Origin of the sequence: Acinetobacter boissieri (assembly GCF_900096955.1) — a bacterium.
GTDB lineage: Bacteria > Pseudomonadota > Gammaproteobacteria > Pseudomonadales > Moraxellaceae > Acinetobacter > Acinetobacter boissieri.
The window spans coordinates 1-56,209 of record NZ_FMYL01000014.1; the positions used below are offsets into that span (position 1 = coordinate 1).

Here is a 56,209-nt window from a genome sequence, read left to right on the forward strand (position 1 = left end):
CTGATTCGTCATCAGTAAGCTAGGTCGGCCATTCTACTCCGTTTCCAAAGTTTGTCAAATGCTTTTTGAAAGTTTTTTTCACCACCCAACTAAACATCCCTAACCAATCAATTCAAGACCTAAATCCTAAACCAATCAACTAAGCCATTGTTTATCAAGAAGTTTCTCTCAACAGCACCGCCGATGGATACGCATTATAGATCAATAATCTCCTAACACAATACCTTTCTTTAATTATCTCATTCAGATGCTCGGTTTTTGTACTTAATCAATATAAATGTCTAATTAATCGCCTATCTAATCCTTTTTATTGCTTTTTATCACCCTAAATCGTTTATTTACTTTTACTACTATTGATTTTTTTATGTTTGTCCACATCTTGTAGTGAAGCCTATTTATATACTTTTATAGCTTTCATACCATTTTTACAGCTTTTATCTGTTGAAATGGCGTGTGAGGACTAAACGTGTTTGAGAAAATGTTTAAACGGAGATCATCAATGACCAACGAGCAAAAAGATCTAGCTCAAGAAAAGACTGACTTAGATGCAGAACAAACCCAAGCGAACGAGCAAAATGAGGCATCTACAGTAAGCGTTGATGAATTACAAGCGCAACTGTCTAAACTAGAAGATGCTTTGAAACTTGAAAAAGCGCGTGCTGCGAATGCGATGTATGAAGCTGAAAAAGTAAAAGAAAGATTAGAACGTGAAGCAGATACTGCAAAGAAATTTGCTTTAGAAAAGTTTGCAAAAAGTTTGCTTGAACCTGTAGATAATTTGGAACGTGCAATTTTAGCTACTGGCAATGAAGAAAGTCCTTTATTAGAGGGTGTTCAATTGACGTTAAAGTCATTGCTCAGTGCTTTGGAGAAACAAGGTATTGTGGCTGTAGATACAAACAACGGTTTTAATGCTGATTTTCACCAAGCTGTAGGTATTGCACCAGAAACTCAAGCCGGCGAAATTGGTAATGTATTGCAAAAAGGCTACACGCTAGCAGGCCGTTTGTTACGCCCTGCGATGGTTACAGTCGGTCAATAGGCTATTTTTTGAGTCAATCTGCAATTTTTTTGAAAAAAATACTTGAAAATTTTAGATTGACTCTCATATCGAATAATAACTGAAAAATATTGTAGAAAAATTGAGGAATTTATCAAATGGCTAAAATCATTGGTATTGATTTAGGTACAACGAACTCTTGTGTTGCTGTTCTTGAAGGCGACAAAGTTAAAGTAATTGATAACGCTGAAGGTGCACGTACAACGCCATCTATTATTGCATATAAAGATGCTGAAATTTTAGTAGGTCAAAGTGCAAAACGCCAAGCTGTAACGAACCCTAAAAACACGTTATTTGCAATTAAGCGATTGATTGGTCGTCGTTATGAAGATGCTGCTGTGCAAAAAGATATTGGTCTTGTGCCATATAAAATTGTAAAAGCAGATAATGGTGATGCTTGGGTTGATGTCAACGACAAAAAACTTGCGCCACAACAAGTTTCTGCTGAAATCTTGAAAAAGATGAAAAAAACTGCAGAAGATTATTTAGGCGAAACAGTAACTGAAGCTGTGATTACTGTTCCTGCTTACTTTAACGATGCACAGCGTCAAGCAACGAAAGATGCTGGTCGTATTGCTGGTCTTGATGTTAAACGTATTATTAACGAACCAACAGCTGCTGCGCTTGCTTTTGGTATGGACAAAAAAGAAGGCGATCGTAAAATTGCTGTTTACGATTTAGGTGGTGGTACATTTGACGTATCTATTATCGAAATTGCTGATCTTGATGGCGACCAACAAATTGAAGTGTTATCAACTAATGGTGATACATTCTTAGGTGGTGAAGATTTTGATAATGCATTGATTGATTATTTGGTTGAAGAATTTAAGAAAGACCAAAACGTTAACCTAAAAAGCGATCCTTTAGCATTACAACGTTTAAAAGAAGCCGCTGAGAAAGCAAAAATTGAGCTTTCTTCATCTAACGGTACTGAAATCAACTTGCCATATATTACTGCTGATGCAACTGGCCCGAAACATTTAGTAATTAATGTATCTCGTGCGAAGTTAGAAGCATTGGTTGGCGATCTTGTTCAACGTACCTTAGAGCCTTGTCGTGTTGCGTTGAAAGACGCTGGTTTATCAAACAGTGATATTTCTGATGTGATCTTGGTTGGTGGTCAAACACGTATGCCATTGGTACAGCAAAAAGTGCAAGAGTTCTTTGGTAAAGAGCCACGTAAAGATGTGAACCCAGATGAAGCTGTTGCAATGGGTGCAGCAATTCAAGGTGCTGTTCTTTCTGGTGACAAAACTGATGTATTGCTTTTAGACGTAACTCCACTTACCTTAGGTATTGAAACCATGGGTGGTGTGTTGACTGCAATTATTGAGAAAAACACAACGATTCCTGCGAAGAAATCTCAAGTGTTCTCTACAGCAGCAGACAACCAACCTGCAGTAGATATCTCGGTTTATCAAGGTGAGCGTAAAATGGCTCAGCAAAATAAACTGTTAGGCAACTTCCAGTTGGGTGATATTCCACCTGCACCACGTGGTGTACCACAAATTGAAGTGTCTTTTGATATTAATGCTGATGGTATTTTGAAAGTATCTGCTAAAGACAAGAGCACAGGTAAAGAGCAGTCAATTCAAATTAAAGCAAACTCTGGTTTGTCTGATGCTGAAATTGAAGCAATGATTCAAGATGCTGAAGCGAATGCTGAAGAAGATCGTAAGTTTGAAGAACTTGCTAAGTCACGTAACGAGGCTGATGCTTTAATCGCAAGTGCGAATAAAGCAGTGAAAGACTTAGGCGAACAAGTGACTGAAGACGAAAAAACTGCAGTCTCTACAGCGGTAAGCGAACTTGAAGCTGTGACTAAAGAAAATGATGTTGAAGATATTAAGGCGAAAACTGAAAGCCTACAAAATATCATTATGCCTATCACACAGCGTGCTTATGAGCAATCACAAGGTCAAGGTGGTGCACAAGGTTTTGATCCTAATGCATTTAACCAAGATGCTGGTCAGCAGAAGAAAGCTGATGATGGCGTTGTAGATGCAGAGTTTAAAGAAGTGAAAGACGATAAGAAGTAATTTCTGATTACTCTAAGTCTTTAAAGACACCTCATGAACCAGTTGATTTGGTTTCATGGGGTGTTTTTTTATGTACTAAAATTTTAAAGTTAAACTCATAATAATATATAAATATATACGTGAGCTAAGTATGCCTCCTTTATCTTTGCAGAGCTTTGCTAAAATTGTTTATGTGATTAAAATTTTATTATGTGCAATTTTGATTACTGTTCTTTCAATTTGTTTTAATCAAGATCAAGTATCACATTTGTTTTTATGGGGATCTTTGACTGCTTTTTTGAGTATTCAGGCAGATATTAACCGTAAAGTGAATTTTAGTCAGGTTATAGGTAATTTAATTGGTTCAAGTATTGGGGTATGTATTTGGTTATTAATTTCTCATTTTTCAAAACAACACAGTTATATCAATATTGAATATTGGTTACTTATATTAGGTATTGTGTTGACCACAACAACATGTATTTTATTAAAGCATGCTGAATATTGTGGCATTGCATTATCTGGGCTGTTAATTGTTACTGTGTACGATGTCACTCATAACACTTTTGAAGGAGCACTATGGCGAATTTTATTTTGTGTTGTGGGTTGTCTTGTTGCATATATCACTGATGCTGTAGTGCGTTATTTTATACCACATTTAAAAAATGGGCTGTATAAATAAACAAACCTCTTTATTGTTAAAATAAAGAGGTTTGTTGCCCACCCTCTGATTGTGTATTATTATTTTTTATTTATTCTTGTTGGGCGAGATCATCATATGCAATTATTTGTTTATAGTATGTAATCCATAGCTTACAACAGTACAACAATTAACCAAACATAAAACAAATAATTGATTTCTATAATATTTATTTTTAAATTTTTAAGAAATATTTAATGTGAGATTATGATGACAATTGATCTAGAACGTAAAATTATTTATGTTGCTGCTGCAATTATTGTTGATGCGAAACAACGTATTTTGCTTGTACGGAAGAAAAATACAGCATTTTTTATGCAGGTAGGTGGCAAAATTGAGCCTAATGAATCAGCCCAAGCTGCACTAAAACGAGAAATTGCCGAAGAAATTCAAGTTACATCGGAAATTATTAGTGATCTAGGCATAATACAGACCCAAGCAGCCAATGAAGCAGGCTTTTCACTACAGGCACACCTGTTTGAAGTGAATATTTTAGGAACACCTAAGCCAAGTGCCGAGATTGCTGAAATGTTATGGCTAGATTTAACCCAAAGTATTTCAGTGCCTCTCGCTCCACTCACCAGAGATTTTGTGATTCCACGAGTTCAACAAGTGCAGTCTCAATAATCTTGTATATTTATGTGATTTTAACTTTTACAAAAAGATGAAAGTTTGTTATTGATAGTAGATGCTGAGCTATTTTAAAGGAGCCCTATCGTGAGCTTTTATCATATTATTCTTGAGTTAAATGACCACATTAGTAGCCTTGAAGAAAGTCGTGATCTTGAAATTTTTAATATTGAAGATATTACGCCATACATTCACTCAATGTTTCTACCCTATATGAATCAGCAAATGATTGAACTAGAAGATGAAAATATTTTATATGCAGATATCTTACACTTTGAAGTGCAACATACCAGTATGCCAATTGAGTTTTTAGTTGAGGAAGAACAAAAAGAACTTCCCAGTGATACTGAAGTCACGATTTCTGCAAAAGAGATTTTTAATGATCATGATTTAAGCAAAAATGTGACTGCAGTAATTTTTGATTTATTACATGCAGTGAAAATAGAACACTAAAAAATCAGCGCTATCATACGGCACTTAGTTTGTATTCATCATTTGATGGGCTTGCTGTTTTCGAATTGCGCTTAGAAATACTTGCCCTGCTCTACCTGTGGGACTCAGACCCATTTTTATTTGCTCTTGTTGAATAGCTTGTTTCGTTTTATCACCAATTAACCCGTCTGCCTGACCAATATCATAGCCTTTAGCCAATAAATCATTTTGAATTTCTCTACGCTCTGCACGTGATGTCCCTGCATCATCTGTTGGCCACGGCGTTTGAATAGATGCTTTGCCACTTAAACGATCTGAAAGATAAGCAATTGCGAGTGCATAGCTTTCTGCAGCATTGTAGCCATAAATTGCATCAAAGTTTTTAAAGACAAGAAACTTTGGCCCTTTTTCACCTGCAGGCATAAATAGCCCTGCGGGCGTTGTCATTGTAAGCTGGCCTTGCAATAGTGAGCTACCATCTATACGTTGTAACCCTTGTGCAATCCAATCAGATAAAGGTTTCTTATTACGGCGACTTTGTCCTGTCAGATTAACATTGCTTGGGACTGAAACTTCAAAGCCCCAAGGCATACCCGTTTGCCAACCTGCAGATTTTAAGAAGTTTGCAGTAGATGCTAAAGCATCATCTGTATTCGATACTAAATCTCTACGTCCATCACCATCAAAATCAACAGCCAGTCTTTCATAGGTTGAAGGCATAAATTGAGTATGACCAAATGCACCTGCCCAAGAACCTTTTAACTGAGACTCTGTCACATCGCCTCGCTGTAAAATACGTAAAGCAGCAAAAAACTCTGTACGGAAATAACTTTGTCTACGGCCATTACAACTGAGCGTGCCAAGTGATTGTAATAATGGGTACTTTCCTGAAATATCTCCAAAATTACTTTCCACTCCCCAAACAGCAACCACTGTTTCAGCAGGTACACCATATACTTCTGAAACACGGCGTAATACATTTTGATATTGGTTTAATTTTTGCTGTCCTGCCTCAATACGTTCTGCATCTACAAGGCCAGATAAATAGTCCCAAATGGGTGTTGAAAACTCAGGTTGATAATTGAGTTTGTCTAACACACTGTAATCTGGTGTTAAATTTTTAGTGTATTGATCATATGTTTCAGTATAAATTCCTGAACGTATTGCTGCTGGTTTAAGATCAGCCAAACACGCATTAAATGTCGCATCAGGCAATACAGAAGTCACATTATTGTTATTCATCGTATCTGTGGCATGGGCAACTGCACTAGAAATTATAAAGATACTAAGACTTAATAGAGTGAGTTTCTTTTTCATTGTACAGAACCTCGTTTTAAATTCAAAAATATAGACTAGCATTATTTTTTTACTTGTCATGTAGATAATAGTAATTATAAATTTAAATAAAAAAAGACTAATCCACAGCTTTTATTTTTTTATCCACAGTTTTTCACACAGACTTTTGCACAAAAAAAGCGATGAATAAAATCATCGCTTTTTCTAAATTTAAACCAAATTACCAAGACATATCTGTGGTCAAAGATAAGGGCTCTGGTAAAATTTTTGCTAATGCATGACACAAAGCAGGTAGTTCACGATCATCTATTGGCATCAGTGTAATATGGCCTAATTTTCGGCCTTCTCGCTCCGACTTATTATATAAATGTAAGTGAGCACCCTTAAGCGAAAGAACATCTGCCGTGTTTGGATGTTTACCAATAATATTGACCATAACGGTCGGTCTTATGACTTCAGTAGAACCCAAAGGTAAACCAGCAACTGCACGAATATGATTTTCAAACTGCGAACAAACTGCACCTTCAATAGACCAGTGGCCTGAATTATGGACTCTTGGTGCCATTTCATTGGCATACAAACCATCGTCAGTCACAAACAATTCTAAAGTTAGCACACCAACATAATTTAAATGTTGTAGTAACGTTGAAATGTATTGTTCAGCAGTAGGTTGTAATGTCTTACTATTCGGTGCAGGTACAATAGAGTGGGACAAAATTCCTTGATGATGGTGATTCTCTGCCAAAGGCCACGTTTTTACATCACCATTTTGGCCACGCACAGCAATAATAGACACTTCTCTTGAAAAATGTACAAAGCTTTCTGCGATCAGGGGTTTGGCATGGCCAAGATCAGCCCAAGCCTTCGCAATATCTTCTACTGTACGTAAAACAAACTGTCCTTTACCATCATAACCACCAGTTGCTGTTTTCAGTACAATCGGTAAACCTAAGCTTTCTACTGCTTGATGAAGATCGTCACGTGAATTCACAGCAATAAATGGAGCAACAGGGATTTCTAACTGTTTAAACAAGTTTTTTTCAAGTAAGCGATTTTGTGCGATGGCTAAAGCTTGACGCGATGGATGTATATTTTTGCTTTGTATCAGTTCATCGACTTGTTCCAAAGGTGTATTTTCAAACTCTAAACTAAACACGTCTGCATTTTCAATAAAAGCATTAAGTTCTTGTTTATCTGGTGAAAAGACTGGACCAAGTGCAGCTGATGGGCACGCCGTGTTAGTTTCAAAAAAAATACACTGAATATTTAGTGGCAAAGCAGCTTGTGCCATCATACGACCTAATTGGCCACCACCAAAGATACCAATGGTTTTGTCCATAGCGAATGCCTCTTATACTTGTCCTGGAATATTTTTACTTGCCACTTTTTCTGTTTGTGCAGCACGAAAATCAGCTACATTTTTAGCAATATTAGCATCATGTAAACCCAAAATCTGTGCAGCCATAATGGCAGCGTTGGTTGCTCCCGCAGGACCGATGGCCAACGTACCTACGGCAATACCTGCAGGCATTTGTACAATTGAAAGTAGAGAGTCTACACCGTTCAAAATAGACGATTTCACAGGCACACCCAGTACAGGTAAATCAGTTTTTGCGGCACACATGCCTGGTAAATGAGCTGCCCCACCTGCACCTGCAATAATGACTTGAATACCACGAGATCGTGCAGTTTCAGCATATTCAAACAAACGATCTGGTGTTCTGTGTGCAGAAACTACCTCTGCTTCAAAGGGTACACCCAGTTGTTTTAGCATGTTAGCAGTGTGTTCTAGGGTTGCCCAATCTGACTGAGAACCCATAATAATTCCAACTAAAGGTGTAGCTTCTGCTGCAACAGTGTTCATGTGTTATTCCAAAGCGCAAGTAAAGAAATAGTATGCGAGTTATTATAGCCTGTTTTTAAGCCTTGCCCAAAACTTCTTATTATCTGTTTACTTGTTATATTTGAATAATCATTTACATTGATTACAGGGAAAATAATTACGATATACTTAATAGCCAGTCTTATAAATACTGATTGATTCGATAAAGACTTTAAGCTATGCCTTTTACAATGTATTTATATCTGCTTTATACATGAAATTAATTCTTTTGGAGCAATCTATTGAATTTTAGTCATTTAAGAATAGCTCGGCCAGTCAGTGATCTGAATAAAAGCTGTAAAATGTATTGTTTAGCTTTTGGCCTCTAGATCATTGCCCAATTCAAAGATCATCATGGATTTAATGGCATCATGCTTGGAAAAGAGGGTTTAAATTGGCATTTAGAGTTGACCCAATGTTCAAGTCACCCTATTTCCCCACAACATACTGTTGATGACCTATTGGTTTTTTATATTCCCTCTAAATCTGATTGGATAGATAGCTGTGAGCAAGTCAGAATCTCTGGATTTACACAAGTTTCATCGTTTAATCCCTATTAGGATTTAAAAGGATGTACTTTTATAGATCAAGATGGCTACCGAAGTGTGCTTCAACATTAAACATGGGGCACTAAATAAATAGCTAATTTATGCCTATGACTCGAACGTGATCATTAACAGTGATCTATTCATTCAACTGTGTATAACTACGTAGTTATACACAGTACGACTCAGACTTATCCACAACATGTGGTATGTTATTCACAATATAATCCACAGTTATCCACAATATATGGGATTATGCTAGAAATATAATATCAGTACGATTGAGTGATATATCTTTGGGTACTATACTCGGTTCGGGGCAGTCTCATCACTCCTTGGTTTGGCTGCGATTGTTTGAGATCGTTCAAATAGTTTAAAAATATATCTGCATAATCTAACCCAATGTCTTTACGGCGCTCATTGTGTATCTTGCTCAGCGTTGTGTAATAGTTAGAACCTCGTGCTAAAAAATCGATGGTTGCCACTTGGTAGGTTCGGTTTAAATCAAAGCTTTGGTACTGTCCCGAAGCATTTTTAAGTTGTAAATTTTGTACACGTTGCCCTTTAGGCTTAGTCATATCGACTTCCCAACGTAACCCTGCTGTATATGGATAAGCACCAATATCTGTATTTGCACCCTCAAGCGCATCTTCTAATGTATCCTTCACTTCATGGCCTGTCATGCTCAGTTGTACCAAGATATTTTTAAAGGGTAATAATTGATACACCGTAGCAACATTGATTGGTCCTTGTGGAATATCTATACGTACGCCGCCCCCATTTTGTATAGAAAGATCAGCCAAAAAATATTTTTTAGCTTGTTGCAACATAGCATAGGCAACCAATTGTTGAATATCACCACCATAAGTCAAACAGTTTTCTTTAGGCTGTTTTGTTGGACGAGTCTGGGAACAAAATGCTTCACTTGCTGTACCAACCACAGTTTCTACATAGGTTTTCTTTTTAACTTGGTGCGGTTGAAGCACCTGTTGCATCTGCACATCTGGTGCAATAAAGCTCAGTGGCAATTTCATTGTAGCAACCTGTTGTTGAATCTGCTGTTTTTGTTGTAGTGTGAGTGAGATATTGGATTGCACACGTTGCATGTCTGTACCCAATAAAATATGAGCTTTACCACCACAGTTTAATACTTTACCTTGAGGGTCAAAGCTAACCTGTAACTCGCCCACAGCGTAGTTATATTGCCAAGCTTGCGCTATACAGACTTTCTCACCTTGTTTATTTTTGACGACCGCTGGATAGTCAGCAACAGGATCAAGCCCTACTGTTTTAAGTTGTTCGGGGCCAAGTAAAGTATGTGAATCACCTCCAATAATGACATCAACATCGTTTAATTGTGCTGCTATTTTTAAATCTCGCTCATAACCAACATGGGTTTGTAAGATAATTTTATTGATACCCTGTGCTTTTAGCTGATTAATCTGTGCTTGTGCTGTGGCAATTTCCTCTGCAAATATTGTGTCTGCATTGGGCTGTGATGCATTTTTAGTTTTACCAGCGATAGTTATTCCAACTAAGCCAATTTTTTGCCCTTGACGTTCAATCACTACAGATTTTTTAACAAGATTGGTCTGATATAATGCAGATGATGGTCCAAAAGTGACATTGGCAGACAGAATTTGCATTGGGGTTTTACAGTGGCTTTGTTGTAATCCATCTAAAAAAAATTTCAGGCCTACATCTTTGGCATCAAATTCGTGATTACCCAATGTAAAACTATCAAAACAGATTTGATTCATCACAGCTGCATCTGCTAACCCTTGATTTAAATTAAAATACAGGTCACCTGTAATGGCATCGCCTGCATGTATTTTTATAACATTGGGATCTTTTTGTTCAATCTGTTTCATCATGCTCGCAACCCGAGCAATACCTCCACGATTGATGAGAATATTTTCAGGCCCTTCACCTAAATCAAATTTAAGTGTGGTTTGCTCTTCATCTAAATGAGAATGGTGGTCATTAATATGCGCTACAGTGAGGGTAAATGGTGCAGTATTTTTATTTTTAATGGGTTGTACTTGGCACGCAGTCAAGCCAAGCCCTAGTGGTAATAAACTGACGAAAAAAAAAGCGATATTTTTCATTTTTTGTGCAAATATAAGCAATTAGATGTGCCATATTGTGCTTAATTTTAATGTCGTCTACATGACAATAAAAAAGGAAGCCTATCTTAGGCTTCCTTTTTTATCATTATTTTAATCATCTATTAGTCGGTAAATGTTACTTTTGCAATTGCCTTTTTACCCGCTTGAATCACCACAGTTTGGTTACTGCTGACAGAGAAACTAGCATCGACCACTTGGCCTTCTACTTTAACTGCACCACGTGCCACAGCATCTTTGGCTTGCGCTGCATTTTTTGTCAGCCCTGCCAAACGTACAATCGATGCAATGAATAGTTCGCCGGCTTCACCTCGTGAGACTTCAACTTCTGGCGTATCTTCAGGAATTTCACCATCAACAATACGATTACCTGCACCTTTATGTGCATTGGCTGCAGCATCTGCATCATGAAAACGTTCAACCAACTCTAAAGCCAAAATACGTTTAATTTCTTGTGGATTACGTCCCGCTTTAATCTCTTGTAATAAAAGCTCGATTTCATCTAAACCTTTAAAACTGAGCAAATCAAAATAACGCTCAATTAAGCTATCTGGTATAGATAAAATCTTTTGATAAATCGCACCTGGCGTATCAAATACACCAATATAATTATTTAAAGACTTAGACATTTTATTCACGCCGTCTAAACCTTCTAAAATAGGCACAGTAATACACACTTGAGACACTTGACCATAACGGCTTTGTAAAGTGCGTCCCATCAATAAATTAAAGGTCTGGTCTGTACCACCAAGCTCCACATCGGCTTCAAGTGCGACAGAGTCATAACCTTGCACCAGTGGATATAAAAATTCGTGAATCGCAATCGGTTGTTGGCTTTGATAGCGCTTGGTAAAATCATCACGTTCTAGCATACGAGATACGGTTTGTTGGCTTGCCAACTGAATTAAATCTGCTGCCGACTTTTCAGCAAACCACTGTGAGTTAAACACCACTTTGGTTTTTTTCGGATCTAAAATTTTAAAGACTTGTTCTTGGTACGTTTTTGCATTTTGTATAACTTGTTCACGAGATAGCGGTGGACGCGTTGCACTTTTACCTGAAGGGTCACCAATCATGGCTGTATAATCACCTATTAAAAACAAAACCTCATGACCTAAATCTTGAAATGTTTTTAATTTGTTAATTAACACTGTATGCCCTAAGTGCAAATCTGGTGCAGTCGGATCGAAGCCCGCTTTTACACGTAAAGGACGATTTTCTCTTAACTTTTTCAGTAAATCTTCTTCTGAAATAATCTCATGTGTGCCTCTTTGAATCAGAGACAACTGTTCTTCAGCAGGTAAGAAATTTGACATCATGCCACCCAAACACATTCGTAATCTAATTTGTGCGATATACTAACATTTTTTTAGCACATTGCAGGATTTGTTAAGCATGACATCAATCTACATTGGCGTGATGACCGGAACAAGCATGGACGGCATAGATTTTGTAGCGGCTTCTTTTGAACCACTCAAACTACATGCCACACTTAGCATTGCTTTTGAGCCAGATTTAAAAGATGAGCTCATGGCACTCACTCGACCAGATGACAACGAAATTGACCGTATGGGCAAAGCTGATGTTGCATTGGCTAAAAAAATTGCACATGGTATTAATCAGCTTATTGCTGATAATGGATTAGATCGTCAGCAAATACGAGCCATTGGCTGTCACGGGCAAACCATTCGCCACCGCCCTGAAGATGGCTTTACTCTACAGCTCGGTGACCCCAACATCATTACAGAAATCACCCAAATTGCTGTTGTATCTGATTTTCGTCGTAGAGATATGGCAGCAGGTGGTCAGGGTGCTCCTCTTGTACCGGCATTTCATCAAGCCATTTTTCAGCATCCTCAGATTGATCGGGTGATTTTAAACTTAGGTGGCATTGCTAATGTGAGCCTACTTCCTGCCAATAAAAAACATAAAATTTTAGGCTTTGATACAGGCCCTGCCAACATTTTAATGGACGGGTGGTGTCGTAGATATACAGGTCAACCTTTTGATGAAAATGGTGATTGGGCAGCACATGGTACAGCCATTCGCCCATTGTTAGATCGCTTATACGCACATGACTTTTTTGCCAAAGAGCCCCCTAAAAGCACAGGTAGAGAAGACTTTAATTTAGATTGGCTAGATGACCAACTGATTGACTGGCGTAATGACCCAGAATATGAAGTACTTGATGACACGGCGGAAAATATTCAAGCAACGCTTGCAAAACTCACAGTTCGTGCTATCCAAAAAGCAGTATATCGCTCGGGTATGAAAGATGGTGAAATGTATGTCTGTGGTGGAGGTGCATATAATTCTTATATTTTAGAGCAACTACGCTGGCGCTTACGTAAGCACGAATGGAGTGTACAAACCACCGATGTATTGGGTTTATCGCCGACATGGGTGGAAGGTACTGCATTTGCATGGTTAGCTATGCAATTTGTAGAACAACGTAGCGGGAATATACCAGCAGTAACAGGAGCAGTAGGCACACGTATTTTAGGTTGTATTACTGCTGTTTAACTAGCCTATAAAGGTGGCCAAAAGGTCACCTTTATTAAATAGAAAAAGAAGAACCGCAGCCACAGGTCGTCGTTGCATTTGGGTTTTTAACCACAAAGCGTGAGCCTTCAAGCCCTTCAATATAATCTACGACTGAACCTATAAGGTACTGGTAACTTAAAGAGTCAACCAACATTTTCACATCGCCATTTTCAAAAGATGCATCATCATCATTGGCACTTTCTGCAAAGTTAAAACCATAAGAAAAGCCAGAACAACCACCACCGGTGACATACACCCGCAACATTAGTGCTTGAGTACCTTCACTATCACGCAGTTGGCGTACTTTTTTTGCAGCGTTGTCTGTGAGCAATAAAGCTTGTGCAGTCATGATCTTTGTTCCTTAAATCAATCGATTGGGCACACCCAAATAGAGGTCTAATATAGCATAATTCGTAGATAAAGAGGTTTACAATCATGTATTGGCTTTTATTTTTTGTTTTCAAATGTTTTACCATTTAGAATAGAGCGTAATTCTATACAGTGAAAAACTTATGATCCAGCTTGAAAGCCTTAGTATACGACTTGGTGGTCGTGTTCTTTTTAAAACCGACCCCATGGTACAGTTACATCCAGGCTGGAAAATGGGCTTAACCGGGGTGAATGGTGCAGGTAAATCTTCATTATTTGGCGCACTACTTGGCAAAGTGTCCCCAGATGAAGGGAATTTAAGTCGACCACAAGGCTGGACTGTCGCACATATGGCTCAAGAAATTGAAGCCCTCGATATGCCTGCGATCGACTTCGTACTTTCAGGAGATGAAGAATTTTGGCAAATACAACAGAAACTTAATGATGTTGACAATTTATCTAACGATGAAATTGCAGAATATTATGGTCGCTTTGATGAAATAAACGGCTATACTGCACCGGCCAAAGCAGCGCAGCTCATGGCAGGCTTGGGTTTCTTTGAACATCAAATGCAACTTAATGTTGAAAGCTTTTCCGGGGGCTGGCGTATGCGTTTAAACCTCGCACGTACCCTCATGAGCCGTTCAGATTTATTATTACTTGATGAGCCAACCAACCATTTAGATTTAGATGCAGTATTGTGGTTAGAGGATTGGTTGAAAAACTATGAAGGTACATTGGTACTCATTTCACATGACCGTGACTTCTTAGATGCGATTACAGATCATATTTTACATATTGAAAATCAACAACTCACCATGTATACCGGTAATTATTCAACCTTTGAAACCATACGTAGTGAACGCTTAGCGCAACAACAACAAGCTTTTGAAAAACAGCAAGAAGCGCGTGCACATATGCAAAAGTATATTGACCGCTTCAAAGCACAAGCCACCAAAGCAAGACAGGCTCAAAGCCGTATTAAACAGCTTGAGCGTATGCAACTGCTTGCACCCGCGCATGTAGACAACCCCTTTACCTTTAGCTTTAGAACGCCAACTAAAATGAGTTCTCCATTACTCAGCTTAGATCATGCGAGCATAGGCTATGGAAGTAAAGAGATTGCCAGTAACGTCAATCTACAAATTACGCCAACGTCACGTATTGGTTTATTGGGTATGAATGGTGCAGGTAAATCGACATTAATTAAGTCATTGGTTGGTGAACTCAGTCTCATTAAAGGTGAGCGTAAAGATTCCGAACTGCTCAATCTTGGCTATTTTGCTCAGCATCAAATGGATGCACTCGATGCACAAGCCAGTCCGATGCTACAACTTGCACGCCTTGCAGGAAATAAAGTCAGTGAAGCTGCTCTACGTTCTTTTTTAGGGAGCTTTGGCTTTACTGGCGAACGTATGGATACCATCTGTGAAAAGTTTTCAGGCGGTGAACGTGCACGTCTCGCACTTGCATTAATTGTATGGCAAAAACCAAATGTATTGGTACTCGATGAACCGACCAACCATTTGGACTTAGATATGCGTCATGCACTCACGATGGCGCTCAATGATTTTGAGGGTGCAGTGATTTTGGTATCACATGAGCGCCAACTCATCGCTAGCGTTTGTGATGATTTACTTTTGGTTCACGGCGGAAGCTGTACTGAGTTTACAGGCGACTTAAGTGACTATGCGCAGTGGTTGCGAGAAGCAAGACAACAGCAAATTAATGCCAACTCTGCTGCATTAAAAAAACCCGAACCTGTTGTAACAACACCGAAAGAAACACCACGTAAAGAAAGTGCAAAACAACGTGAACAAACTCGGCCTATTCGTAAAGATATAGAAAAAACCGAAGCTAAAATTGAAAAGATTCAAACACAACTTGAGTCAATTAAAATTGCGCTTGCAGATACGGCATTGTATAGCACTGAACGTAAAGAAGAACTGCTTAAAGTTATGGATCAAGAAAAACAGCTAACGGATGAACTTGCTCATCATGAAGAGCAACTACTTGAACTCATGATGCAACTAGAAACCGTAGAACAGTCATTTCTATAAAAGTCATGACACGTTCCACGTGAAACATAGCATCATAAAATAGATATTTTATGATGCTACTTAAATACCTTATGCCCTGCATCTCTGATTTTCATTAAAGTATTTACCTGTTGCGCCTGCTTTAAATTAGTATCAACCAATCCATTTAAGCGATCGATCTCTGCAACCAATTGATCTAGCATTTTGTCATAGGCTTTAATTTCTGGACTATTATCAGGTTCGCTCATTAAAGTATCAGGTATATTTTGTTTCGAATCTAAAGCATTTAGTTTCATTTCGCTCAGCGCTTGCTTGGCTTGACTTGTACTACTCGATTTCATAAAAACCGTATAGTTTTTTGCTAAACCTTGCATGTCTGCTTCTAAGCTGCCTGCATATGCGACTGAACTGGTCATAATGATCACGGCCAAGACAGTACATTTAAGTGACTGAAGCATGTAACATATTCCTTTAATATTAGGGATTAATCTGTATAAAATAGAGGCAATATTAAATTTAATCTACTCTAAATTATTCTATGAAAATATATCTAATTACAGTTATGGCTCTATTCTTCATAAAATGTGCTAGAATTAACACTAATATACGTTGATTGTATATCTTTTGTGCTATATCTTTTTGTGACAAATTATCCAAATACAAAGTGGGAATATCGCCCCAATGAGTTTTTTTGATTTACTACTAAGCTTTGAAAACTATTTGCCTGTACTTGTACAAGAGTATGGCATTTGGATTTACGCGATTTTATTTTTTGTGATTTTTGCTGAAACTGCATTCATATTTATGTTCTTTTTACCCGGTGACAGTTTACTACTGGCTATTGGAGCAATTTGTGCAACAACAGATTTCTTACATGTAGATTACATGATTATATTGCTCTTTTTTGCTGCAATACTCGGTTATATGGTGAACTACTCTACAGGGAAATTGCTTGGTAGACCTATTTCAGAATCTAACTCACGTTGGATTAAAAAAGAATATCTAATAAAAACTGAAGAATACTTCATCAAACATGGTGGAAAAACCATACTGATGGCACGCTTTATTCCTTTTGCGCGTTCCTTTGCACCATTTGCAGCAGGTTCTAGTCACATGAATTATGTCTCTTTCATGATGTATAACATTGTCGGTGCATTTATTTGGATTGTGCTATTGGTCGGTATTGGTTACTTACTCGCCTCTGGCGTTTTAGGTTTTATGAAATAAAAAAAGGGATTCTAAATAGAATCCCTTTTTTATGCTGTATTTTAATTATGCATCAATGTCTGCATTAAGTGCATTTTCTTCAATAAATGCACGTCTTGGTTCAACATCATCGCCCATCAAACAACTAAACATACGGTCAGCTTCAATCGCATCTTGAATTTTGACTTGTAGCATATGGCGATTTTCAGGGTCCATTGTTGTATCCCACAACTGCTCTGCATTCATCTCACCCAAACCTTTATAACGCTGGATCATCATACCACGGCGTGAGTCTTGCAGAATATTATGCCAAACATCATGAAAAGTATTGACCAAAATACGGCGCTCACCCTTAATCAGATAAGCCCCCTCTTCTAGTAAAGTAAACCAACTTTTTGCATTTTTTAAGAGTTTTGCATATTCAGCGGAAGCCAATATTCCAGCATCTAGCAAATACTGCTGTGGCAAATTATGTACATACACTGTAATACGTGGCCAGTAATGGGTTGTTTTTGCACCATGCTCATCTTCTCGCTCAAAATCAACCAACGTAATTTCAGGGCGCAAACTACTTTGCATTGCCACAACATGCTGTTTTAACTGCTCGGCCCATGTTTCTACATAGTTTTTATCATGATTTTGATCAATAATAAAAGGGTCTATCGCTAATAGGCCATCAAGCACTGTTGCAGGATAACGCATGGTCAAACGATTTAAACTTTTTTGTGCCACTTGGTAATCTTTAATTACGGTAGAAAGTGCTTGTCCCGTAATTGCAGGCGCATCATGGCTAATATGTAAAGACAAATCATCAATTGCATTTGAAATCAAAAATGTTTCTAATGCTTCATTGTCTTTTAAATATTGCTCATGCTTGCCTTTTTTCAACTTATACAATGGTGGCTGTGCAATATAAATATGGCCACGCTCAACCAGCTCAGGCATTTGACGGAAGAAGAAGGTCAGCAATAAAGTACGAATATGTGAACCATCTACATCGGCATCGGTCATAATAATAATTTTATGATAACGTAACTTATCTGGGTTATATTCTTCACGCCCAATACCACAGCCAAGTGCAGTAATGAGTGTACCGACTTCTTGGCTCGAGATCATACGATCAAAACGAGCACGCTCAACATTTAAGATTTTCCCTTTCAGTGGCAAAATGGCCTGCATTTTACGATTACGGCCTTGTTTAGCACTACCACCTGCTGAATCACCTTCGACCAAATACAACTCAGACAGTGCAGGGTCTTTCTCTTGGCAATCTGCCAATTTACCAGGTAAGCCTGCAATATCTAATGCACTTTTACGGCGTGTCATTTCACGCGCTTTACGCGCTGCGTCACGTGCACGGGCTGCATCAATAATTTTCCCTGCAATAGACTTAGCAGCCGCTGGATTTTCAAGTAAGTATTCAGAAAATGATTTATTCATGGCTTGCTCTACAGCAGGCTTGACTTCACTTGAAACCAATTTCTCTTTCGTTTGTGATGAAAACTTAGGATCAGGCACTTTCACAGAAATAATCGCGGTCAGACCTTCTCTTGCATCATCACCAGACACTGTGACTTTCTCTTTTTTTAGAATATTTTCTTTATCTAAATAGCTATTCAAACCACGTGTGAGTGCTGCACGAAAACCTGCAAGGTGGCTACCACCATCTTTTTGTGGAATATTATTAGTAAAACATTTCACATTTTCTTGGTATGAATCATTCCACTGTAATGCCACTTCAACCGTAATACCTTGCTCTGAATCAGCAGTAAAGTGAAAAATATCATTCAGATGTGTTTTGCCTTCATTAATATATTTCACAAACTCAGACAAGCCACCTTCATAATCATAGTTATATTTAAGGTTAACACGTTCATCTATCAGTACAATTTTTACGCCCGAGTTTAAAAATGAAAGCTCTCTAAGGCGTCTTGCTAAAATCTCAACATTGAAAATGGTTTGAGTAAACGTGTCGGCACTCGGCCAAAAGCGAACCATTGTGCCAGTTTGCTCTGTTGTGCCAATAACACTCAAAGGTGACTGAGGTACACCATGTGCATACTGTTGCTGATGAATTTGTCCTTGACGATAAATGGTCAGTTGTAGTTGGCTCGATAGTGCGTTCACTACAGATACCCCTACTCCATGCAGACCACCAGAAACTTTATAACTGTTGTCATCAAATTTACCACCTGCATGCAAAATGGTTAAAATCACTTCTGCGGCAGAGACCCCTTCTTCAGGGTGAATATCTGTTGGAATTCCACGTCCATTATCAGACACGCTCAAAGACTCATCTTCATGAATCGTGACAATGATTTCATCACAGTGCCCAGCCAATGCTTCGTCAATTGCATTGTCTACGACTTCAAATACCATATGATGTAAGCCAGTACCGTCATCTGTATCACCAATATACATACCAGGTCGTTTGCGTACCGCATCTAAACCACGTAAAACTTTGATACTTGAAGAATCATAAGCGTGTTCATGATTTAGTTCTGTTTGAGAAGCAGATTGAGATTCTGAACTCATGGTGTCTCCCTACTGGTAAATAATATTATTTATGCTCAGATGGTGTAGATGATTGCATCTGCACAATACCGGCATGTACATTAAAAATTTGGTACGATATACATAGATCATGTAAATGTTGTTTTACGATCGCATCATCTAATGTGGTTAAAAATACTTGACTACCTAATGTATGTAATCTTGCTAATAAACGCTGTTGTGCAGCGCAATCTAACTCTGCGGTCACATCATCTAATAATACCACAGTTTCCTTCTCACTCGTATGAAGCATCGCAATTTGCGAGAGTTTTAAAGCAACTATAAGCAGTTTTTTTTGCCCTCTAGACAACATATCTGCTGCATCGCCATGGTCAGTTTTTATCTTTAAATCTGCACGATGTGGCCCATACTCGGTATAACGACGTTCGCAGTCTTTATGATGATGATGTTCAAGTGACTGCGCTAACCCCACCTCTGTTTGAAATCCTGCAATATAGTCTAAATTCAAGACCAAATCGGGAAGTAATTTTTTTACCTCTTGTTCAAAAAAAACTTTCCACTGCATGAAAACAGCCAGTCGTTGCAAATGAAGTTGCTCACCATATTCAGCAAGTAAGCTATTCCATGGTTGTATTTGCTCAATGGATAATTTTTTATGTTGCTTTAGCATACTATTTCTTTGTTTTAGCGTGCGGGTATAGTGCAACCAAATTTGGTAAAAGCTAGGTTCCACGTGGAACATTAACCAATCTAAGAGTTCTCGTCTGGGTTTTGCCCCATGGTCAATAATATCTGTAGTTAATGGGTCAATGTGTTGTAATGGCAATAATTGCGCAAGTTGACCTTGAGTTGCTACACGGTCACCATTAATTTTAATCAGCTGTTCACCAGAGGCAAATTTCTGTATACCTATTTTATCTGACTGCATCTGTGCAAAAATAATGGCATGAGGTGCATGATGTTGTATATAGTTTTTTGGCGTATACGTACGAAAAGAGCGCCCTGTTGCCAAAATATGTATCGCCTCTAAAACAGAAGTTTTACCTGACCCATTTACACCATACAAAACAGTAAACGGCTGTAAATTTTTCATTACAACCGTTTCTAAGTTTCGTATTTTTTCGATATGTAATCGTTCTAAATACATGATATTAATTCAAATTAAACACGCATTGGCATAACAACATACGTTTGATCTGGGTAAGCAGGGTCTTGTACCAATACAGATTGATTGGCCTCAGACATAGTCATACGTACATCATCACCATCAAGAACATTTAATACATCAAGCAAATATTGTGCATTAAATGACATCTCTAAGGTGTCATGATCGTATTGAATCATCAAATCTTCACTGGCTTCGTCTTGCTCTGGATTATTTGCTCGCAATTTCAGTGTATCAGTATAGAAGTTTAAAAATACGCCTCTGAGTTTTTCGTTGCTCAAAATCGCTACACGTTGTAAAGATTGTTTAAATACATCGTGGGCAAGCGTAACATGTTTATCCCCCCCACGTGGAATCACTCGCTTATAATCTGGAAATTTACCATCAATCAATTTGGTGGTAAAACGTACTGTAACATCACCCTGCTCTTTATCACGGCTTGGAATATTAATACTAATATTGAGTAATTCACGACCAATAAATAAGACCAATGGCTGTTCATCTAAGCTCAGTAACCGCTGTAATTCACCCACGGCTTTACGGGGAATAATCGCTTGTAATGGCTGATCTAAGTTTGATTGTGCTACTGTTTCAGCCAATGCCAAACGGTGACCATCTACAGCCACAGCACGAAGTTGTGTTGCATCAATTTCAAGCAAAGTACCTGTCAAATAAAAACGGACATCTTGTACCGCCATAGCAAATGCAGTTTTTTCAAATAATCTTTTAAGCGATTTTTGGGCTACTTCAACACGACTTCCCTGTACACCATCTGTACTTAATAATGGGTAGTCTTCTGCAGGAAGTGTACCAAGTACAAAACGACTACTGCCTGATTTTAAAATACAACGTAAGTCATCTGTAATTTGTAAATCAACCAATGCAGCCGAAGGAAGTGACTTACAAATATCCATAATTTTACGTGCAGGCAATGTCGTTTCACCTGTTTTTAAACATGCGCCTTCAGCAAAAGGAACGCTCGCAACCAGTTCTACTTCTAAATCTGAACCAGTAATGGTTAAAGCTTGCTGTGTCGCAGTAATTTTCACATTTGATAAAATATTGAGTGTATGGCGGCGCTCAACAACACCAACCACATGTGATAACACATTCAATAAACTTTCTTTAGCAATTTTCAAATGCACAATATATATCCTCTTATACCCTATATTTTGTTTAAAAAATACACAATAGCGTCTATGTGATTTTACCATGCAATAGCGTTAGTAATGACTGAATAATGAAACTTTAGCTTTGTAATAAACGCATTAAATTTTTATAATCTTCATCAAAAATTGGATCACTTCCACGAAGACTGATCACTTTTTCGCATGCATGCATAACCGTACTGTGATCTCGACCACCAAACGACATACCAATATCAGGAAAACTATTGCCGGTTAGCTCGCGCGTCAGCCCCATTGCCAATTGGCGAGGTCGAGCATAAACACGTGTACGTTTTGGTCCGGTCAATTCTTTCATAGGTATTCTAAAATACTCACTGACCACACGCTGTATATTATCAGTCGTAATATTTCTTGCTCGAATTGCTAAAACATCTTTAAGTGACTCTCTCACTACTTCTAAATCAATTTCAGTACCCTTAAAACGCGCCATAGCAACCACTTTATTCAATGCACCCTCTAATTCCCTCACATTTGCAACGACTTGCTGTGCCATAAATAAAGCACAGTTTCGTGGTAAATCTACTAGCATAGTACTTGCTTTTTTTAGCAAAATTTCAATACGTGTTTCAATATCTGGTGGCTCAACACCTACAGACAACCCCCAAGAAAAACGCGAAACCAAACGTGCATCTAGTTCAGTTAATTCTTTAGGATAACGGTCAGATGTAAGAATAATTTGTTTCGACTCATCAAGTAAGGCATTAAACGTATAGAAAAACTCAACTAAACTGGCTTCTTTACCTGCCAACAAGTGAATATCATCAACCAACAATAAATCTAAAGAGCGACAATTACGTTTAAACTCATCCACTTTGCCCTGCTGTAAAGAACTCACAAAATCTTGTACAAAATTTTCAGCGGTCATATACATCACACGTGCATTCGGCTTAGCATGCAACAACGCATTGCCCACAGCCTGCATGAGATGAGTTTTCCCCAACCCTGTTGGACCATATAAAAATAAAGGGTTATGCTGAGACTCACCGAGATAAGTCAACACCTTTCGACATGTTTCAGCAGCCATTTGGTTCGACCGCCCCTCAACAAACAAGGCAAAAGTAAATAATGGGTTGAGCTGTCTTCGTTTATTATTTTTTTGTGGATTAACAATTGCTACTTCAGACTCTTTTACCTTTTTTGATGCTATAGGCTTTTTTTGATAGCTATTTTGTGGTGGCGTTAATGCAGCGGTTGTCGTTGCTGGGGATTCACTGGCATTTAAAATCGCACCTGGTCTTGAGTCTACTTGTATTTCCACATGACGGACTCTGCCTTCCGATAACTGTTCCGCTAGAATAACAATCAGTTCAAAATGATTATCTTTAATGTAACGTGTCCAATATGGATTAGGTGCATATAAGTACAAGGTTCCTTCTTTTTCTTCTGCAATGAGCGGACGAATCCACATTGCAAACACATTATCTGATAATTCTTGTCGCAACCTCGCCAAACACTCAGTCCAAAGCATGTTCATTACGTCCCCATATTGTTGTGCACTCCCCAAATTCGGGGTTAGATATTTTAACCAAGTTATCCACAGATTCTAGTAAAAAATGAAATGATTTTTCGAATAATAAATTGGGTTAAGGGTCTGTGGATAAGTTTATTATAACTTTGTGGATAAAAATCAGCTAGCTTTTATCCACATTTTTACACAGCTTTAATAACACACATATCCACAATTTAAATTACTGTTTTTTATAATAAAAAATCTGTTTTCCACAGAAAAACACTGTCCTAATAATAATAAATTTAAATTTATAAATTTGAATTTATATATAATGGGCTAAGTTTCTGTGGATAATTTGAATTTAAATTCATAACAACAAGTCATATATTTGAATTTAAAAATTTCAATCCAAAAGATTTATTCATTTTATTTTAATAATTTAATTTGACAAATTTGGTGATAAACCATACAATCGCGAACCTTTAAGATAGATCAATTCTTAGGAGTTTCGACATGAAACGTACTTTCCAACCATCTGAATTAAAGCGTAAACGTGTTCATGGTTTCCGTGCTCGTATGGCAACTAAAGCTGGTCGTCAAGTTTTAGCTCGTCGTCGTGCAAAAGGTCGTCACAGCTTAACTGTATAATGACCACTACTGATCCGGCTTTAACGGTATGACGCTTTATAGCTTTAGCACAAAGTTTAGAATCCGTTGTGCTGCCGACTACAAAAGTGTATTCGATGGTGCGCTTTTAAAAGTGCATCAGCCCCACTTTCTTTTTTTGGCAAATATATCTGAACAAGATCACAGCCGTTTAGGTATTATTGTTGCAAAAAAGAAGGTTCGTCGGGCACATGAACGAAATAGGGTTAAACGTTTAGCGCGTGAAAGCTTTCGTTTAAACCAAAAAAATCTCGGTTTATTAGACATTGTTATCATGCCTAAAAAAGGAATTGAAGCAATAAGTAACGAAGAATTACATCAACAACTTCAATCTGCATGGTCTAAATTACAACGCTTAGCAAAGAAGCGACAAGATACAATTGCTTCCCCTTCAAAGTAGAATCTCCAATGGCGCGTATTTTACATTGGTTTATTCGTTTTTATCAGATCGTAATGAGTCCGCTTATTGGACCTAGATGTCGTTTTATTCCTACTTGTTCTCAATATGCAATCGAAGCATTAGCATCGCACGGTACTTTGCGTGGTGGTAAACTTTCGATCCAGAGGATCTGCCGTTGTCATCCATGGGGTGGTAGTGGCTATGATCCTGTGCCTTCGACCCATATTCGTTATATTTCGTTTCAGCAAATTCATTGTCAAGTGCATCACGTTGTCGTACCCTTTCGTGAGCATTTTATGTATCAACTCTACTTTAACCACTTGGGGTCATAGCTATGCAACAATGGGCGAGGTTTGCGATTATCGGGGCAATGTTAGTCACCGCATATCTACTCGTTTTGGCTTGGCAAAAAGACTATGGTCATGCAAACACAGCAACACCTAATACGGCCGCTGTTGTTTCTAATGATGTGTCAGCCGATTTGCCAAACAGCCAAAATACAGCAACTGTAACAACAGATGTGCCACAGGCAGTTAATACGGCTACTCAGCCTAGTGCTGAAACTAAAACAGCGAATAACCAAAAACTCATTACTGTACAAACTGATGTATATCGTTTGTGGATTAATCCAAAAGGTGGAGATATTGTACGCCTTGAACTATTAAGCCACGATTCAGCTAAAGGTAGCGATCAACCTTTTGTAATGTTAGAAAGCGATAAAAATCGTACCTATGTTGCACAGTCAGGTTTGATTGGTATTAATGGTCCAGACAGTAATGCAGCTGGTCGTCCACAGTTTGAAGTGGAAAAAGACAGTTACTCACTGAGTGATATGAAAGTAAACCCATCATCGAATGGGAAAGTATCACAAGTTTTAACAGTCCCTATGGTCTACAAAACACCGTCAGGCGTAGAAATTGTTAAAACGTATACCTTTACGCAAGGTCAATATCCAATTTTAGTCGATTATAAAATTATTAACCGTAGTCAACAAAACTGGCAAGGTCAATTTTTTGGTCAAATAAAAAGAGATGACTCCGTTGATCCGGGTAAAACAAGTCAAGGTATTTTCCAACTCGGTACATATTTAGGTGGTGCTTGGGGTACACCAAGCGAGCATTATAATAAGTTAAAATTTAGTAACTTTAATGATGAAAAACTTAACCAAAAAGCAGAAGGTGGTTGGGTTGCTGTTGTACAACATTATTTTGTAAGTGCTTGGATTCCTGGTACATTAAAACTTACTCAAGCTGAAGGTAAGCCATATACAGCAGACTTACAATCTCGTAAGTCAGCAGACCAAATGAATATTATTGGTTTCACTTCTCCTGTGATTAATGTACCTGTAGGTACATCTATGGAAGTGAATGCAACATTCTACTCTGGCCCTAAAATTCAATCTGAGTTAAAAGATTTAGCAGCTGGTTTAAACCAAACAGTCGATTACGGTTGGTTATGGCCAATTGCAAAACTCTTATTTTTAGGGTTAGAGACGTTCCATAAATTTGTTGGAAACTGGGGTTGGTCAATCATTTTACTTACAGTCGTCGTAAAAATGATTTTGTGGCCATTGTCTGCAAAAAGCTATCGTTCTATGGCAAAAATGCGTGCGATTGCACCTGAAATGCAACGTATGAAAGAAGAGTTTGGCGAAGACCGCATGCGTTTTTCTCAAGAAATGATGGCACTTTATAAACGTGAAGGTGTAAATCCACTTGCGGGTTGTTTACCATTATTTTTACAAATGCCAATTTTCTTAGCATTGTATTGGGTGCTGATGGAAAGCGTGGAATTGCGTCATGCACCGTGGTTAGGTTGGATTCAAGACTTATCGGCAATGGATCCTTGGTTTATTTTACCTTTAATCATGGGTGTGACTATGTATGTTCAGCAAACACTGAACCCACAGCCAAATGATCCAATGCAAGCCAAAGTATTTCGTTTAATGCCAATTATCTTTACGGTGTTTATGTTGTTTTTCCCAGCAGGCTTAGTACTTTACTGGATTGTAAACAACAGTATTACCATTTTACAGCAATGGTTTATTGCAAAAAGTGTGAAAAAGCAACGTGAGCAAACGGTAGAAAATTAAGCGCTTCTACTTGGTTTAGCTGAATGAATCCGCCTAAGATGATATGCTTAGGCGGATTTTTTACGATTAAAGATGTGAAAGGCGAAGAATATGAATCATCAAACGACAATTGCTGCTATTGCTACTCCACCTGGTCGTGGCGGAGTTGGGGTGATTCGTTTATCTGGACCTAAAGCATATGGTATTGCAGCGCAACTATCACAGCAAACACTGCCCCGTAATCGTATGGCGGCTTTTCGAAAGTTCTATGATGCTCAAGGGCAAATTTTAGATGAGGGTTTGCTGATTTGCTTTGCCCTCCCCCATTCATTTACTGGTGAAGATGTTGTTGAATTGCAAGGCCATGGTGGCCCAGTCATCCAAAATGCTTTACTACAACGTGTATTAGAGCTTGGAGCGACTTCTGCTAAGGCCGGCGAATTTTCTATGCGTGCATTTGAAAATGGCAAAATGGATTTAGTACAGGCTGAAGCAATCGCAGATTTAATTGATGCCACATCAACAGCTGCAGCACGTTCAGCAGTGCGTTCACTACAAGGCACATTTTCAGCAAAGATTAATCAGGTATTAGAGCAACTGATTCACTTACGCTTACATGTTGAAGCTGCTATAGATTTTCCCGAAGAGGAAATTGATTTCTTAGCAGATGGAAAAATTTTAAACTTGCTAGAAGGTGTACAAGATGCTGTCACAGCAGTACAACGTTCGGCGAAGCAAGGCCAATTATTACGTGAGGGCTTACAGGTTGTGATTGCAGGTAGACCCAATGCAGGTAAGTCGAGCTTACTTAATGCATTGGCAGGTCATGAACGTGCAATTGTGACCGATATCGCAGGTACTACGCGCGATATTTTACATGAAAAAATTGTTTTAAATGGGCTACCTATCACGTTGACAGATACAGCAGGTCTACGAGAAACTGTAGATGTGGTTGAAAAAGAAGGTATTCGCCGTGCGGTAAAAGAAATTAATCAAGCTGATTTATTATTATTGGTCTATGACTTAAATGAAAATGATGACCCACTTGCCCTCGCACAACATTATTTTAAAGAAGCCCAAGGCCCTAAACGACTTATTCTTGTGGGCAACAAAGCAGATCTTGCACAGCAAACATCATTACTGACAGATTATCAAGGCTACAGACATGTGAGTCTCTCCGCAAAAGAGCAGACAGGCATTGAGGCATTGGTTGATGTGATGACTACACATGCAGGTTTTCAGCCTGAAGAAGATAGTTTTATTGCCAGAACACGCCATTTAGATGCGATGAGACGTACACAAGCATATTTAGCTGATGCTCATGAACAACTCATAGATTATTCGGCTGGTGAGTTGGTTGCAGAGTCTTTACGGTTAGCTCAAAATGCATTGGGTGAAATTACGGGTGATTTCAGTGCAGATGACCTTTTGGGTAAAATATTTGGTTCATTTTGTATTGGAAAGTAATTTAATTTCTTAGCGTTATTCAAGGAGTTCTAAAGAGTTCCAGTGATAATATAAATTGCATTAAGTTATAGTAACTTAGTGCTTTTTTTATGTCTATTTATATTCAGTAGTTTCTAAGGAGTTCAATTAGTGCTATGCTTTTTTTAGTTGCAATGAAGTTGCATAGATATATTTTTTTATAAAATATTAAATGCAACTAAAATATTTTTTTCATATAAATGATTAAACTAAAGAGACTATGCCAGTAGATAACGGTTATACATTCGGAACGCCTAGAGAAATAGACGCTTTAAAACCAAAAGAGAAGCGATATATGGCTAAGGATAAGCTTAATAATGGGCTATTTCTTGATATAAAGCCGAATGGGCGTAAGGTATGGGTTTATCGCTATACGTTTAATCGTAAACAAGAGCGTTTAACAATAGGTAACTATCCTGACTTATCTTTAAAAGATGCAAGAGAAATCCGCAACGAGAATGCAACTAAAATTGCGAAAGGCATCTCACCACAACACGAAAAGAAAAAAACTAATAATGGCTACTCTAAATCTATTTTATTTGTTGAATACGGCGAACGCTACTACAACGATGTGATTAAAAAAGATCGAAAGAACCCTAAGAATATGTTTATGTATCTACATAACGATATATTCCCAATGATTGGTCACTTGCCGATAAAAGAAATCAAGATTGAACAGATACGTGACACAATATGGCGTAAGAAAGATCAGGGTTATGATGCTTCTGCTAATCAGGTAAAGGGATTGCTTAAGCGAATGTTTGATTATGCTGTGACGTTGGGTTTAGTTGATTTTAACCCAGTACTAGCCATTCCGACACGCCATGTATTTAAGGCAAGATCAAGAGAGCGTTACTTGTCTACTGGTGAGATACGAACGTTCTACACTACCCTTTTTAACTCAAGAATATACCGACCACGAAAGCTAGGCATATTACTGTCATTGTTAACACTACTTAGAAAGTCTGAACTGCTACGTGCAAAATGGGAGCATATCGACTTTGAAAAGGGAGAGTGGTTAGTACCTGAGACGAAGGCAGACAGCAAGACAGGCTATAGCCGTGAGATGGTCGTATACTTATCGGATCAAATCATTGAAATACTGAATGAGCTAAAGACGATTGCAGGCAATGAGCCGTATGTATTTGTGGGTCGGCAACGTGGAACACACATCAGCCATAATGCTTTTAATACAGCTCAAAAAAGTGCTTTGGCTTTGACAGATATACCACCGTTTACGATTCACGACCTTAGACGCACAGCAAGCACACATTTAAATGAGCAAGGCTTTAATGCTGATGCCATAGAGAAATGCCTTAACCATGTAATGACTGGTGTTCGAGGGATATATAACAAATCTGAGTACAGAAAGGAGCGTATGGAACTTATGCAAAAGTGGAGTGATTTTATATTTAGTGTAATTTTTGAGCCAAACGTAGTGTTTTTTAATGATTACATGAAAAAAAATTGAATTAATCAAATAATTTATTAGTCATTTGGTGGAAATAGCGATGTATGTGTGTAAAATAAAAGTTCAAAGAGTATTAATTCATTCCTTTAGTTCTAGTTGGTTCTGAGGAGTGTTTTTAGTATTCAAGAAAAAAGACCAAGCACGCCAATGCTTGATCTTTTCGTTTGGCATTGGTAGCGAGAACTATCAGTGCCTATATTTTAAATCTGCCGTGACAGGCACAAAACTAAGAAGGACTTAGAGATGTAAAAACAGATTAAAATACGATTATTTGTATTAGGTTAAAATACGGCTATTTGTATTTAGTTGTCATCTTAATACAAATAATGCAGTGGTGTAAACAGCTTATTGTTATTTGCAGTCAGTTTTTAAGGCTGATGACTAACAATATGCTGATCTGTGCTCAATAGTTCCAACTTATTCATGTTGTTGCTAAGGGGTATTTAAGTCTGTTTACTCTGACTTAAATAGTTTTACGCTCGCTATCTTTGATCTGTTTATTATATGTATCTCATATTCTCTTACCTATTTTGTGTCTAGGCATTTCCAAAAGGAAAATGTTTAGATGAATCTATCTAAAGAACAGCAACAAGAAAATAGACGTCTTATCCGTTGTAAAGAAGTCCAAAACAAAACTGGTTTAGCCCCATCATCTATCTATGCCATGATGAAAAAGGGCGAGTTTCCACTATGTTTAAGCCTATCTGAACGCCGTGTAGCTTGGCTTGAATCTGATATAGACGATTGGATAAATGAGCGTATCGCAAAACATAAAGCCTCTACTGCAACAGTGGCGGTTTAGGTATGAAACAAACCCACCAAAACCAAGTATTAACCTATCTCAAAGACGGTAAGACAATCAGTCAAGCTGAAGCCATTTACCATTTTAACTGTTATTCCCTGACGAGTGTAATCAGTCGACTACGTAAAAGTGGTTATGAGGTTACTACTCATTATGAAAGTAATATTAATAATAGAGGAATGCACGCACGTTACAAATTGAAAGTGGTGGAAGCATGAATAGCAAACCTCAATTAGGCAACACGCAGACAAAAGAAAGCCCACTTAAAAAAGTGAGCAATCAGAAGCCAGTCCCAACTAGCCATAGCGATATTATAGCTCAATCTGAGGTACTAAAACCACACGATAACGCCTATTTAGAGCATGATTTAGTTGTACGTTTTGGCAGTCCTAAACAACCCATTTATGTTATGGACGACATCTCAATTAGCAAAGAGGGTGACGACCCAAGCAAAGATAAAAAGTACACCACCCCCCTATTATTGCCGATTGTGGACGGTTCACTACAGCAGATACAAACCTCAATTTTGAGTTTTAATCAAACTGTATGTATTTACCCTGACAATGGTATAGCAAAGGGCTTTGCATATTTTGGTGAAATGGTAAAAGACCAACCAGTCATTATCACTCACCACCTTGAGCCATTTTTTAAAGTGGCTAGCACTGGTTATGCTGTGGTTTTGGTGTTGCTTCCTAACGTATCAAAACCTTTTACTTATGACGCATTGAGTGGCTATGATCTAAAACAAGTTGAATTTGTGGTGAATCAACTGAGCAAAGCAGGCTACACGGCGTTATACATGCCTACACGCCCCGAACATATCAAAGCTGATGGATATGTGCAGTTAGAACAAAACACGGCTGTGAGGTTGTTAAATCAATACACGCAAGTGGGTAACATGCCTGACCTTGCCTGTACTGATGATACTGGAGAGGCTAAAGCATTTCTTGATGAAGCGATACACCTTTTAAAACCCATAGACGTACTGCCAAAAGGACACCTTGCAAAACCGTTTAAAATGGACAATAACGCATGTGTGCATATCTTAGATAGTGGCTTGTACCTGATTAAAGAAACCACAGACGCAGACGGCGAAACCAAACAAACAAAAACCTTTATATCATCGCCAGTAACTATACTGGGGGAGGCTCGGAACAAGTGCAACGACCATTGGAAGCGTGTTGTCCAATTCCGTGATAAAGACAATTACATGCATACCTTACTTATCCCTTATGAGCACATCATGGGGGAAGCACAAGACGCATTAAGAATTATCGCCAATCATGGGCTCATGCCTCCAAGACAGGTCAGTAAAAAGAATGTGTTTATGAATTATATTCAAGATTACCCAATAGAAAAGCGTTTTAGATGTGTGGTTAAAACAGGTTGGTACGATGATGCCTACGTTACAGCCCATAAGACCTACGGCAACACAGAGGGCGAAGACTTATTATTTAGTAATGATAGAAACGACCCATACAGCACACAAGGTACATTTGCAGGGTGGCAACAACTGAGCCAACTCATAGAGCCTCATGCACTGGCGGTACTGTCATTCTCATGTGCATTTGCAGGGCAACTAGTCGCACCGCTTCATATAGAAAGTGGTGGATTTCACATATACGGTTCATCTACTGACGGTAAAAGTACCATCACAAAAGCATCGTGCAGTATATGGGGCAGTCCTAAAACGGTATCTAAATCATGGCGTACCACAGACAACGCCCTAGAGGCTGAGGCAGAAATCAGAAACGACAACTTTTTAAATCTTGATGAATTACGCCAAGCCGTGCCTAAAGCGGTATCAGATATTATCTATATGCTCAGTGGTGGAGATGGTAAAGCACGAGCCAATAGATCGGGTAAAAACAAGGAGGTTAAAACCTTTAATTTAACGTACTGCTCAACAGGTGAAGTGATGCTTGAGGAGCATTTAAGACGAGGCGGATTGGAGCTCGATGCGGGGCTATTAATCCGTTTTGCACAGCTTCCAAGTGATGCAGGGCATGACTACGGCGTATTTGAAACGATTAACTACGGCACACGCCCTCAAGACGTTGCTAACCGTATAAACGAGCTTGCAAGCCGACACTATGGACATGCAGGGGTAAAGTGGCTCACTTATCTAACCCAAGACAAAGACAGCATAATGGAACGAGCAAAGGGCTTGCTAGAGGGCTTTATTAAGCAATACTCACCTAAGACCACCAACGGACAGACAAGCCGTGTACTGCGCCGTTTTGCATTGGTCGCAGTCGCAGGGGAGCTAGCAACCCAAGCAGACATTACAGGGTGGCAACGTGGGCGAGCCTTTGACGCTGTCGGACAGTGTTTTAATACATGGCTAAATAGTTTTGGTGATGGTAGTAATTTGGAGGAAACCAAAATACTAGAACACTTCAAGGCGTTTATTGAATCTCACGGATCAAGTCGTTTCGAGAGCTTAATTGTGATTAGACACGCAGACGGCGAAGTTGTCCGCCCTCGTATTCATAACCAAGTTGGCTATTATGACCCTGACGAAAAAACATACCTTGTATCATCGACCTTGTTTAAAAAAGAAATGTGTTTAGGTATCAATGAAGCTAACGCTAAAAAGGTGCTTAAAAAGAATGGGTGGATAGATTGTGACAATGGGCGTTATGACAAGCGTGTAGGTCGTTCAAAGTTACCAAGTGGAGAGCGTCCCGCAATGCTTCATTTTAATGAAAGAGTAATACAGAACTCGGAGATATAAAGAATATTAATTGTGACCACTGTGACCGCTTGTATATTTATTATAGTAACTTATTGTTATATATATATATAGTGGTCACAGTTTTATTAATTAAGGCTGAATTACGACTGTGACCGCATTGTGACCACTGTGACCGTTTTAAGGTGGTCACAATTATTATGAGGTCTATTTTTATGGTTTGTGACCACTTTTACTGAAATAAGTATATATAAATTAGTATCTTACAAAGGTGGTCACAATGGTCACAGTGGTCACACTCAAAATGACACGGTTTGGGTGCTTAGAGGTGATAACAGGTCAAGAGTGAGTTTTTAGGTGGTATGGGTATATATGATTGGCTGAACAAGTTCAAAGTGTTTATATTTAACTAAATATTTTTTTAAAAATTTAATAAATGAGGGGCTTATGTCTGATATAAAAACTAGCGAATTTCTTTTATATGTTTCTGAGGATGGAGAGCTAAAAATTGATGTTCGATTATTAGATGAAACGGTTTGGCTTACTCAAAAACAAATGGCTGAGATGTTTCAGAAAAATGTTAGTACTATTAATGAACATATTAAAAATGTCTTTGATGAGGGGGAACTTGATCAAAATTCAACTATTCGGAATTTCCGAATAGTTCAACAGGAGGGTGGTAGAAGTATCGAACGAGAAGTACAGCACTATAATTTAGATGTGATTATTTCTGTTGGTTATCGGGTTAAATCTAATCGTGGTACACAGTTCCGTATATGGGCAACTAAAGTGCTACGTGAGTATATTGTTAAAGGTTTTGCAATGGATGATGCAAGACTTAAAAATGGTGGAAATAACCAATATTTTGATGAATTACTTGCACGTATTCGTGATATCAGAGCGTCAGAAAAGCTTTTTTATCAAAAGGTACTGGAAATATATGCAACTAGTATAGATTATGACCCTAAAGAGGCAGAGTCACAGAAATTTTTTCAAACTGTTCAAAATAAAATGCACTGGGCAGCACATGGACATACAGCAGCAGAAGTAGTTTTTAGTCGTGTAGATGGTACAAAGCCAAACATGGGAATGACAAGTTTTTCTGGTGATGGGCATCCAAAATCTAAAGACATTGCAGTAGCCAAAAATTATCTGCAAGAAAAAGAAATTGATGTTTTAAATCGCTTAGTGAGTATGTATTTGGATTTTGCAGAGCTACAGGCACTCAATGGTACATCAATGTATATGAAGGATTGGGTAGCTAAGCTAGATAAGTTTTTAGTAGCTTCTGATCGAGAGCTTTTGACACATGCTGGAAAAATCTCAAAATTGGAAGCGAAGCAGAAAGCACAGTTAGAATATGCTGTGTATAAAAAGCAATATATCGACTATCAAACTCCCGTAGAAAAGCATTTTCAAGAAGCGATTAAAGATGTTGTAAAAATTGCTAAGCAAAGAAAAAAATAACATAAAGCCTCATCATGTATGGGGCTTTAAAATATCTAGTTTTCCCTAGTTCTAACACTTAGTACCATTTAAAAGTCATGTTTAGTCATGGCGTTTTGTATAACTACGTATAACAAGAAATAGGTGTTTAATAGAAATAAATTGTTTTGACATTTTCTTTGATATTTATTTGTTTATTTATTCATCAAAACGATATTAAGCCATTGCTTTATAATGATAATAAATTGACATTTCTTGTGACATTTTGGGGTTAAATATGCCATTTCTAACGTGTTCAAAAAGTCGGTATAGGTATGGTGGAAATGACCATGTCCCCATTTTAAAGTTCAGGTTTTCTCAGGTTTTGACACTTCAAAAGGTTAAGTTTTATTAAGTCGGAGCAGTCTTTAAATAACAAGTTTTGACAGGTTCTAAAAGTTGGGTTTTGTGGGGTTCTAATATGAGTTTTTATGAGTACAGCGTAAATTTTCGTTCTACTGAGTATATAAGCCCTACTCATGTTTATATTTCATGGTTTTATCGACACGTTAAGTATTTCATGTTTACACCATCGCCATATCAAGCCCCTCATGTCGATATTTTGCCTTTTTATCGACATGACATAGGTAACATGTTTATAGTATCGACATATAGTTATACTCATGTCGAAGTTTTGCCCTTTTATCGACATGACCATATTTAGGTGTTTGAGATGAATCAATGGCAAGCCGAGCAACCATATAACCAACTGCCACAGCTACCACCTGAGCAAGACATAGAAACAAAGGTAGTTTTAAAGGCATGTATCACGGCGAATAAAGCCCTTGCCGAGCTAAAACAGGCAGGTGAGTTAATACCAAATCAAAATATGCTCATTAATATCATTCCGTTGCTTGAGGCTAAAGATAGCTCAGAGATTGAAAACATTGTCACCACCACAGACAAGTTATTTCAACATGCACAAGGCAATGATGATACTGCCGACCACTCAACCAAAGAAGCCCTACGCTACCGTACTGCATTGTATAAAGGCGTACAGTCAATTAAAGAACGCCCATTGTCTACAGGTACAGCGATAGAGATATGCCAAACACTTAAAGGTGTGGATTTAGGCATTAGATCGACAACAGGCACAGCATTAAAAAATAGCTACACTGGTGAAGTGATTTATACGCCACCAGTCGGTGAGGACAACATAAGAGGGCTATTGTCTAATTGGGAGAAGTTTATTCACTACAACGATGACTTAGACCCTTTAGTTAAATTGGCAGTATCACATTATCAGTTTGAAGCAATACACCCATTTATAGATGGTAACGGACGTACAGGGCGTGTACTCAATGTATTGTATTTGATGGGTGAAAACCTTTTGAGCTTGCCTATACTTTACCTGAGCCGTTTTATTATTCATAACAAGGCAAAGTATTATGAGCTATTGCTTAATGTGACCAAACAGGGTGATTGGGAATCATGGATATTATTCATATTACAAGCCATTAAAGTCACCAGTGAGTGGACACTTGCCAAGATTAATGGCATTAAACAGCTACATGAGCATACAGTGGAGTATGTTAAAGCCAATGCTGAGAAAATATATACAAGAGAGCTTGTAGACCTCATATTCGAGCAACCCTATAGCCGTATTAGCAATGTGGTAGACAAAGGCATAGCTAAACGTCAATCAGCATCAAACTACCTCAAGAAGCTCGCAGAAATAGGCGTACTGGAGGAAATGACAGTAGGTAAAGAAAAGTTATTTATCCACCCTAAACTATTGGCTTTATTACAAGATGAAAGCCATAGCTTCATGCCTTATGAGTAGTTATCTACATCACTTCAATCACAATCTATATCAAAAATACGTAGTGTTGTATGAGTCGCACCAAAATATGTGCCTTCATCTACATCTAAAACAAGCCATTCCTCACACTGAGTACATTGAAAGGGTTTTGTGTCTTCGTAATCCTCAATCGTTACGCCGTGTTCGCAGTTTGGACAAATCATACTAAACCTCGTGAGTTGTTTTAAAGCATATAAAGATCACATAACAGCATTAAATAATGATGAAGTGCCTTGAAAAATTACACTGCAACTATTGCAGTGTTTTTAAAGCATTTTGCAGTCATTTTTGCACAGTTTTATTTTTGTTTTAAATCGTTGTTTCATAAAATATATCATTGCAAAAATTTGCAGTCATATAAATCAATCTTCATTTGTGAACTTGCGGTCTTTTTTGCATTAAATGGCTATTGCTTGAAAGGCTTTTATAAATTGCATACTATGCGGTCATTGTAAATTTAGGTTAATAGAAATGGCTTCTGCACCAAACAATACAGAATCAACACTTGCAAGTTTTATTTGGAAAAATGCAGATGATTTAAGAGGTGATTTTGCCCATACAGATTTTGGTAAGATTATTTTACCATTTACAGTTTTACGGCGTTTAGAGTGTGTACTTGAATCTACAAAAGATGCTGTATTAAGCACATATCAACAGCTTGAATATCAAGATATGGGTGTGAATGATATTTTGTGTGATATCAGTGGCTACCCTTTTTATAATAAGTCGACATATAACCTTTCAAACTTAGGCGGAACAAAAACAAAAGCCAACCTAGAAGATTATATTGCGAATTTTTCTGAAAATGTGCGTGTTATTTTTGAGCAGTTTGACTTTAGCAATACCATTAGCAAATTGGCAAAAGCAGATCTGTTATACCTTATTTGTAATAACTTTAATGCAATAGACTTGCATCCAAATGTTGTTCCCGACCGAACCATGAGTAATGTGTATGAGCATCTGATTGCCCGTTTTGGTGCTGAAGTGGGTACGGGGTCTGAGGACTTTATGACCCCTAGAGATATTGTTCACTTGGCAGCTACACTATTGATTGAACCTGATAATGCTTTATTTGAGCAAACACAGGGTTTGGTTCGCAATATTTATGACCAAACCTGCGGTACATCAGGCTTTTTAACCGATATGATGAATTATATAGATGGTTTAAAAGATCGTTATAAAGTTGCCCCTGCCCTTATTCCCTTTGGTCAAGAAATACAGCCCGAAACTCATGCGGTTGCTTTGGGTAGCATGTTACTTAAAAAACTAGAATCAGACCCTAGCCGTGATTTATCACAAAATATTAAATTGGGTAGTACGTTAAGCAATGACCAATATATGGGCAAGCGATTTCACTACCAGTGTTCTAACCCACCGTTTGGTATGTCTTGGGCAAAAGATGCTAAATTTGTACAAAAAGAACATAACGAAGGGAAAAGTGGTCGTTTCGGTGCAGGGTTACCAAAATCTAGCGATGGTTCAATGTTGTTTTTACAAAACCTGATTTCTAAATTAGAGCTTCCTGAAAATGGCGGTGGTCGAGGTGCAATCGTGCTGTCAGGCTCACCATTGTTTAATGGTGGTGCAGGTTCGGGCGAATCTGAAATACGCCGTTTTATTTTAGAGAATGATTACCTAGAAGCGATTGTGGCTTTACCAACAGATATTTTCTTTCGTACAGGTATTGGTACGTATATTTGGCTCATTTCAAACCGTAAGACAGAAGAACGTAAAAATAAGGTGCAATTAATAGATGCCACAGCAATGGGAGCATCTATGCGGAAAAATGAAGGCAATAAGCGTAAATTTGTCGACCAAAAAGCGATAGATGAAATCACCCGTATTTATGCAGATTTTACCGAGTCTGCTGTGAGCAAGATTTTTGACTATACCGACTTTGGCTACCGTAGAGTACGTGTGCTACGCCCTTTGCGTATGTATATAGACTTTAATGAATTCAACATAAATAAGTTTCAGTCTTTAAAAGAATATTGGAAATTACCAACAGAAGGGCAAGAAGAGCTACTAGCGTATGTAGAAGCATTTGCAGGGCAAGAAAAGAGCTTTACATGGTTTAATGAAGAATTTTTACCAAATTTTCCTTTAAAGAAAATGAGTAAATCACTTCTTTTAACACTAGTTGATATATTTGGTGTAGAAAAAGAAGATGCAGATATTGTATATATCAATGATGAAATACAAGCAAAAAAAGAACTAACTGATTATGAAAACATTCCATTAAACCAAGATATATATGAATACATGGAAAAAGAGGTTTTACCTCATGCCCATGATGCCTTTATTGATGAAAAATACACTGATGCACAAGACGGCGATATAGGCGTTGTGGGTTATGAAATTAACTTTAACCGTTATTTTTATGTGTTTGAACCACCACGTCACCCAAATGAAATTATGGCGGAAATTAAACTGCTTTCGGCAGAAGTCGCACAGCTATTGGGTGAGGTGTAAACATGAATTTTAAGCCTTATCCGAGTTATAAAAATAGTAGTATTAATTGGTTAGGAGATATTCCTGAGCACTGGCAAAAGGTTAGAACTAAAGATATTTTTAATTATCGAAAAGAAGAAGCACTTGAAAATGATGAAATTATTACTGCATTTAGAGATGGTCAGGTAACACTACGTAAAAATAGACGTAGCGATGGGTTCACTAACTCTATTAAAGAACATGGTTATCAACATATCTATAACGGTGATTTAGTTATTCATGAAATGGATGCATTTGCAGGAGCTATTGGTGTATCTGATTCAAGTGGTAAATCCACTCCTGTTTACACAGTTTGCTATTCAAAAGATCAAAATTCAAATCATCATTTTTATTCTCACTTTTTTCGAACAATGGCTAAAATAGGTTTTATTAATAGTTTAGCCAAAGGGATTCGTGTTCGATCTACTGAATTTAGATGGAATGAATCAAAGAATGTCTACTTAGCTTTCCCCCCTAAAATCGAACAGCATAAAATTGTTTCTTTCCTCGACCAAGAAACCACAAAAATTGACAAACTGATTGCCAAGCAAGAACAACTGATAGAGCTATTAGAAGAACAGCGTAAATCTGTTATTTCGCACGCCGTGACCAAAGGTTTAGACCCTAATGTAGCTATGAAAGATAGTGGTGTGGAGTGGTTAGGGGAAGTGCCTGAAAGTTGGTTTACACCTTCAATAAAGCACATATTAGAAATTTCTATTACGGATGGACCACATGAAACCCCTGAATTTGTAGATGAGGGTATTCCCTTCATCTCAGCAGAGGCTATTTCTAAAGGAAAAATAAATTTTGAAAAAAAGCGTGGCTATATTACAAAAGAGCTAAATGCAATTTATAGTAAAAAATACTCCCCTAAACTTAATGATATCTATATGGTTAAATCAGGAGCAACAACGGGGAAAGTGGCTTTGGTAGAAACTACAGATATATTTAATATATGGTCACCTTTAGCAGTATTTAGATGCCATAAAAATAAAATCCTTCCTAAATTTTTATTTTTAGTTTTTAACTCAAGTCACTTTTATGATGCTTTAGTATTAAACTGGAGTTATGGAACTCAACAAAATATTGGGATGGGTGTTTTATCAAATATAGAAATACCACTTCCTAGCCTAAATGAACAATCTACAATTATTAACTATTTAGACCAAGAAAACCAAAAAATGGATATATTGGTTTCCAAACAAAAAGCCTTAATCGAAAAACTCAAAGAATATAGAGCCTCCGTCATCTCTCATGCAGTTACAGGTAAAATAGATGTACGGGAATGGGTCGCATGAATTTTACACTAAATTGTAAATCTAGCTTTACTTTAATCGCACACGCTTGCATGATTATAACCAACATACCTGCCATGCCTATGTTCAAGCTTGCTTGTTCACGCACAAATCGGCAGGTTTTTTTTGCCTAAAAATATGGGTCATGTGTTGCAAATTTAGTCAGCACATGACGGTCTAAACTAGAGTACCTATACCCATTTTTGCAGAAAGCATTGCAACAAAGCTAAAAAATAAGGACATAAAATTGAGCATTTTTTCAGACAAAGCACATTATGAAAGTCACTTAGAACGCTATATTGTAGATAAACTTGAGGCACAAGGGTGGCTTGTTGGTCAGAGCAAAAACTACAATACAGAATATGCACTCTACCCGACCGACTTAATACAGTGGATTAAAACCACTCAGCCTGAAAAGTGGGAAAAGCTATATGCACTGAATGCCGATAATACAGAAAAACGCATACTCGACCGTTTAGACACAGAGCTCAATAAAAAAGGCATGATCCACATTTTTAGACATGGCTTTCAAATTGCAGGTGCAGGTACAATAGAGCTCAGTGAAAGTGCTCCTGAAGATCAACGTAACCCAACAGTTATAGCAAACTACGAAGCGAATATTTTACGTGTTGTACCACAGTTAAAATATAACCCAACACGAGAGTTCGCAATAGACTTGGTTTTCTTTATAAACGGTTTGCCAATGGCAACTGTAGAAATAAAAACAGAGTTTAACCAGTCCTTAGAACATGCCATTCAGCAATACAAAAATGACCGCAAGCCAATAGATCCGAAAAGCAAACGTAAAGAGCCTTTACTACTGCCTAAAAGAGGTGCAGTGGTTCACTTTGCACTGTCTGAGTCAGAAATTGCCATGACAACGGCGTTAGATGGTGAAAATACGTATTTCCTACCCTTTAATAAGGGCAATAATGGACATGCAGGGAACCCACCTGCCAATTTAAACTTAGGTGAAGATTACCCTATTGCCTATTTTTGGGATACCGTGTGTCAAAAAGATAACTGGCTTAAAATATTTCATCACTTTGTTTACATAGAAAAGAAAAGCAAAGTTGACTTATATGGAAGATGGACAGAACAACAAAGAGTCATTTTTCCAAGATACCACCAGTTTGATGCCGTAAATAAAATCATTGCTGATGTAAAACAAAATGGCACAGGTTTAAACTACCTATGTGAGCACAGTGCAGGCTCGGGAAAAACATCGACCATTTCATGGATATGCCATTCGCTCATTCGTTTACGACATCATAACGGCGAACCATTTTATAATTCAATTATTGTGGTGACAGACAGAACCGTACTCGATGACCAGTTACAAGAAGCGATTCAGCAATTAGACCATCAAAAAGGATTAATTGCAGCGATTAACCGTAATGACAAAGAGCACTCAGGAAAGTCTAAAAGTAAACAATTAGAAGAAGCACTACTTTCAAATAAACAAATTATTATTGTCACGATTCAAACATTTCCGCATGTAATGGAAGCCATACTCACCAATACCAGTCTAAGTGATCTAAAATACGGTATTGTGATTGACGAAGCACATACATCACAGACAGGTGCAACGGCGTCAAAACTACAAGCAACGCTTGCTTTACAGTCAGGTACTGAAATGGAAAACCTGACCATTGAGGAGTTACTTGAGAAAATTCAGCAATCAAGAGAACAATCTAAAAATATAAGCCACTTTGCATTTACAGCAACGCCAAAACACTCCACAAAAATGCTTTTTGGACGGACTAAAAATAACTTGCCTGCCACAAGCGATAATTTGCCACAATCATTCCACCTATACTCACAACGCCAAGCCATAGAGGAAGGTTTTATCTTAGATGTACTCAAAGGCTATGTGCCCTATAAGACGGCGTTTAAACTTGTTGGAGATGACATAAAAAGCCAAGATCGTGTAGAAGCAAAAACAGCAAAAAAAGCGTTAGCACGTTGGATGACACTCCATGCCACGAATGTGACACAAAAAGTTAAATTTATTATCGAACACTTTCATCATAATGTTGTTCACCTACTCAATGGTCAAGCCAAAGCAATGATTGTGACCAGTTCACGACCTGCGGCGGCACGCTATAAACTCGCATTAGATAAATATATTGATGAGCACCCTGAATATAGCCAATATCGTGTGCTTATTGCCTTCTCAGGGAAAATGACAGGTCATCAGATCAAACATGAAGTTGATGAAACGGTTGGTGGTGGTAAAATATTTAATGTAAGTAATGATGCTGAGTTTACTGAAGCAAATATGAATGTAGACATTCCAAGCTCAGATTTACGTATTACTTTTGACCGACCTGAGTATCGCTTAATGGTGGTTGCCAATAAGTTTCAAACAGGCTTTGACCAACCTAAGCTATGTGCAATGTATTTAGATAAAGTGATTGCCAATGAGGTTGAGGTAGTACAAACTCTTTCTCGCTTAAACCGTACAACGACAGGTAAAGATCAGACGTTTATTATTGATTTTGTGAATGACCCCAAATGGGTTTTGCAGTGCTTTCAAAAGTATGACAACGGTGCTGAAATTTTTGATGTACAAGACCCAAATGCGGTTTACACCATTAAAGATAATATTGAAGCATTGAATCTGATTATTGAGTCTGACTTAGAACAGTTTAAGAAAGCACGATTTGAAACAGCACTGAGTATTGCTAAAGATCAATTTGAAGAACAAAGCCACCCAACACTCTTTAAAGCAACAGATCGCATTGTGAGGTCATTTAATGAAGCACTTAAAAAGCTTCAAAATGAAATGGCGACACAACTAGAAAAAAGTAAACAGGCACAGCAAGACGGAAATAAAGACGGTATTCAAAAAGCTGACTTTGAGATTGAAAAAATAGATATAGAACAACAAAAGCTACTACGTTTTAAAGGTGATTTATCTAAATTTACTCGTATTTACTTTTATGTTGCTCAACTGATTAATTTAGGTGACCCTGAGCTAGAAAACTTTGCTGCATTTGCGAAACTTGTAGCAAAGCGACTTAATGGTATCTCTGCTAAAGAAATTGACCTATCAGGCTTGGTATTAACGGGTTATAGTCTGCAAAAGAAAAACTTTAAAGATGATGAAACCGAAGACACGGAAGCAGAACCACTTCAACCTATTCAAGGTGGTGGCGGTGGTGAAGTCAGCCCTAAAAAAAGAGCCTATTTAAAAGAAATTATCGAACTCATTTCTCAAGCCTTTGGTGATATATCTACTTATGAAGAACAGGCAATATATGTTAATCATTTGGCAACCATATTGCGTAAAAATGAAATTGTCATGGCACAAGTTGAAAACAATAAAGAAGAACTTGCTTTACAAGGTAATCTTCCTTCAGCAACCAAGAAAGCCATCATTCAAGCCTTATCTTCACATAAAGACTTATCTACATTGTTATTAAGAAACGATACTCAATCACTAGAAAGTGTGACGAAAGTACTTTACAAGCTTCTGAGAACAGGCGATGACGTTGATACTAGGCTAATGTAGTCTTATTATGTATATTTGATACCCCTATATTTATAGGGGTATGTAATCTAATAAATTGTTTTAATTCGGGTTGTTTGCAGAAAAAATGATTTACAATAATTTTTTTCATCATGTAATACGTAAGCAGCAGCTCTAAATATTATTTTAACCTTGTTGAATTAGTTGCATTTTAGTTGCAATTATTCTTTTTTAAAATTAAGTATTTGTTTTAATTATAATAGGTTTTTTTAATTACATTCTGTATTGGAAAGTGAATAAAAGGATTTTTCGATAATACATATTGAATTTATTGCTTAACCTTTATGTAAAGTCGATTGCTTTTATTTCATTTAGTCTATATTGTATTTGATATTGAACACCGACAGTGATTCAAAATAAACACGCGTATTTGTTTTAGAAATTGAAAGATTTTAAACAGTATTTTATGGTTACGAAAAATAGCACACTTCTTAAAATGTGCATGAATTGGTATAAATTGGAAAAAATTGTAAATCGCATAGCTATCGCAATAAATGGCGAAGAAATCCATGTAAAGATTATTCCCCATCAAAAACGTCAAAACACTTCTACAGGTTTTATGCAGGTAGAAGTTGGAAAGAAGATTCTCTTAGAATCAGGCCAAGAAATAGACTTGAACTTAGATGGAAAAAGTTTTTACACTGCATTTAATCAAATGTATAGATTAATTTAATTTGCTAATACAGTCTTAAGACTGTATTCTACCCACTAGAATTTGGTTTTTCATTATAATTATTACGCAGTCTTTAATATAAAATTTCTACGTCTAATTTGAGATTTCAATATTCTGGTATTTTTACTAGGAAGAGGACATACACATGTCAAATGTACAAAACGGCGTTGTTAAATGGTTTAATGACACTAAAGGCTTTGGTTTTATTCAAGCAGAAGATGGTCAAGACGTATTTGCTCACTTCAAAAACATTAAATCAGAAGGTTTCAAAAGCTTAACTGAAGGTCAACGCGTACAGTTTACTGTAACTCAAGGCCAAAAAGGTTTACAAGCTGAAGATATCCGTCCGCTTTAATATATTTTAATAAAATATATCGAGTCTATTCGCTGAATGCGAGTAGACTTTTTTTATGATTAAAACAATGGTACTTTATAATTTTATTGAAAAATCAACGTAGCCTGAGAGGCTATTGTAAAAATAATTACGTAGAAAATAAGTACAAATATTACGAATAATGTTGCAAATCCACATATAGCAAAGCACCTTCAGCTAATATATTTATTATAAAATCATAAAAGAGTACATCATGAAATATCAAACCATTGCATTGATTATTGCTTGTAGCTTATCTACAGCAGTTATTGCATCAGCACCAAGAGAAAAGAGCTACTCACTCCAATTCGATGCTAAAAACTATAAAATTGAAGAGTTAGATATTAATGGCCAATCGTTAAAAGTACGTGCTTATACCAATATTGTTTACGTAAAACATCCAGTAGATACGAAGTATGAAGTCATGAATATTTATATCCCAGACGCATATTTTAATCATCAGCAAATCAATGGATTTGATGCTACAAATGCGCCAATTTTCTTCCCAAATGAAGTCGGTGGATACATGCCTGCCGAGCCTGCAACATTGGTTGGGAGAAAAATGGGTGGTCGTAATCCAACAGAGCAAAACAAAGTCGCAGGTATTAGTAGTACACCAAGTACAGCAGCATATGCACTGTACCAAGGCTATGTGGTTGCTTCAGCAGGTGCGCGTGGTCGTACTGCAACAACAGGTAAAGCACCTGCAGCAATTGTTGATTTAAAAGCTGCTGTTCGCTATTTAAAGTACAATGATAAAAATATGCCAGGCGATGCCAATAAGATTATTTCTAATGGTACTAGCGCAGGTGGTGCAATGTCAGCCCTACTTGGTGCAACAGGTGATGCTAAAGATTATATGCCTTATCTGAAAAAGCTTGGTGCAGCCAATACCAGCGATCGTATTTTTGCAGTGTCTGCTTATTGCCCAATTACTAATTTAGATCATGCAGACATGGCTTATGAGTGGCAATTAAATGGTATTCATGACTATAAAAAAATAAATATAAGTATGTTGGACTATAAAGTTGAACGTAAAGAAACAGCCGGTGTGCTGAGTCAAGAGCAAATTCGTGTGTCTAATGATTTAAAAGCTCAATTTCCAAACTATGTAAATCAGCTCAGTTTAGTTTCACCGCAAAAACAGCCATTACATCTGACTCAAGATGGCAGTGGTACATTTAAAGACCTGATTAAGCAATACCTGATTAAATCAGCACAAACTGCAATTGATCAGGGGCAAGATCTATCTCAATACACATGGATTAAAAAAGATGGTCAGCATGTGACAGATTTGAACTACGATGACTATTTGGTATACCTACAACGTATGAAAACACCGCCAGCCTTTGATGCACTTGACATATCATCAGGAGAAAACCAAGAGTTTGGCACAGAAAAAATAGATAAACAGCACTTTACTACCTATGGTTTTCAACATAGTACAGCTCAAGGTACACTTGCTGATCCAAAAATTATTAAAATGATGAACCCTATGCCTTATATTGGGCAAAAAAACGTTCATACCAGTGAATACTGGAGAATTCGTCATGGTGCATATGACAAAGACACTAGTCTTGCGATACCTGTCATTTTAGCAACTAAATTACAAAATACAGGATCAAATGTTGATTTTGCTTTACCTTGGGGGAAACCACACAGTGGTGATTATGATTTAGCAGAATTATTTGCTTGGATTAATAAAATCAGTAGATAAATTTGATGTAATTTGCAAAAGCAGTATGATTTTTTACACAGATCATGCTGTATTTGCATTATGCTCAAAACTTTATAAGTAGAAATGGTTGATCTCATGCGCCAGTTATTTTTATGTGTTGTTGCTGTTCTTTGCCAAAGTGTTTTTGCAGATGTACAAAGCCTTAAACAAAGAATAAGTTTACAATATCCAAAATTGGCTTTGACTGATCTGATGACTACACCTATCGATCATCTTTATAGCGCACGACTTGATGGCCAGGTGGTTTATCTCGATGAAAGTGGCGAGTATTTATTTACAGGTGCTATTTTACGTTTAAAAGATCAAAAAAATATCACACAAGAGCTATTACAAAACAAAGCTTCTAATTTATGGGCTACTTTACCATTGCAAGATGCTATACCAATTGTGAAAGGTACAGGACAACATAAGATCGCGGTGTTTTCAGATCCAAATTGTCCATATTGCCAGCAACTTGAACGTGAATTAAGCAGATTAAATGACGTAACAATCTATATTTTTATGTACCCACTCAGACCACAATCGGAAAAACTGACTAAACAAGTGTGGTGTAGTCCTAACTCATCGTATGCTTGGCAAAAGCTGATGCAACAAGGCATTAACCCTGTCGCATCTTTGAATTGTCAAAATCCTATAGAACGCAACTTAGCATTGGGCCAACGACTTGGTTTTAATGGAACCCCGAGTATTGTTTTTGCCAATGGAGAAAGCAATATAGGGTTCCTTTCAGCAGACCAAATTCAAAGCTTTTGGCGACAACATGGTTTATAGAGATTGGTTAAGTTAACTTTCTTTAGTAAAAAAGTTATATGCAACCAATACTAAAATTGCACCTACGACAGAGGCAACAAAGCCTGCTGATGAGTTTTCACCATAAATATGTAGAAAACGTCCTGCATAGGTTGCAACAAAAGAACCTAAAATACCTAAGCCGGCAGTGACAAAAAATCCCGCTTTGTCTTCACCAGGATACAGTGCGCGTGCAATTAAACCTGCAAAAAAACCAATTAATATTGTTACTATAATGTGCCACATATTTTTAACTCCAAGTTCATTCTTCTAATTATTTTCATATTAGCAAAGTTGTAACTACAGACCGTGCAAATTTTGAGACAGTCTGTATTGTTTTTGTGCCAGAGGTAATTTATAGACCAATTTCACCAATAAATGGTATGTGACGATACTTTTGGTTGTAGTCAAGGCCATAGCCCACAATAAAACGGTCTTCGACTTCAAAACCTAAAAAACGTACATCAAGTTCAATTTCACGGCGTGAAGGCTTACTTACTAAAGTGCACAATTCAATTGAATTTGGGTTGCGAGTTTTGAGCATTTCCATGACTTTACTCAGTGTTCTGCCTGAGTCAATAATGTCTTCAACAACAATCACATCTTTGCCTTCAATATCACCATCTAAATCTTTTAAGATTTTAACATCACGTGTAGATACAGTACTGGTACCACCATAGCTAGATACGGTCATAAAGTCTAATTCATGTGGTTTTTCAATCGCACGACACAGGTCAGCCATAAAAATTACCGAACCACGCAGTAGGCCAATTAAGACAAGCTCTTTGTTGCTGTTGGCATAAAATTGGTTGATTGCTGCACCAAGCTGTTTTACTTTCGCTTGAATGTCATCAGCAGAAATCATCACGTTCATTTGAACAGTCATTGCATAAACCCTATGTACGAATAAAAAAGGTGTTGCCTTGCAACACCTAAACAGTCAACGATAGTTTAAAACAAAATGAATCTTGATGCATCTGTAGATTCAAATTTGCCTATTTATGTCGTAAGACTTGATGAGTAAACCTTTTGACCATTCACGTATGTAGCCACAATATTGCGGTCATCCCCTAAAGTAAACAAAGCAAATAAGTGATCTTCAATTGTACTTGCATGGCTTTGACGCAACTGCTGTAATGGTGTTGCATTTAAATCAATCACAATAAAATCAGCTTCTTTACCTACGTTGAAGTTACCCAAACAATCCTCTAAATCTAAAGATTTTGCTCCACCAAGTGTTGCGTGATAAAACGCCTCAAATGCTGAAAGCGTGTCGCCTTGTAACTGCTGTACTTTATAAGCTTCGCCAAGAGTTTGTAGCTGTGAAAAAGACGTCCCCGCACCGACATCTGTGCCTAAACCAACTTTAACGCCATGTTGCCATGCTTTACGTAATGGAAATAAACCACTACCTAAAAATAAATTGGAAGTAGGACAAAAAGCAATTGCAGAGTCTGTGTCATGCATACATTTCCATTCATCTTCATTTAAATGTACACAATGTGCAAAAACAGAACGTTCACCTGTTAAACCATATTGATGGTATACATCTAAATAGCCCGCATGATGTGGAAATAGTGACTTTACCCACGCAATCTCATCTTTATTTTCACTTAAATGTGTATGCACATACACGCTTGGAAATTCTTGTTTTAATTGACCGGCCAATGACAATTGCGCATCGGTTGATGTTGGTGCAAAACGTGGGGTGATGGCATATAAAGCACGGCCTTTTTCATGCCACTTTTCAATCAGTTGTTTAGACTCTGTATAACTAGATTGTGCTGTATCACATAATGTTTCAGGTGCATGGCGGTCCATCATGACTTTACCTGCAATCAAACGCATATTTTTACTGGCAGCAACTTCAAATAAAGCATCTACAGATTCAGGGTGAACTGTGCAAAAAACCAATGCTGTAGTCGTACCATTTTTAAGTAGTTCATTGACAAAAAATGAGGCAATTTGATCTGCGTACGCTTTGTCTTTAAATTTAATTTCTGTAGGGAATGTATAATTATTCAGCCAGCTGAGTAGTTGTTCACCATAAGCTCCCATCATTTCAGTTTGAGGGAAGTGAATATGTGTATCAATAAAGCCCGGGGTAATCAGTTGGTCGGGGTAATGTGCTACGGCAACGCCATCAAGTAATTTAGGGTCGACATCAGCCCATGCACCAAACCAAACAATTTTTCCTGCGTTAGAGAGTAATAGCCCATCTTCAATATAACGAATGTGTGAAGCAATGTCTTCAGGTTGAGAAGCTGTATGCTGAATATCTAAAAAACGGCCACGAACCGCTTGTGTGTCTGCATTATGCATAGACATAAAAGTAACCTACAATCTAATTTTTTCGCTTGATTGTAGCGTATTTTTTATAAAAAACTTGAATTTAGCTACGTAGACGAAATTTTTAAATTCCAGATGCTACAACGAAGTATATTGCACCACTATTAAGTTTTTTATCATCGCATACTGTTAAACAATTAGAACCCAAATAAATCTAGTATGTTTCACTAAATTATATTTGTTGTGCTGTGTATGTCACATATTAATCTGGTTTTAAATTTTTCTAAAACAATAATAATAAAAGTAAATTTAATGTCTTATCTTTAGGAGGGCAAACTATGCTAACGGAAATACTTCAAGATATTCATACTGTAGCTGATATTTCAGCCTTAAATTCTCTCACGTTAAATGATCAAGATATAGTATTCGTTAAAGATCAACATAGCGGAGGAATCTTTGTTTATAAAGCAAACCTTAATGTATCACCTGATCAAGGACGGATTATTGCTGATACAAACAATCGCATTTTTATTCGATTAGAGCAGACGGCTCTACACCCGACTTGGTATGGCGCTATTGGAGATGGTGTGGCAGATGATACTAGTGCGATCCAGAGTTGGTTTAATCATGGTGGTCGTATATTAGAAGGATCATATAAAGTAACAGATGTTAATTTAATTCTAAATTTAAGAATAACCTCGGGTAATGGCGGTTTATTCTATAAAAATATTCTCTATCCTGCAGGTAATATTGTTAACCAATTTATTCAACTGCCTGTACCTAGTGTATTTCCAACCATTCATGATGCTGTTGAGTGGTTAGACATTAAACGAGTGGTTGGCAGTGGTGGCGTAGATATTCTGATTGCTGATGGTACATACGCAATTAACCACCCAATTCAGCCTAAATGGTTAGATGGACAACTTATTTCAATAAGAGGGAATGAATCGCAACCGAATCGTGTAATTTTGAATTTAGATAATACAAATAATAATGATTGTTTCTTATTTACCTCTGGAGTAGGTATCAGTTGGTTAAATGGATTTCAAATTCAAGGTGTAAATGGCTGGGTTTCACAAGGTGTGTGGAATACACAGTGTTATGGTGCAGGTATTCGGGCAGTGGGTGGCTGTAATGTGAAGTGTGGTATTGCCATAATGATTGATAAGGTTTATTACGGTATTCGCTCGATGCAAGGCTCTACGATTCATGCAAATGTGTCAGAATATGATGGGTCTCAAGGGGGAGGAGTGAAAGTAACTAATGCGGGCGATGTCGCTTTTCATGCATACAATGCGGCATTAGAGTGTATGGGTGCCGAGGCTTATTACACTGGACACACGTCAGAGGGTTTAGGTTTTGGTTTTTGTGCTGAAGCTGGCGGCATGATTATTTGTGAATATGCAAAGGCAGTTGGTAATGAAAAAGCAGGTTTTTATGCATTATCAAATGGCACAACATGGGCACACGGCGTAGATTCAAATAATAATCAATATGGTGTACTGGCTTGGGGTGGCTCTGTAGAGTGTAATAGTTTGGGCAAAGCGATAACGACAATTTATCAAAATAAAAGCCATGGCATTTACGCAACGAAAAGAGGGTTTATTGGCGCAAATGGTGCTTTGGCCAGTGAAAACTCGGGCTGTGGCTTTATTGCAAATACAAGTTCTTTCATTGATATGACAGATACTGTATCTACAAAAAACACCTTACATGGCTATAGTGCTGAAACAAATGCAACCCTCGATGGTGACAATGCTCGAGCAGAAAATAATGTAATTAATGGATTCAATGCACAATCTGGGGCTGTTTTACAGGGGCAAAACCTATCTGCGAATAGCAATCAAGCCAATGGATACTATGCACGTACTGGTGGATGTATGTTTACCATAGGCATGGCAGGAATTAATAATGGTAACTTTTCATCTCCACAACCACAAATAGAAACAGATACATTTAAAATTGAAAATATGGGTAGCTTTATTTCATTATCCCCATAGATGCATTCACCTCGCTGTGAAGCCTATGTGTGTTTAGATTTCATGATCAATATTTTTTATAAATAACTGATGACAGCATCATGCAAGTTGTATTTTGAGTTTTTATATAAAGCGTAAATGATTAAGGCATGTTATTACACATGCCTTAATTGTTGTTTTATTTAAACATTACTTATTTTGAAGTTGTTTGTCATGTCGTAAAGATAATACTGCTGTGACCACTAACACTAAAGCAATAAAGCTCAGTGAAATCCAAATTGGCATGTGGAATACATCAAGCATTAACATCTTAAAGCCAATAAACAATAAAATAATACCTAAACCATAAGGCAAATAGCGCATTTTCTCAGCCGCACCAGAGAGCAAAAAGAACATCGCTCTTAAACCCAAAATTGCCATTAAATTTGCACTAAGTACAATAAATGGATCTTTAGTCACTGCAAATATTGCTGGAATAGAGTCGACTGCAAAAATAACATCTGAAAATTCTACTAAAATTAGTACAATCAACAGCGGTGTAAAAAATAACTTCCCTTGCTCACGTACAGTAAACGCAGAGCCTCTCAGTGTAGATGTAATTGGTACGTGTTTACGCAACCATTTTAGCAATGCCATGTCTTCAATATTTGGGTCATCATCTTGGCCTTTTAAAAACTTAAAGCCGGTGTAAACCAAAAATGCACCAAAAATATATAAAATCCATGAAAATTCTTGAATGAGCCAAGCACCCAAGAAAATAAAGATCGTTCTTAAAATAATTGCACCGAGTACGCCGTATAACAACACACGGCGTTGTAATGCAGGTGGAATGGCAAATGCAGAGAAAATCATGAGCCAAACAAATACATTATCAATTGCTAAAGATTTTTCTAATAAATAGCCAGTGACATATTCAAGCGTTTTTTGATTGGCAATCTCTACGCCCATCGTTTGTTTGAGATAGAGCCATAAGCCACCCGCAAACAACATAGCAACACTGACCCACGCAATACTCCAATACGCAGCTTGCTTTAAAGGGACGGGTTCCTGACTACCATCAACGTGTTCTTTTTGCTTAAAACCTAAAAAATCAACGAGTAACATGACTGTGACGATGCCGAAAAACACCAAGTACAGCCAAATATTGCCGATAGAGTCCATATGATCTCCCCATCTAGCATTGGCCATAAAAAAACCTTGACCAGTTGCCAGATGATAATTGAATCTTCTGTAACAACATGATCAAGGTCTTGCCTACATTACAGAAACGACCGTAATGCTCAGGCACCGACTTTGCAAGCAAAGCGTAATGACGATACCTGACGCCCATGTGTAACACCTAGGCTTGAAGGAGGCTACTCCCCTTGTCAAACGAATTTTGTTTGGATAAATACTACCCAATTTCGAACGATAATGACAGAAGCCATTTCAAAAATCAATCTTTAATCTGCTAAAGCATCCAGTAACTTTTGATGTAAACCGCCAAAGCTACCGTTAGACATAACAACAATTGCATCACCTGCATTTGCATGCTCAGATACATAATCAATAATCTGCGTTAATGACGAACATACTTGTGCATGATTCGTAGACGCTTCAATCACAGCACTTAAATCCCAGTCTAAACCTTCAGGCTGATACCAAACCACTTCATTTGCCAAGCGTGATGCATATGCCAATCCTGCTTTATGGCTTCCCATACGCATGGTATTTGATCGAGGTTCAATAATTGCCCACAGTTTACGCTCACCTAAACGCTTTCGTGCGCCGTCTAATGTGGTTTCAATCGCTGTTGGATGATGTGCAAAGTCATCATAAACCTCTATACCACGTATGGTATCTAACAACTCCATACGGCGCTTCACACCACCAAAACAAGATAAAGCCACACAAGCATCATCAATAGATACACCCACATGCGTAGATGCAGCAATTGTCGCTAAAGCATTGGCAACGCTGTGCTGCCCTGTCATTGTCCATTTGACTTCTGCAACTTTCGTTCCGTGTTCAAAAACATGAAAATGACTGCCATCTTCACATATTAATTCAGCAGATAAATAGACTGTACTATCTTTATGTAATGCTGTTCTTAGTACAGGTGTCCAACAGCCTTGAGCCAATACTTCGTCGATATGATGTTCTGTTATCGGTGCAATAATGCAACCTTGACTTGGAATAGTACGTACCAAATGATGAAACTGTTTTTGAATGGCAGCTAAATCATCAAAAATATCTGCATGGTCAAACTCTAAATTATTTAAAATAGCTGTTTTAGGATGATAGTGAACGAATTTAGAGCGCTTATCAAAAAATGCTGAGTCGTACTCATCGGCCTCAACAACAAAGTATTCACCCCCACCTAAGCGGGCACTTTCTTTAAAACCTAGTGGTACACCACCAATTAAAAAACCTGGATTTAATCCCGCATGTTCGAGTACCCATGCCAACATGGTTGTGGTGGTTGTTTTACCATGTGTTCCTGCAACACCAAGTACGTGCTTGCCTTGTAAAATATGGTCAGCTAAGAACTGTGGGCCCGAAACATATGGCAGCCCTGCATCTAACATATATTCAACCGCATCTATACCACGTTTCATGGCATTACCCACAATTACGAGATCTGGATGTGGTTGTAAATGCGTACGATCGTAACCTTGCATTAATGTAATGTCTGCACGTTCTAACTGTGTCGACATGGGGGGGTAAACATTTAGATCAGAACCAGTGACCTTGTGGCCAAGATCTCGTGCTAACAATGCCAAAGACCCCATAAACGTGCCACAAATACCCAAAATATGCAGATGCATAATGTTCTTACTCCAAATTCTTCCAATAACTATAAAAAAGACACATGTTGACGATCGTACGCCGTGAACTTAATAAACCGTAATGACTAATAATGAATAACGCTACGAATCGATGCACCATCGTGCATTAAATCAAAAGCTTCATTAATTTTTTCCAAAGGCATGGTGTGTGTCACAAAGGGTGCTAAATGAATTTTTCCTTGCATCGCATCTTCGACCATTTGAGGTAATTGAGAGCGACCTTTCACGCCACCAAAAGCAGTCCCTTTCCAAGAGCGACCCGTGACTAACTGAAATGGGCGTGTTGAAATTTCCTGTCCTGAACCTGCAACACCAATAATCACAGATTGTCCCCAACCACGGTGAGCACATTCGAGCGCTGAACGCATCACATTTACATTACCAATACATTCAAATGAATGATCTACGCCCCAATCCGTCATTTCAACAATCACTTCTTGAATGGGTTTGTCAAAATCTTTTGGATTTAAACAATCTGTTGCACCAAACTCTTTTGCTAATTTAAATTTTTCAGGGTTTGTATCTACTACAATAATACGTCCAGCCTTGGCTTGTTTGGCACCTTGTACTACAGCAAGACCAATCCCACCTAAACCAAATACAGCAACACTGTCACCTTCTTGAACCTTTGCTGTATTATGTACAGCTCCAATACCAGTAGTCACACCACAGCCCAACAAACAGACTTGCTCAGGATTTGCTTCAGGATTAATTTTAGCTAATGATACTTCTGCAACAACAGTATATTCACTGAAAGTAGAGCATCCCATATAGTGATAAATTGGTTGGCCTTCATAAGAAAAACGTGTTGTTCCATCTGGCATTACCCCTTTGCCTTGAGTGGCCCGTACGGCTGTACACAAATTGGTTTTTCCAGATAAACAAAATAAACATGTTTTACATTCAGCAGTATATAAAGGAATTACGTGGTCACCTACTGAAACACTGGTGACACCTTCACCGACTTCAACAACAATGCCTGCACCTTCATGCCCTAAAATGGCTGGAAAAACCCCTTCAGGATCATCACCAGATAAGGTAAATGCATCTGTATGACAAACACCGGTGTGTGTGACTTTAACTAATACCTCACCTTTTTTAGGAGGAGCAACGTCAACTTCTACAATTTTTAAAGGTTGTCCTGGTCCAAAAGCAACCGCAGCACGTGACTTCATATAGCACTCCACAAAGCAAACCAAAATACAAAGCAAAAACATACCACACACACCTATTACAAAACATAATAAGTATGAGATCAAACACAAAAAATAACGCACAATAGATAAAGTTGCGTAAAATAGCTCAACCTAATCTTTACACAGTCAAAATGATGAAAAAATATATTTTACTTACAAGCATATTGCTCAGTAGCTCAGCTTTTGCGGGTACGCATGTCAATATCGATACAAATGTAGGCCAAATTAGTATAGAGCTATATGATCAAGAAGCACCAATAACCACCAAAAACTTTCTGAAATATGTCAAAAAAGACTATTACAATGGCACTATATTTCATCGAGTTATTCCTGATTTTATGATTCAGGCTGGTGGTTTTGATCGAAACTTACAACAAAAAGACACAGACCAACCCATTAAAAATGAAGCATCAAATGGCCTAAAAAACATAAGAGGAACCATTGCAATGGCAAGAACCAGTAATCCAAACTCAGCAACAGCACAGTTTTTTATTAATACACAGAGTAATAATGCTTTAGATCAAACCCCTTTTAATGATGGTTACACTGTATTTGGTAAAGTCACACAAGGCATGCAAGTAGTAGATAAAATTTCACATGTGCAAACAACCAGATATGGTATGCAGCAGAACCTACCTATAGAACCAATAATTATTGAAAAAATAACAATAGAGCATATTGTTTTAAATAATCATAAAAATAAATAAGTATTATAAAACAATATCTTATTTATTTTTGTTGCCTTTTTTAGTACAAAAAAAATACGCTTGACAAAATAACCCAGTAAAATGCTTGCGTAATAAAAATATTCACCTATAATGCACATCATTCCAACGCAATATAGATTAAACGAAGCGCTGAAAGTGCTAATTTTTATAGGTATTGTGGCTTACTGATGACGAATCAGTTAGACGATCATTAATAGAATTGAAGAACAACTTGTGTGGATTTTTACTAAGTTTTATCACTGATATGAAATAAA

General features: G+C 37.6%; 47 protein-coding genes. 29 read left to right on the forward strand and 18 right to left on the reverse strand.

Annotation, left to right across the window (positions count from 1 at the left end):
* Nucleotides 1-499: 499 nt before the first annotated feature.
* The 5 genes from grpE to BLS38_RS11950 all read left to right on the forward strand — a co-directional run bounded on the left by grpE (nucleotide 500) and on the right by BLS38_RS11950 (nucleotide 4,861).
* Nucleotides 500-1,042: a nucleotide exchange factor GrpE gene (gene grpE, locus BLS38_RS11930; RefSeq protein ID WP_092749901.1), complete on the forward strand. Its 543-nt coding sequence runs from the start codon at nucleotides 500-502 to the stop codon at nucleotides 1,040-1,042.
* A 116-nt stretch (nucleotides 1,043-1,158) separates the two neighbouring features.
* Nucleotides 1,159-3,099 (forward strand): molecular chaperone DnaK, encoded by a 1,941-nt coding sequence (gene dnaK, locus BLS38_RS11935; protein ID WP_092749903.1) that lies wholly within the window; start codon nucleotides 1,159-1,161, stop codon nucleotides 3,097-3,099.
* 130 nt (nucleotides 3,100-3,229) lie between these two features.
* Nucleotides 3,230-3,760, forward strand: a complete 531-nt coding sequence (locus tag BLS38_RS11940) for an aromatic acid exporter family protein (protein WP_092749905.1) — start codon at nucleotides 3,230-3,232, stop codon at nucleotides 3,758-3,760.
* A 225-nt stretch (nucleotides 3,761-3,985) separates the two neighbouring features.
* Nucleotides 3,986-4,405, forward strand: a complete 420-nt coding sequence (locus BLS38_RS11945; protein ID WP_425283486.1) for an NUDIX hydrolase — start codon at nucleotides 3,986-3,988, stop codon at nucleotides 4,403-4,405.
* 90 nt (nucleotides 4,406-4,495) lie between these two features.
* Complete coding sequence (locus BLS38_RS11950) at nucleotides 4,496-4,861, forward strand: hypothetical protein (RefSeq protein WP_092749907.1); 366 nt, start codon at nucleotides 4,496-4,498, stop codon at nucleotides 4,859-4,861.
* 24 nt (nucleotides 4,862-4,885) lie between these two features.
* Here the strand turns inward: BLS38_RS11950 and BLS38_RS11955 are convergent, their stop codons facing one another.
* From BLS38_RS11955 to purE, 3 genes are all read right to left on the reverse strand, one after another.
* On the reverse strand, nucleotides 4,886-6,157 hold the full coding sequence (locus tag BLS38_RS11955; protein WP_092749909.1) for a lytic murein transglycosylase: 1,272 nt from the start codon (nucleotides 6,155-6,157) through the stop codon (nucleotides 4,886-4,888).
* Nucleotides 6,158-6,356: 199 nt separating this feature from the next.
* The gene (locus BLS38_RS11960) at nucleotides 6,357-7,475 is read right to left on the reverse strand and encodes a 5-(carboxyamino)imidazole ribonucleotide synthase (protein WP_092749911.1); all 1,119 of its coding nucleotides are present in this window, start codon (nucleotides 7,473-7,475) and stop codon (nucleotides 6,357-6,359) included.
* 12 nt (nucleotides 7,476-7,487) lie between these two features.
* Nucleotides 7,488-8,000, reverse strand: coding sequence for a 5-(carboxyamino)imidazole ribonucleotide mutase (gene purE / locus BLS38_RS11965; RefSeq protein ID WP_092749913.1), 513 nt, complete (start codon nucleotides 7,998-8,000; stop codon nucleotides 7,488-7,490).
* Between the two features lie 350 nt (nucleotides 8,001-8,350).
* On the opposite strand from purE, the gene BLS38_RS13085 reads away from it, so the two are divergent.
* A complete protein-coding gene (locus BLS38_RS13085) occupies nucleotides 8,351-8,578 on the forward strand; it encodes a hypothetical protein (RefSeq protein WP_425283487.1) in 228 nt (75 codons plus the stop codon).
* A 257-nt stretch (nucleotides 8,579-8,835) separates the two neighbouring features.
* Here the strand turns inward: BLS38_RS13085 and BLS38_RS11975 are convergent, their stop codons facing one another.
* Nucleotides 8,836-10,671, reverse strand: a complete 1,836-nt coding sequence (locus BLS38_RS11975) for a bifunctional metallophosphatase/5'-nucleotidase (protein WP_143230137.1) — start codon at nucleotides 10,669-10,671, stop codon at nucleotides 8,836-8,838.
* A gap of 122 nt (nucleotides 10,672-10,793) precedes the next feature.
* A complete protein-coding gene (gene tyrS / locus BLS38_RS11980; protein WP_092749917.1) occupies nucleotides 10,794-12,023 on the reverse strand; it encodes a tyrosine--tRNA ligase in 1,230 nt (409 codons plus the stop codon).
* A gap of 61 nt (nucleotides 12,024-12,084) precedes the next feature.
* Here tyrS and BLS38_RS11985 point away from each other — a divergent pair, with 61 nt between their 5' ends.
* The gene (locus BLS38_RS11985; RefSeq protein WP_092749919.1) at nucleotides 12,085-13,212 is read left to right on the forward strand and encodes an anhydro-N-acetylmuramic acid kinase; all 1,128 of its coding nucleotides are present in this window, start codon (nucleotides 12,085-12,087) and stop codon (nucleotides 13,210-13,212) included.
* A gap of 34 nt (nucleotides 13,213-13,246) precedes the next feature.
* On the opposite strand, the gene erpA is transcribed toward BLS38_RS11985, so the two are convergent.
* Nucleotides 13,247-13,582: an iron-sulfur cluster insertion protein ErpA gene (erpA, locus tag BLS38_RS11990; RefSeq protein ID WP_092749921.1), complete on the reverse strand. Its 336-nt coding sequence runs from the start codon at nucleotides 13,580-13,582 to the stop codon at nucleotides 13,247-13,249.
* Nucleotides 13,583-13,745: 163 nt separating this feature from the next.
* On the opposite strand from erpA, the gene BLS38_RS11995 reads away from it, so the two are divergent.
* A complete protein-coding gene (locus BLS38_RS11995) occupies nucleotides 13,746-15,662 on the forward strand; it encodes an ATP-binding cassette domain-containing protein (protein ID WP_092749923.1) in 1,917 nt (638 codons plus the stop codon).
* 56 nt (nucleotides 15,663-15,718) lie between these two features.
* Here the strand turns inward: BLS38_RS11995 and BLS38_RS12000 are convergent, their stop codons facing one another.
* Complete coding sequence (locus tag BLS38_RS12000; RefSeq protein ID WP_092749925.1) at nucleotides 15,719-16,099, reverse strand: cytochrome b562; 381 nt, start codon at nucleotides 16,097-16,099, stop codon at nucleotides 15,719-15,721.
* Nucleotides 16,100-16,322: 223 nt separating this feature from the next.
* Between BLS38_RS12000 and BLS38_RS12005 the strand changes: the two genes are divergently transcribed.
* On the forward strand, nucleotides 16,323-16,868 hold the full coding sequence (locus BLS38_RS12005) for a VTT domain-containing protein (RefSeq protein ID WP_092749927.1): 546 nt from the start codon (nucleotides 16,323-16,325) through the stop codon (nucleotides 16,866-16,868).
* Nucleotides 16,869-16,913: 45 nt separating this feature from the next.
* Here the strand turns inward: BLS38_RS12005 and gyrB are convergent, their stop codons facing one another.
* From gyrB to dnaA, 4 genes are all read right to left on the reverse strand, one after another.
* Nucleotides 16,914-19,382, reverse strand: a complete 2,469-nt coding sequence (gene gyrB, locus BLS38_RS12010) for a DNA topoisomerase (ATP-hydrolyzing) subunit B (RefSeq protein WP_092749929.1) — start codon at nucleotides 19,380-19,382, stop codon at nucleotides 16,914-16,916.
* Between the two features lie 25 nt (nucleotides 19,383-19,407).
* Nucleotides 19,408-20,508: a DNA replication/repair protein RecF gene (gene recF / locus BLS38_RS12015; protein WP_092749931.1), complete on the reverse strand. Its 1,101-nt coding sequence runs from the start codon at nucleotides 20,506-20,508 to the stop codon at nucleotides 19,408-19,410.
* A gap of 14 nt (nucleotides 20,509-20,522) precedes the next feature.
* Entirely contained in the window at nucleotides 20,523-21,671 is a 1,149-nt protein-coding gene (dnaN, locus tag BLS38_RS12020; RefSeq protein ID WP_092749933.1) for a DNA polymerase III subunit beta, read from the reverse strand.
* Nucleotides 21,672-21,774: 103 nt separating this feature from the next.
* Nucleotides 21,775-23,181 (reverse strand): chromosomal replication initiator protein DnaA, encoded by a 1,407-nt coding sequence (gene dnaA / locus BLS38_RS12025; RefSeq protein WP_092749985.1) that lies wholly within the window; start codon nucleotides 23,179-23,181, stop codon nucleotides 21,775-21,777.
* 495 nt (nucleotides 23,182-23,676) lie between these two features.
* On the opposite strand from dnaA, the gene rpmH reads away from it, so the two are divergent.
* The 11 genes from rpmH (at nucleotide 23,677) to fic (ending at nucleotide 36,021) form a co-directional block, all read left to right on the forward strand.
* Nucleotides 23,677-23,811 (forward strand): 50S ribosomal protein L34, encoded by a 135-nt coding sequence (gene rpmH / locus BLS38_RS12030; protein WP_000831329.1) that lies wholly within the window; start codon nucleotides 23,677-23,679, stop codon nucleotides 23,809-23,811.
* Nucleotides 23,812-23,839: 28 nt separating this feature from the next.
* A complete protein-coding gene (gene rnpA, locus BLS38_RS12035; RefSeq protein WP_092749935.1) occupies nucleotides 23,840-24,229 on the forward strand; it encodes a ribonuclease P protein component in 390 nt (129 codons plus the stop codon).
* An 8-nt stretch (nucleotides 24,230-24,237) separates the two neighbouring features.
* The gene (gene yidD / locus BLS38_RS12040) at nucleotides 24,238-24,561 is read left to right on the forward strand and encodes a membrane protein insertion efficiency factor YidD (protein ID WP_092749937.1); all 324 of its coding nucleotides are present in this window, start codon (nucleotides 24,238-24,240) and stop codon (nucleotides 24,559-24,561) included.
* Between the two features lie 2 nt (nucleotides 24,562-24,563).
* Nucleotides 24,564-26,321 carry a membrane protein insertase YidC gene (gene yidC / locus BLS38_RS12045; RefSeq protein ID WP_092749939.1) on the forward strand — a complete coding sequence of 586 codons (1,758 nt, stop codon included), beginning with the start codon at nucleotides 24,564-24,566 and terminating at the stop codon, nucleotides 26,319-26,321.
* 90 nt (nucleotides 26,322-26,411) lie between these two features.
* The gene (gene mnmE, locus BLS38_RS12050) at nucleotides 26,412-27,767 is read left to right on the forward strand and encodes a tRNA uridine-5-carboxymethylaminomethyl(34) synthesis GTPase MnmE (protein WP_092749941.1); all 1,356 of its coding nucleotides are present in this window, start codon (nucleotides 26,412-26,414) and stop codon (nucleotides 27,765-27,767) included.
* A gap of 238 nt (nucleotides 27,768-28,005) precedes the next feature.
* Nucleotides 28,006-29,256 carry a tyrosine-type recombinase/integrase gene (locus tag BLS38_RS12055; RefSeq protein WP_092749943.1) on the forward strand — a complete coding sequence of 417 codons (1,251 nt, stop codon included), beginning with the start codon at nucleotides 28,006-28,008 and terminating at the stop codon, nucleotides 29,254-29,256.
* Nucleotides 29,257-29,821: 565 nt separating this feature from the next.
* Nucleotides 29,822-30,058 (forward strand): helix-turn-helix transcriptional regulator, encoded by a 237-nt coding sequence (locus BLS38_RS12060; protein ID WP_092749945.1) that lies wholly within the window; start codon nucleotides 29,822-29,824, stop codon nucleotides 30,056-30,058.
* Nucleotides 30,059-30,060: 2 nt separating this feature from the next.
* Entirely contained in the window at nucleotides 30,061-30,276 is a 216-nt protein-coding gene (locus tag BLS38_RS12065; RefSeq protein WP_092749947.1) for a helix-turn-helix domain-containing protein, read from the forward strand.
* Nucleotides 30,273-32,795, forward strand: coding sequence for a DUF927 domain-containing protein (locus tag BLS38_RS12070; RefSeq protein ID WP_092749949.1), 2,523 nt, complete (start codon nucleotides 30,273-30,275; stop codon nucleotides 32,793-32,795). The genes BLS38_RS12065 and BLS38_RS12070 overlap by 4 nt, the downstream gene beginning before the upstream one ends.
* Before the next feature lie 405 nt (nucleotides 32,796-33,200).
* Entirely contained in the window at nucleotides 33,201-34,220 is a 1,020-nt protein-coding gene (locus tag BLS38_RS12075; RefSeq protein ID WP_092749951.1) for a virulence RhuM family protein, read from the forward strand.
* Between the two features lie 691 nt (nucleotides 34,221-34,911).
* Nucleotides 34,912-36,021: a protein adenylyltransferase Fic gene (gene fic / locus BLS38_RS12080; protein WP_092749953.1), complete on the forward strand. Its 1,110-nt coding sequence runs from the start codon at nucleotides 34,912-34,914 to the stop codon at nucleotides 36,019-36,021.
* Nucleotides 36,022-36,035: 14 nt separating this feature from the next.
* On the opposite strand, the gene BLS38_RS13030 is transcribed toward fic, so the two are convergent.
* Nucleotides 36,036-36,203, reverse strand: coding sequence for a hypothetical protein (locus BLS38_RS13030; protein ID WP_171258589.1), 168 nt, complete (start codon nucleotides 36,201-36,203; stop codon nucleotides 36,036-36,038).
* A 307-nt stretch (nucleotides 36,204-36,510) separates the two neighbouring features.
* Between BLS38_RS13030 and BLS38_RS12085 the strand changes: the two genes are divergently transcribed.
* The 7 genes from BLS38_RS12085 (at nucleotide 36,511) to BLS38_RS12115 (ending at nucleotide 46,917) form a co-directional block, all read left to right on the forward strand.
* Complete coding sequence (locus BLS38_RS12085) at nucleotides 36,511-38,511, forward strand: type I restriction-modification system subunit M (protein ID WP_092749955.1); 2,001 nt, start codon at nucleotides 36,511-36,513, stop codon at nucleotides 38,509-38,511.
* 2 nt (nucleotides 38,512-38,513) lie between these two features.
* A complete protein-coding gene (locus BLS38_RS12090; RefSeq protein ID WP_092749957.1) occupies nucleotides 38,514-39,830 on the forward strand; it encodes a restriction endonuclease subunit S in 1,317 nt (438 codons plus the stop codon).
* Nucleotides 39,831-40,074: 244 nt separating this feature from the next.
* Nucleotides 40,075-43,344: a type I restriction endonuclease subunit R gene (locus BLS38_RS12095; protein WP_092749959.1), complete on the forward strand. Its 3,270-nt coding sequence runs from the start codon at nucleotides 40,075-40,077 to the stop codon at nucleotides 43,342-43,344.
* 460 nt (nucleotides 43,345-43,804) lie between these two features.
* The gene (locus BLS38_RS12100) at nucleotides 43,805-44,035 is read left to right on the forward strand and encodes a transposase (protein WP_092749987.1); all 231 of its coding nucleotides are present in this window, start codon (nucleotides 43,805-43,807) and stop codon (nucleotides 44,033-44,035) included.
* 145 nt (nucleotides 44,036-44,180) lie between these two features.
* On the forward strand, nucleotides 44,181-44,390 hold the full coding sequence (locus tag BLS38_RS12105) for a cold-shock protein (protein ID WP_092749961.1): 210 nt from the start codon (nucleotides 44,181-44,183) through the stop codon (nucleotides 44,388-44,390).
* Nucleotides 44,391-44,622: 232 nt separating this feature from the next.
* The gene (locus BLS38_RS12110) at nucleotides 44,623-46,125 is read left to right on the forward strand and encodes a subtype B tannase (protein WP_092749963.1); all 1,503 of its coding nucleotides are present in this window, start codon (nucleotides 44,623-44,625) and stop codon (nucleotides 46,123-46,125) included.
* 96 nt (nucleotides 46,126-46,221) lie between these two features.
* Nucleotides 46,222-46,917 (forward strand): DsbC family protein, encoded by a 696-nt coding sequence (locus tag BLS38_RS12115; RefSeq protein ID WP_092749965.1) that lies wholly within the window; start codon nucleotides 46,222-46,224, stop codon nucleotides 46,915-46,917.
* A gap of 12 nt (nucleotides 46,918-46,929) precedes the next feature.
* Here the strand turns inward: BLS38_RS12115 and BLS38_RS12120 are convergent, their stop codons facing one another.
* The 3 genes from BLS38_RS12120 to guaD form a co-directional block, all read right to left on the reverse strand.
* The gene (locus tag BLS38_RS12120; protein ID WP_092749967.1) at nucleotides 46,930-47,181 is read right to left on the reverse strand and encodes a GlsB/YeaQ/YmgE family stress response membrane protein; all 252 of its coding nucleotides are present in this window, start codon (nucleotides 47,179-47,181) and stop codon (nucleotides 46,930-46,932) included.
* A 109-nt stretch (nucleotides 47,182-47,290) separates the two neighbouring features.
* The gene (gene hpt / locus BLS38_RS12125) at nucleotides 47,291-47,821 is read right to left on the reverse strand and encodes a hypoxanthine phosphoribosyltransferase (protein WP_092749969.1); all 531 of its coding nucleotides are present in this window, start codon (nucleotides 47,819-47,821) and stop codon (nucleotides 47,291-47,293) included.
* Nucleotides 47,822-47,934: 113 nt separating this feature from the next.
* The gene (guaD, locus tag BLS38_RS12130; protein ID WP_425283488.1) at nucleotides 47,935-49,257 is read right to left on the reverse strand and encodes a guanine deaminase; all 1,323 of its coding nucleotides are present in this window, start codon (nucleotides 49,255-49,257) and stop codon (nucleotides 47,935-47,937) included.
* Nucleotides 49,258-49,562: 305 nt separating this feature from the next.
* Between guaD and BLS38_RS12135 the strand changes: the two genes are divergently transcribed.
* On the forward strand, nucleotides 49,563-51,224 hold the full coding sequence (locus BLS38_RS12135; protein WP_092749973.1) for a hypothetical protein: 1,662 nt from the start codon (nucleotides 49,563-49,565) through the stop codon (nucleotides 51,222-51,224).
* A gap of 168 nt (nucleotides 51,225-51,392) precedes the next feature.
* On the opposite strand, the gene BLS38_RS12140 is transcribed toward BLS38_RS12135, so the two are convergent.
* From BLS38_RS12140 to BLS38_RS12150, 3 genes are all read right to left on the reverse strand, one after another.
* Nucleotides 51,393-52,364: a TerC family protein gene (locus tag BLS38_RS12140; protein ID WP_092749975.1), complete on the reverse strand. Its 972-nt coding sequence runs from the start codon at nucleotides 52,362-52,364 to the stop codon at nucleotides 51,393-51,395.
* Between the two features lie 281 nt (nucleotides 52,365-52,645).
* Nucleotides 52,646-54,010 carry a UDP-N-acetylmuramate:L-alanyl-gamma-D-glutamyl-meso-diaminopimelate ligase gene (gene mpl / locus BLS38_RS12145; protein ID WP_092749977.1) on the reverse strand — a complete coding sequence of 455 codons (1,365 nt, stop codon included), beginning with the start codon at nucleotides 54,008-54,010 and terminating at the stop codon, nucleotides 52,646-52,648.
* Between the two features lie 86 nt (nucleotides 54,011-54,096).
* Nucleotides 54,097-55,206, reverse strand: coding sequence for an S-(hydroxymethyl)glutathione dehydrogenase/class III alcohol dehydrogenase (locus BLS38_RS12150; RefSeq protein ID WP_092749979.1), 1,110 nt, complete (start codon nucleotides 55,204-55,206; stop codon nucleotides 54,097-54,099).
* Nucleotides 55,207-55,358: 152 nt separating this feature from the next.
* On the opposite strand from BLS38_RS12150, the gene BLS38_RS12155 reads away from it, so the two are divergent.
* Nucleotides 55,359-55,934, forward strand: a complete 576-nt coding sequence (locus tag BLS38_RS12155) for a peptidylprolyl isomerase (RefSeq protein WP_171258590.1) — start codon at nucleotides 55,359-55,361, stop codon at nucleotides 55,932-55,934.
* Nucleotides 55,935-56,209: the final 275 nt, after the last annotated feature.

Excerpts from the sequence above, each read along its gene's own strand:
- BLS38_RS12070 (WP_092749949.1), top strand. The coding sequence starts at position 30,273 with ATGAATAGCAAACCTCAATTAGGCAACACGCAGACAAAAGAAAGCCCA.
- BLS38_RS12135 (WP_092749973.1), top strand. The coding sequence starts at position 49,563 with ATGCTAACGGAAATACTTCAAGATATTCATACTGTAGCTGATATTTCA.
- BLS38_RS12005 (WP_092749927.1), top strand. The coding sequence starts at position 16,323 with ATGAGTTTTTTTGATTTACTACTAAGCTTTGAAAACTATTTGCCTGTA.
- BLS38_RS12100 (WP_092749987.1), top strand. The coding sequence starts at position 43,805 with ATGAATTGGTATAAATTGGAAAAAATTGTAAATCGCATAGCTATCGCA.
- recF (WP_092749931.1), bottom strand. The coding sequence starts at position 20,508 with ATGTATTTAGAACGATTACATATCGAAAAAATACGAAACTTAGAAACG.
- BLS38_RS12150 (WP_092749979.1), bottom strand. The coding sequence starts at position 55,206 with ATGAAGTCACGTGCTGCGGTTGCTTTTGGACCAGGACAACCTTTAAAA.
- BLS38_RS12140 (WP_092749975.1), bottom strand. The coding sequence starts at position 52,364 with ATGGACTCTATCGGCAATATTTGGCTGTACTTGGTGTTTTTCGGCATC.
- tyrS (WP_092749917.1), bottom strand. The coding sequence starts at position 12,023 with ATGTGTTTGGGTGGCATGATGTCAAATTTCTTACCTGCTGAAGAACAG.
- BLS38_RS11985 (WP_092749919.1), top strand. The coding sequence starts at position 12,085 with ATGACATCAATCTACATTGGCGTGATGACCGGAACAAGCATGGACGGC.
- hpt (WP_092749969.1), bottom strand. The coding sequence starts at position 47,821 with ATGACTGTTCAAATGAACGTGATGATTTCTGCTGATGACATTCAAGCG.
- rnpA (WP_092749935.1), top strand. The coding sequence starts at position 23,840 with ATGACGCTTTATAGCTTTAGCACAAAGTTTAGAATCCGTTGTGCTGCC.
- rpmH (WP_000831329.1), top strand. The coding sequence starts at position 23,677 with ATGAAACGTACTTTCCAACCATCTGAATTAAAGCGTAAACGTGTTCAT.
- BLS38_RS12110 (WP_092749963.1), top strand. The coding sequence starts at position 44,623 with ATGAAATATCAAACCATTGCATTGATTATTGCTTGTAGCTTATCTACA.
- BLS38_RS12155 (WP_171258590.1), top strand. The coding sequence starts at position 55,359 with ATGATGAAAAAATATATTTTACTTACAAGCATATTGCTCAGTAGCTCA.
- purE (WP_092749913.1), bottom strand. The coding sequence starts at position 8,000 with ATGAACACTGTTGCAGCAGAAGCTACACCTTTAGTTGGAATTATTATG.
- gyrB (WP_092749929.1), bottom strand. The coding sequence starts at position 19,382 with ATGAGTTCAGAATCTCAATCTGCTTCTCAAACAGAACTAAATCATGAA.
- BLS38_RS12060 (WP_092749945.1), top strand. The coding sequence starts at position 29,822 with ATGAATCTATCTAAAGAACAGCAACAAGAAAATAGACGTCTTATCCGT.
- BLS38_RS12055 (WP_092749943.1), top strand. The coding sequence starts at position 28,006 with ATGCCAGTAGATAACGGTTATACATTCGGAACGCCTAGAGAAATAGAC.
- BLS38_RS12085 (WP_092749955.1), top strand. The coding sequence starts at position 36,511 with ATGGCTTCTGCACCAAACAATACAGAATCAACACTTGCAAGTTTTATT.
- BLS38_RS11945 (WP_425283486.1), top strand. The coding sequence starts at position 3,986 with ATGATGACAATTGATCTAGAACGTAAAATTATTTATGTTGCTGCTGCA.
- BLS38_RS11995 (WP_092749923.1), top strand. The coding sequence starts at position 13,746 with ATGATCCAGCTTGAAAGCCTTAGTATACGACTTGGTGGTCGTGTTCTT.
- BLS38_RS11975 (WP_143230137.1), bottom strand. The coding sequence starts at position 10,671 with ATGAAAAATATCGCTTTTTTTTTCGTCAGTTTATTACCACTAGGGCTT.
- erpA (WP_092749921.1), bottom strand. The coding sequence starts at position 13,582 with ATGACTGCACAAGCTTTATTGCTCACAGACAACGCTGCAAAAAAAGTA.
- BLS38_RS11955 (WP_092749909.1), bottom strand. The coding sequence starts at position 6,157 with ATGAAAAAGAAACTCACTCTATTAAGTCTTAGTATCTTTATAATTTCT.
- dnaK (WP_092749903.1), top strand. The coding sequence starts at position 1,159 with ATGGCTAAAATCATTGGTATTGATTTAGGTACAACGAACTCTTGTGTT.
- fic (WP_092749953.1), top strand. The coding sequence starts at position 34,912 with ATGAATCAATGGCAAGCCGAGCAACCATATAACCAACTGCCACAGCTA.
- mpl (WP_092749977.1), bottom strand. The coding sequence starts at position 54,010 with ATGCATCTGCATATTTTGGGTATTTGTGGCACGTTTATGGGGTCTTTG.
- BLS38_RS12120 (WP_092749967.1), bottom strand. The coding sequence starts at position 47,181 with ATGTGGCACATTATAGTAACAATATTAATTGGTTTTTTTGCAGGTTTA.
- guaD (WP_425283488.1), bottom strand. The coding sequence starts at position 49,257 with ATGCATAATGCAGACACACAAGCGGTTCGTGGCCGTTTTTTAGATATT.
- BLS38_RS12090 (WP_092749957.1), top strand. The coding sequence starts at position 38,514 with ATGAATTTTAAGCCTTATCCGAGTTATAAAAATAGTAGTATTAATTGG.
- dnaA (WP_092749985.1), bottom strand. The coding sequence starts at position 23,181 with ATGCTTTGGACTGAGTGTTTGGCGAGGTTGCGACAAGAATTATCAGAT.
- grpE (WP_092749901.1), top strand. The coding sequence starts at position 500 with ATGACCAACGAGCAAAAAGATCTAGCTCAAGAAAAGACTGACTTAGAT.
- BLS38_RS11940 (WP_092749905.1), top strand. The coding sequence starts at position 3,230 with ATGCCTCCTTTATCTTTGCAGAGCTTTGCTAAAATTGTTTATGTGATT.
- BLS38_RS11960 (WP_092749911.1), bottom strand. The coding sequence starts at position 7,475 with ATGGACAAAACCATTGGTATCTTTGGTGGTGGCCAATTAGGTCGTATG.
- BLS38_RS12115 (WP_092749965.1), top strand. The coding sequence starts at position 46,222 with ATGCGCCAGTTATTTTTATGTGTTGTTGCTGTTCTTTGCCAAAGTGTT.
- BLS38_RS12000 (WP_092749925.1), bottom strand. The coding sequence starts at position 16,099 with ATGCTTCAGTCACTTAAATGTACTGTCTTGGCCGTGATCATTATGACC.
- yidC (WP_092749939.1), top strand. The coding sequence starts at position 24,564 with ATGCAACAATGGGCGAGGTTTGCGATTATCGGGGCAATGTTAGTCACC.
- BLS38_RS13030 (WP_171258589.1), bottom strand. The coding sequence starts at position 36,203 with ATGATTTGTCCAAACTGCGAACACGGCGTAACGATTGAGGATTACGAA.
- BLS38_RS12105 (WP_092749961.1), top strand. The coding sequence starts at position 44,181 with ATGTCAAATGTACAAAACGGCGTTGTTAAATGGTTTAATGACACTAAA.
- yidD (WP_092749937.1), top strand. The coding sequence starts at position 24,238 with ATGGCGCGTATTTTACATTGGTTTATTCGTTTTTATCAGATCGTAATG.
- BLS38_RS12075 (WP_092749951.1), top strand. The coding sequence starts at position 33,201 with ATGTCTGATATAAAAACTAGCGAATTTCTTTTATATGTTTCTGAGGAT.
- mnmE (WP_092749941.1), top strand. The coding sequence starts at position 26,412 with ATGAATCATCAAACGACAATTGCTGCTATTGCTACTCCACCTGGTCGT.
- BLS38_RS12065 (WP_092749947.1), top strand. The coding sequence starts at position 30,061 with ATGAAACAAACCCACCAAAACCAAGTATTAACCTATCTCAAAGACGGT.